Source organism: Kribbella flavida DSM 17836, assembly GCF_000024345.1.
GTDB lineage: Bacteria > Actinomycetota > Actinomycetes > Propionibacteriales > Kribbellaceae > Kribbella > Kribbella flavida.
Genome location: NC_013729.1, coordinates 4,399,201 through 4,456,871, shown reverse-complemented (window position 1 = coordinate 4,456,871; position 57,671 = coordinate 4,399,201). Strand labels below are relative to the sequence as shown.

The following is a 57,671-nucleotide window of genomic DNA, read 5'->3' as shown; positions in this document are numbered from 1 at the left end:
GCTCGTCGAGGGAGGCGGGCTGGTGATCGGTGATCATGCCGGCTGACAGCGTCGATCCGTCGTGGGGGTCGATGAGCAGGAACGATCCGGTGACGGTGTTGCTGGAGTACGGGTCGGCGGCCAGCGGGGCGGCGATCTTGAGCTGCACCTTGCCGATGTCGTTGAGTGCGAGCTGGGTGGTGTCGATGACTCCGAGCGTGTCGAGGTCGAGCGCGCCGACGATCTCGGTGACGACCGCTTGCGCGGAGTTTGTGGTGTGCTTGATCAGCACGCGGGCGCCGACGGTGAGTGGGCGGTCGGACAGCCAGCACACGGTGGCCGACAGCTCGCGGCGAATCCGGGGTGAGCCCTGGGTGGCGACGATCATGGAGCCGCGGGCGACGTCGAGGTCGTCGGTCAGCCGGACGGTGATGGCTTCGCCGGCGACTGCGGAGGGTCGTTCGGCGACGGCCGTGCTGGTCGGGGTGACGATCGCTCGGTCGATGCCGGCGACAGTCGTGCGCCGGCCGGCGGGGAGCACGATCACCGGGTCGCCGACGGTGATGGTGCCGGAGGCGACGGTGCCGGTGTAGCCGCGGTAGTCGCGGTACTGGTCGTTGGTCTGTGGCCGGATGACGTATTGGACGGGGAATCGCAGCGGCTGCGCGGACAGGTCGGATCGCCCGGAAGCGTTCTCCAGGAATTCCAGCAGTGTGGGGCCGGTGTACCAGGAGGTGGCGGGGGAGCGGTCCACTACGTTGTCGCCGATCAGGGCCGAGACCGGGATGGCTTGGATGTCGGTGATGCCGAGCTGGTCGGCCAGTTGGGTGACGTCTTTGGTGATGCCTTTGAAGACGGCCTGGTCGTAGCCGACGAGGTCGATCTTGTTGACTGCGAGGACGACGTGGGGCACGCGCAGGAGGCCGGCGACGGCGAGGTGGCGGCGGGTTTGTTCGAGGACTCCGTGGCGGGCGTCGACGAGGATGATGACGACGTCGGCGGTGGAGGCGCCGGTGACGGTGTTGCGGGTGTATTGCACGTGGCCGGGGCAGTCGGCGAGGATGAAGGAGCGTTTGTCGGTGGCGAAGTAGCGGTAGGCGACGTCGATGGTGATGCCTTGTTCGCGTTCGGCGCGTAGGCCGTCGGTGAGCAGGGCGAAGTCGAAGTCGCCCCCAGTGCCGCGGGCTCCCCCTCGTGATGCTGTGACGGTCTGCACGTGGGCGATCTGGTCGGCCAGGATCGCTTTGCAGTCGTGCAGCAGCCGGCCGACCAGGGTGGACTTGCCGTCGTCGACGGAGCCCGCGGTGGCCAGCCGCAGCAGCTGGCGCTGCGCCAGCTGCTCCAGATCAGCCTTGGCGTGACCGGTCTCGGCAGCGTCGGCGTGCTGGGCGAGAGTGTTCTCGGCGGTGCTCATCAGAAGTACCCCTCTCGCTTACGGTCTTCCATCGCGGCTTCGCTGACCCGGTCGTCGGCGCGCGTGGCGCCACGCTCGGTCAGCTCGCTGGCGGCGACCTCGACGACCACCTCGGCCGGCGAGGCCGCCGTACTGGCGACGGCGCCGGTGCAGGACATGTCGCCGACCGTGCGGTACCGGACCACGCGGCGCTCGACGGTCTCGCCGTCTCGTGGTTGGGAGTAGGGGCCGACGGCCAGCAGCATGCCGTCGCGCTCGAACACGTCGCGCTGGTGGGCGTAGTAGATGCTCGGGAGTTCGATGCTCTCGCGGGCGATGTAGTTCCAGACGTCGAGCTCGGTCCAGTTGGACAGTGGGAACACCCGGACGTGTTCGCCGGGTTTGTGTTTGCCGTTGTAGAGCGACCAGAGCTCGGGGCGTTGGTTGCGGGGGTCCCACTGGCCGAACTCGTCGCGCAGGCTGAAGATCCGTTCCTTGGCCCGGGCGCGCTCTTCGTCGCGTCGGCCGCCGCCGAACACGGCGTCGAACCGGTGGGTGTTGATGGCGTCCAGCAACGGAACGGTCTGCAGCGGGTTGCGGGTGCCGTCGGAGCGCTCGCGCAGCCGGCCGTCGGCCAGGTAGTCCTCCACGCTGGCGACCTCCAGCCGCAGCCCGAGCGCCTCGACGGTCGCGTCGCGGTAGGCCAGCACCTCGGGGAAGTTGTGCCCGGTGTCCACGTGCAGCAAGCTGAACGGGACCGCCCCGGGCGCGAACGCCTTCCGCGCCAGGTGCAGCATCACGATCGAGTCCTTGCCACCGGAGAACAAGATCACCGGCCGCTCGAACTCCGCCGCCACCTCACGAAACACGAACATCGACTCGCTCTCCAAGGAGTCCGGAGCCAGGACGTCGGTCATGATCAGACCAACTCGCGCGCGGTCAGGTACCGGATCACGGTCTCGACCGAGCGCGACACGTGCTCGCGATCGGTCAGGAGCCGCAGCTCCGGAGCGAGCGGTGGCTCGTACGGGTCGTCGATCCCGGTCACCCCGCTGATCTCGCCGCGGGCCTGTCGTGCGTACAGTCCCTTGACGTCGCGGGCGACGCAGCACTCGACCGATGCCGCCACGTGCACCTCGACGAACGGGATCCCGGCGTGTTCGTGGCTGCCACGCACCTGCTCGCGGGTCTCCCGGTACGGCGCGATGGACGCGACGAGAACCGTCACCCCGTTCCTGGCCAGCAGTTCGGCGAGCCAGCCGATGCGGCGCACGTTCGCGTCGCGGGCGGCCCGATCGAAGCCGGAGGTACCGAGCACCGCGCGGATCTCGTCACCGTCGAGGACCTCGACCCGGTGCCCACGCTCCGCCAGGACCTTCGCGGCGGCTCGCGCGACGGTGGACTTGCCGGCGCTCGGCAGCCCGGTCAGCCACAGCGTGACGCCACCGGTGCCGGCGCGTTGCGTGCCGGGCGCTGTGGTCTGGGGCTTCGTCAGCATGCGTCCTCCTGGTTGAGATCTGGCTCTGGACCGATGACTGAGCGGCGGGCAGCGGAGCGCGGATACAGTGAGGCGCATGAGTGCGCCTTCGGTCGACGTGTGGTGGGCGCGACTTTCGGAGGTCGAGTCATCGCTCGACTCCGCCACGGCTCGGCTGCTGACGCCTCGGGAGCAGACCCGGGCAGCCGGCTATCGGACCCAGGACGACCGCCTTCGGTTCCAGCTGGGCGTGGCCGTCACCCGGTTGGCGCTGGCCGCACAGCTGGACTGCGCTCCGATCGACGTCGACCTCGATCGGACCTGTCCCGACTGCGATCAGCCGCACGGCAAGGTCCGGGTGACAGGTCCTCGGACCGGCTGGGAGGTGTCGGTCTCCCACTCGGGTGAGTTCGTCGGCGTAGCGGTGGGGACCGTAGCGCCGCTCGGACTCGATGTCGAGCAGATCCGTGCCGTCGAGCTGGACGGCATGGCCTCGTTGGTGCTCACGCCGACCGAGCGTCGCCGGCTGACGTCGCCAACAGACTTCTTCCGGTACTGGACCCGAAAGGAGGCTGTGGTGAAGTCGACGGGGGACGGGTTGCGGCAATCCCTGGACCTGGTCACTGTCACGGCACCGAGCGAGCCGGCCTCCGTGCTCGGCTGGACCGGCCGCGATCAGGTGGCGGCCGGGATCCGGTTGTACGACCTGGCCGACCGGCCACACCACCTTGCGGCGCTGGCGGTGCTCAGCCGGGCGGAGATCACGATCGCGGAGCGCGACGCGGGCCCCTTGCTGGACAGCTGGGTTCACCGCTGAACCTCACCGCTCAGCGCCCGGAGCCGGTAGCCCGCAAGGCGGTCGTAGTGCGGTAACTGCTCTTCGATCAACTGGCGAAGGCGTGGCGCGGCGGCCGGGTCCACGGCGTACTGCCGCCGGTGCGCTGACAGACCGGTGCTCTGTTCGACGTCGCGGTGCCAGGCTGCTGTCTGCCGCCAGAGCGGTTGCTCGCCTGGTTGCCAGCTCAGCGCCTCCGGGATGTGGGGGAGTCCGACGGCCCGGCAGAAGGCCTCGACCATGGCTTCGGGCTCCGCGACCAGGTCGTCGCCGTCGATGACGACCGGCGTCACGCCGGTACTGGCCCGGACGTGGTCGAGGATCTCGGCGAGGTACCCGTATCCTGCCTCGCTGCTGGTCAACCGTGGGTTCATCGCGTGGTGGGAGGCAACCGCGTCGGCAGGTTGCCGGATCATGAACGCATGGGTCAGAGCGGGAACGAACCGCTCATCGGCGAGGAGATCGTCGTAGCGGTAGTCCGTCGTCTCCTTGACGAAGAAGCGCCGTCCCGTGGCCGCCTGCTCCAGCAGTACGTCGAGAATCTCACCCGCGGACCGCAGCTCGCGACCAGCCAGGTGGTACGTACCCTGTGCCGCCAGATACGAGAACGGCTCGTGAACGACCTCGAGATCCCCGCGCTCGATCATCACCCGCGCCAGCGCCGTCGACCGCGAGCGTGGCACCGCCCAGACGACCAGCGGCTTGACCGCCGCGCCGCTCACTGCGACCACTCCGTCGGCACTCGGTCCCACCGGTGCCGGCGCAGCTCGGACATCAGCTCGGCCGGCAGTGGCTCGGCCGTCCCGGTCGCGAGGTTCGCCTGCACGTGCCGGACCGACCGCATCCCCGGGATGACGGTGCTGACGGTCGGCTCCTGGAGAATGAACCGGAGTGCCAGCTCTGGCATCGTCATCCCTGCGGGCACCACCTCCGCCAGCCGTTCGGCCCGGGTCACGCTGGCCTCGAGGTTCTCGGGGACGAAGTAGCTGGCCCGCCAGTCGCCCTCCGGCCAGGTGGTGTCCCGGGTCAGCGTGCCCGTCAGCGTGCCCTCGTCGAACGGCACCCGGGCGACGACGGCGATGTCGAGCTCACGGCAGGCCGGGAAGAGCTCGTCCTCCGGGGCCTGATCGAAGATGTTGTAGATCACCTGGACCGCGTCGACCAGCCCGGTCTCCAAGGTCTTCAGCACGTTCCACGGCTCCCAGCGGTTCACGCTGATGCCGACACCGCGGATCAGACCCCGCTCGCGCATCTCGGTGACTGCTCGCTGCCAGGCCGGATCGGTGGCCCAGCTGTCCTCCCAGACGTGGAACTGCAGAAGATCGATCGCGTCGACGCCGAGATTGTCCAGGCTCCTGCGCAGGTAGGACCACAGATGGTCGTCCGGGAAGAGGTCGCTGATCCGTGCCCCCCTGGTCGACGGCCAGACCCGGTTCTTGGGCGGAACCTTGGTGGCCACCGTGAGATCGCGGCCGGGATGCCGGCGCAGCAGCTCGCCGAGCAGTTGCTCGCTGCGCCCCCGGCCGTAGATCCACGCGGTGTCGAAGAACGTGCAGCCGAGGTCGACGGCCGCGTCCAGCGCGGCCGCCCCCGACGCGTCGTCGGCGCCGGTCCAGCCACCTTCGCCGCCGGCGATGCCCCACATGCCGTACCCGACCTCACTGACCGGCCATCCCAACCGGCCGAAGCGACGTTCCCGCATCCCTGCCTCCTGATCGACCGCGACGCCGGTCATCGACTATTGTCAGTCTGCAGTGATGACTATAGTCGTCAATCGGGTCGGAGGCGAGAGCGATGACTGGTCGGGCAGGCGTACCGGCGCAGCCGGGACAGCTGGAGCTGGGACGAGAACTGCGCGAGCTGATCGAGACCGGAGAGCTGGCAGCCGTGCTCGACCGGCTGCCGGCACGTGCCATGGTGCGGTCGCCCGGCAGCATCGAGGAAACGGTCTGTCTCATCCGCCGCGGGGTGGTGAAGCAGAGCCGCGCGGCGGCGGGGGGACGTCACTGCGTCATCGCGCTGCACGGTCCCGGCGACGTGTACGGCGACGTGCGGCTGGAACCGGGCCTGTGGCAGGACGCCTTGGTGGCGGTCCAGCCAGTACAGCTGTGGCGGATCCGGGCCGGGGACTTCCAGGCCGCGCTGCGCGACGGCGCCCTTCAGGCGGCGTACTTCGACACGCTCGCCGGCCGGCTGGTCGAGCAGCAGCAGGTCATCTCGGACCTGGTCACGCTCGACAGCAGGCACCGGCTGGCGGCCACGCTGGCCCGGACCGCCGCTCGGCTGGGAGCCGCCGGTCCGGGCGGCGTCTGCCTGGATGTCCGTCTCACGCACGAGGAGCTCGGCGCGATCGTCGGCACGACCCGGTCGCGGATCAGCCGGTTCCTGCGGGAGTTCCGCGAGTGCGGACTCGTGCACCGCCGTGACGGCGCACTCGTCTTTCCCGACCTCGGCCGGCTGACCGAGTTCGCCACCACGGATCCGGCCCTGGAGGCCCGCAGGCTCATCGCCAGCTGATCTCCCGGGTGGACGGCCGGGGGGCGGTGCCGGCGAGCAGGTCGTTCAGAAGTTCGGCGACCAGGTCGGAGCGGTCGTGCAGGAAGAAATGGGTGCCTCCGGCAACAGTGGCGAACCTGCTGCCCGGGATCGCCGCGGCTACCCGGGCGAACCGTGGCAGCGACACCTGCTCGTCGTACTCGCCCGCGATGCACAGGACCGGCGGACCGGCCGGCGGAAGCATCGCGAAGGGGTCCTCCGAGAAGAGCTGGAAAAGCTGGTGGGCGTAGCGGCGCAGGCTGTCCCCGTCGCGGACCGGCGCCCGCAGTACTTCGGTGAAGGCCGGGTCGACCCCGGACAGGGCCGCTTGCCCCGCCGCCTGCCGGTCGCCGGCGTGACCGGCGGGTGGTCGGCCGACCGATCCGGCCACCATCACGGCGAGCTGGTCGGCGAGCTGCGGCTGGTTCTCCACGGTCTGACACATCGTCTCGATGACACGCTCGTACCCCGAGTCGTCGGCACTGTCGACGCCGAGCTGTTTGAAGGCACCGTTCAGCATCGTCAGCGAGGCGACGAGATCCGGCCGGCGGCGGGCGAGGTGCGCCGAGAACCGGGCTCCCGTGCACCAGCCGACGAGGTGGTACGTCCCATTACCCAGGTGGTCGAGTACTGCCTCGAGTCCGGTACGCAACTGATCGATCGACAGGACGCCGTCCGGGGTGTCGTCCTCCAGCACCCCGCCACACTGGAAGAGCACGACCCGGCGCGGCAGCATCCGGTCGATCAGCTCGAACCAGAAGTCCGGTGCCTGGGCGAGAGCGTTGACCAGCACGAGCGGTGTACCGCGACTGCCGCCGGTCGCGAACCGCATCTGCTCGCCGCCCACAGCAAGCGTTCGCCACTGCAGATCCGGCGCGGCCCGCGGGCGAGAAATCGCGCTGCGGGCACCCGCCGCGGCCAGTTCCTCGGCCGAGGTGGTGTCGAGGTCGGCCAACCGTAGAACGGCGTCGTCCAGTCGAGCTGTCAGTAGCCGGTCGACCGCGTTGGCGTCGTCGTCGTCCCGGGCCGTCACGAGATTGATCCCGAAGGCCGTACCGACCTCGGCGATCGTCGCGGATCCTCGGTCGAGGTCGAGGCCGGCGGGAACCAGGATGCGGAGCTGCTGGTCCTGGAGATAGTCGGGGCAGCGGGGCCGCAGCTCGTGCACGAGCGAGGCCACGGCCTGTTCGAGAGTGGTCAGCACGCTGTCGGTCATGTCCGAAAGCCTGGCTGACGGCACCGCCGCTGTCTGCTCACTAGTGCACAGCGCCGCACCCGGTGTCCGCCGTACGGTCGCAACGACTCTGCTCGCCCACCCGTGGAGGACATCGGAATGGAACACCTTCAGCAGACCTGGCCGGACGCTTTCGAGGAAACGGTTCGCTCACTGCTGCCGGCCTACCCGGCCCAGCAACCGCTGCCACCCGACGCGTCGTTCCGGTCGGTGGGGCTCGACTCGCTCGGCATCATGACTTTGGTCATGCGGCTGCAACAGCGGTTCGCAGTGAGGTTTCCACCGGCCGTCGTCGCGATCGCCAACTTCGAGACGCCGGCCGCCGCGTGGCGAACGGTCAGCGCAGCGCTTGATGACAATAGTTGAATCACCTCTGTTACTTCAGTCATGATTTGGTTAGGCTCGGCGTCAGTGCACGGATCCGGCCGACGCAGGAGCGCAGATCATGGACACAACGCAGACCGGGCAGGAAGCCCTGCGCATCGAGCTTCCCGCCGACGGTGGGGACGCCGGGGCGGCCACCGCGGTGGCCGCCGTCGAGGTACCGCTGCCCGGCGGGTTGCTCGAGCAAGCGGCTGAGCTGACCGCCTCGATCACCGGCGGTCCGGCTGGGCCGCAGCCGACGCTCAGGGCGGCCTGGGCGGCCCTGATGCATCGGTACAGCGGAGCTCCGGCCCTCGCCCTCGTCACCGGTTCGGGGGAAGCTACCGGCTGCCTGTCGTTCGATTTCGTCGACGGCGTCAGCTTCCGGCAGGTCGTGGATGCGGCGGCAGGACCGCCCGAACCGCTACTGATTCCCGGTGACATCGCGCTGTTCTCCGCCGGTGTCTGCGAGGACGGAGTCACCGCCGGCGCGGTTCCGGCGGAGCTGGTGCTCAGCGTCACCTCCGAAGGAGCGGCCGTGAACTACCGGACGGCCGGCTTCTCCGCCGAGGCAGCGTCCCGGATCGCCGCCCAGTTCGTCGCCTTGCTCATCTCGGCGTTGCACGACCCCTACGAGTCGGTACGGCGACTGCAGCTGCTGCCCGCCGATGAGCGCAGCCGGCTCCTGGTGGACTGGAACGACACGTCGGCCGCCTATCGGGACGACGTCACCATCGCCGACCTCGTGCACGAGCAGGCGCAGCAGGATCCGGACATCGTGGCGATCGAGGCCGGTCCGCGCCGCTGGACCTACGGCGAGCTCGACCGGGACGCGACCGCGCTGGCCGCCATGCTGCAGCAGGCAGGTCTGCGCCGCGGTGCCCGCGTCGCGGTACTGATCGAGCGGTCCGCCGAGTGCATCATCGGGTTCCTCGCGGTCGTCCGCGCCGGGGCCACTGCCGTGCTGCTCGATCCGGAGAACCCTGATGCCAGGTTGACCGCCGTGCTGGACGACGCGGCGGTCGCCGGAGTCATCACCCGGAGGTCCTTGTGGCACCGTCTGGCCGCGCACCACGCGGTGGTCGCGCTGTGTGTGGACGACCCCGACACCTCGCCGCGTCTCGACGGCGGTGCCGTCTCGGACGAGGCGGGCGTGGTGTTCTACACGTCGGGCTCGACCGGCGAACCGAAAGGTGTGCTGATCCGGCACCGCGCCTTCGCCAACATGGTCGAATGGAGCCGAACCGCGTACGGAATCTCCACCGGCGATCGAGCCGCCTGGGCCTCGTCGCCCGGCTTCGCCATCGCGGCCCAGGAATGGATCACGCTGCTCGGCCTCGGAGTGACGGTGTGCGTCGCGGCTCCCGACACGGCCGGATCGCCGCAGGCCCTGCGAGACTGGATCCTGGCCGAACGGATCACCGTCGCAGTGCTGGTGGCCCCGATGGCCGAGCGCCTGTGGTGGTTGACCTGGCCGTCCGAGGACGTCCCGCTGAGGTACCTGTTCGCGACCGGTGCACCGGTCCGCCGGTGGGCACCAGCCGACGTGCCGTTCGAGCCCGTCGTGTTCCATGCCACCACCGAGACCTTGGTGACCACGTCCTGCCTGAACGTCGCCACGGGCCTGCGTGCGACGTCCAAGGGACTGCCGGCGCACGCGCGCCGGCGCACGCCGCTCCCGGTCGGCAAACCGATCGCGAACACCCGCGCGTACCTGCTCGACGAGGCCGGACACCCGGTCCCGACCGGAGTCATCGGTGAGCTCCACATCGCCGGCGCCGGTCTCGCGCTCGGCTACCTCGGCAAGCCCGAGCTCACCAGCGAGCGTTTCGTCCGGCACTCCGTCGCCGAGGAGGCCGACGAGCTGTTGTATCGCACCGGCGACCTGGCCCGCTTCCGGGCCGACGGACTCGTCGAGATGGTCGGTCGCGCCGATCTGCAGACGAAGGTCCGTGGTTTCCGGGTCGAACCGGAAGCGGTCGAGAGTGCTCTGGAGTCGCTGACGGAGGTTCGCGAAGCCGCCGTCGCGGCGCGGCCCGACGCGACCGGTGAGGTCACCCTGATCGGGTACGTCGTGGCGGAACCGGGCACCGGTCCGGGCATCGCAGCCCGGATCAAGGAGGAACTCGGCCGGCTGCTGCCGGCGTACATGGTTCCCACGTCGCTGGTGCTGCTGGAGGCGCTCCCGCGGCTCACCAACGGCAAGCTCGACCGGAAATCGCTGCCGGTCGCACCGACGACCGTCGAACGCCCGTACGTGGCTCCCCGCACCGAGACCGAGCGGACGGTGGCCGGCATCTGGGCGGACGTCCTCGGGGTGGACAAGGTCGGAGTCGACGACCTCTTCCTCGAGCTCGGCGGTCACTCGCTGGCGGCCATCGACGTCACGTCGCGGCTGCGTGACGCATTCGGTACGACGGTCGGTCTGCACGAGCTGTACTCCGCAGGTACCGTCGCCGGCGTTGCGGAGATCCTCGCGGCGGGTGGCCGATCGGACGGCGAAGGCCGTGGCGACCTTCCGGTGGTCGTTTCCGACCCCGCCGCCCGGCACAGCCCGTTCCCGCTGACCGATACGCAGTACGCCTACTGGATCGGGCGTGGTGACGCGGTCGAGCTGGGCAACGTCGGATGCCATGGCTACTTCGAGTGGCAGAGCGACGACCTCGACAGCAACCGCCTCAAGCTGGCCTGGGACCGGCTCGTCCAGCGGCACGAGGCGTTGCGGCTGGTGATGCTGCCGGACGGCACTCAACAGGTGCTCGCCGATCCGCCGCCGTACGAGGTCGAGGTGCTCGACCTCAGCGAGCACGCACCCGAGGACGCCGAGCGCATCGCCGGTGAGCTGCGCGAACGGCTGGCCCATCACGTGTTCAGCGTCGACGAGTGGCCGTTCTTCGACGTACGGGTGACACACCTGCCCGAGGGACAGGTCCGGCTGCATCTCAGCTTCGACCTGCTGATCTGCGACGCCTGGAGCTACGTCCAGCTGCTGATCCCGGAACTCGTGCTCTTCTACGAGGACCCGGGACTCGAGCTGGAACCGTTGGAGCTGACCTTTCGTGACTACGTGCTCGGGACCGACGGCGCGCTCACGGACTCGCCGGCCTACGAGGCCTCGCGAACCTATTGGCTGGACCGGATCGACGCGTTGCCCCCGGCACCTGACCTGCCCCTGACCGCGTCGCGGGCGGAGGCCGCGCCCACGTTCAGCCGTCGCGCCGACCGCCTCGAGCCGGACGAGTGGACCCTGCTGCAGCAGCAGGCGAACCGCCGCGGTGTGACGCCGACCTGTCTGCTGATCACCACGTTCGCCGAAGTGCTGCGGACCTGGAGCAAGAGCGACCGCTTCACGATCAACTGCCCGTTGTTCAACCGGCTGCCCGTGCACCCCCAGGTGCACGACATCGTCGGGGACTTCACCACCACGTCGCTGCTCGCGGTCGAGCCCACCGGTGGCTCGTTCGCCGGGCGAGCGCGGGCCGTGCAGCAACGGATGTGGGAGGACCTGGAGCACCGGCACTTCGGCGGCATCCAGGTGATGCGCGAACTGGCGGCCCGCGAGCGCGACCGGGTCCGGGCGTCCTTCCCGGTCGTCGTCACCAGCCTGCTCGGCCAGCCGCCCCGGCGTACGGCGACCGCGATCGGCGAGTCGGTGTACTCGATCTCCCAGACCCCGCAGGTGTCGATCGACTTCCAGATCTGGGAGGACAACGGCGCGCTGACCTACAACTGGGACAGCCTCGACGCGCTGTACCCGGACGGGATGCTGGACGACATGTTCGAGGCCCATCGGGGCCTGGTCCGCTGGCTGTTGTCCGACGAGCGTCACTGGGAGGACGAACCACCCGCTCTGCTGCCGCAGTGGCAACGGACCCAGCGCGACGAGATCAACAACGCCGCCCGGAAGACGTTGTCCGGTCCGTCGTACCTGCACACTCCGCTGGCCGAGCATGCACGACGTACGCCGGATGCGCCGGCGGTCATCACGCTCGAACGCACGATCAGCTACGCCGAGCTCGACGTCACCGTCAACCGCCTCGGGCGGCTGCTGAGGGCCGCGGGCGCCGTACCGAACCGGTTGGTCGCGATCCATCTCGACAAGGGCTGGCAGCAGATCGCGGCGGCGCACGGCATTCTCGCCTCCGGAGCGGCGTACCTGCCGATGGACGCCGCCTGGCCGGTCGAGCGGCTGCACCGGCTGGTCGACCAGGCAGAGATCGAGCTCGTGGTGACGCATTCCGCGCTGGTCGACGGGGCGCAGTGGCCGGCGCACGTGCGGGTCGTCTGCGTCGACCGCGATCTCGAGGACGGTGACGCGCAGCCGCTCGAGCCTGTGCAGCAGCCGGCCGATCTCGCGTACGTGATCTTCACCTCCGGCTCGACCGGTACGCCGAAGGGCGTCATGGTCGACCACCGGGGAGCACTCAACACGATCGTGGAGGCGAATCTCCGTTTCCGCGTCGGGCCGGACGATCGCTGCTTCGCGGTGTCGCCCTTGCACTTCGACCTCTCGGTGTACGACGTGTTCGGGATGACTCAGGTCGGCGGCGCGGTCGCCGTACCGGGCCCGATGCCGTTTCCGCCGCACTGGCTGGAACTGATGAAGAAGGCCGGTGTCACGTTCTGGAACTCGGTCCCGACGCTGATGGAGATGGCAGTGTCCGAGGCGGAGGCCGCCGGCACGCCCGAGGCGTTCGCACCGCTGCGCACCGTGGTCCTGGCCGGTGACTGGATCCCGCTGCCGCTGCCCGACCGGATCCGGGCGCTGAACCCGCGGACGTCGGTGATCTCGTCCGGCGGCCCGGCCGAGACCTGCATCTGGTCGGTCATCTACCCGATCGACGAGGTCGACCCGGAGTGGACGAGCATCCCGTACGGCAAGCCGATGGCCAACCAGCGCTATCACGTGCTCGCTGCGGACCTGTCGCACCGGCCGACCTGGGTGCCCGGCGAGATCTACACCGCGAGCGAGGTCGGCCTCGCGCAGGGCTACTGGGGTGACCCGGAGCTCACCGCACGCAAGTTCGTCGAGTTGCCGAGCGGCGGCCGCGCGTACGCCTCCGGCGATCTCGGCCGGTACCTGCCGGACGGAAACATCGAGATCCTCGGTCGTGAGGACTTCCAGGTGAAGATCCGTGGCGTGCGGATCGAGCTGGGCGAGGTCGAGGCCGCGGTCCGCTCGTGCCCCGGGGTCGACACCGCGGTCGTCGTCGCCGGGGGCACACCGGGCGAGTCGTTCCTGCACGCGTACGTCGTCTGGGCCACGGGGCAGACCGGTGATCTGGACCGGTTGCGGGAGCACCTGACAGGGATCCTTCCGGGGTACATGCTGCCGCACCGGATCACGGTCCTCGACGAGCTGCCGCTGACCCGGAACGCGAAGGTCGACCGGCTGGCACTGATCAAGGGCGCCGCGGGGGAGACGGTCGCGCCGGTACCGGAGTTCGTTCCCGCGGTCACCCCCGTCGAGCAGGTGATCTGCGCGCTGTTCGCGGAGGTACTCGGGCGCGAGCAGGCCGGACTGAGCGACGACTTCTTCGTGCTGGGCGGGAACTCGCTCACCGCCGTCCGGCTGGTCACGCTCCTGGCGGAGATTCTCGGGCCGCAGCTCTCGATCCAGCAGCTGTTCACCGCCCGCACCGTCGAGGCCGTGGTGAGCGCGGTGCTCGCCGACCCGATCTGCCGCCCCGAGGTGGAAGCCCTGGCGACGGCCCTGCTGGAACCCGGCACGGACGGATGGAACGAGACCGTCCCCACCACAGAAAAGGACACATCGACATGCTGACAGGACAGTTGTGGAGTCACTCCGACTTCAAGCGGTTGTGGTTCGGGCAGAGCCTGAGCAGTTTCGGGGACCGCATCTCGCGGATCGCGCTGCCGACCCTGGCGCTGCTCACCCTCGACGCGACCACCTTCCAGGTCGGTCTGCTGGCCGCCTTCGGCGTCCTGCCGTACCTGCTGCTCGGGCCGTTCGCGGGCCTGCTCGCGGACCGGGTCGCGCGCCGTCCGCTGCTGGTCGTCGCCGACGTCGGCCGGCTGCTCTCGCTGCTGAGCCTTCCGCTGGCCCACCTCGCCGGCCAGCTGACCCTGACCCACTTGATGATCGTTGCTGCCGTCAACGGTGTGCTCACGGTCTTCTTCGACGTCGCGTACCAGTCGTACATCCCACACCTGGTCGGGCGCGAGCACATCGTCGAGGCGAACAGCAAGATGTCCTTCACCAGGTCCGCCGCGGACGTCGGCGGCGCGGCTCTGGGTGGTGGCCTCCTGCAGCTGCTCGGTGCGGTCGTGGCCGTTGTCGTCGACGCCGTCACCTTCTTGGTGTCGGCCGTCTCGGTCCTGCTGGTCCGGGATCGTGAAGAGGTCCGGACGGCGTCGGGCCAGAAGCCGGGCGCTGTGCTGGCCGACCTGAAGATCGGCTTCACCACCATCGGCGGCGACGGCCGGCTGCGGACACTGATGACGGCGACCGGTGTGCTCAACCTCGGTGGTGCCGCGGCCAGCGCGCTCGTCCTGGTCTACGCCTACCAGATCGCCGGGCTGAGCCCGCTGCAGGTCGGTATCGCGTTCGGGTGTGGAGGCGTCGGCCTGCTGGTCGGGGCGAGCACTGCGGCCAAGCTCGCGGAGAAGCTGTCGCTCAGCACTGCCCTGGTCGTGACCATCGCCGCATCCGGTGCGTCCAGCATCGTGCTCGCGACCAGTCCGGTGTCCGCCGCGTTCGTGGTGCTGATGTTCAGCCAGTTCGTGGCCGGCCTGGCGAACTCGACGTACAACATCCACGTGCTCAGCCTGGTCGCCGGCATCACACCGTTCGAGCTGCTCGGCAGGGTCGGCGGTACGGCGATGTCAGTGGTGCACGGCAGCGGCGCGCTGGGTGCGGCGCTCGGCGGCACGATCGGTGCGGCACTCGGCGTGCGCGCGACCATCGGCGCGGCGGGTGGCCTGATCATCGTCGTGGCGATCCTCGTCGCGTTGAGCCCCGTCCGCTCGATCCGTCAGCACCCCGGCAACGAGCCGGCCGCACCGGCCGCGGAGGAAGCGGCTGAACCGGCCGCCGGAGAAACGGTTGACCCGGCCGAGAGTGCGGGCGAGACCGAGAAGCAGCCGGCGCGATGACGAGTCAGTTGTCGCAGCTGGTGAAGCTGTCGCCGGAGCTGCGGCGGGAAGCGGTGGGGCGGTTACGGTGCCAGGCCGGGGTCGGGCCGGCACCGTCGGCGCCGGGCTCGGCTGCGCCGCTCATCCGGCGGGCAGTCCGAGATCGCGAGCCGCCGTCGGCGTCGTACTTCCAGGAGCAGCTGCTGTTCCTGCATCTGCTGCACCCGGAAAGTGCGGCGTACAACATCCCGCTGCGGGCGAGGATCAGTGGTCCCCTCGACGTCGGGAAGTTCGGCGCGACGATCGATCGCGTCACCACCCGGCACGAGGCTCTCCGGACGCACCTCGAGCTCGTCGACGGCCGGACCGTGCAGAGCATCACGCCGGCGGGCGGTACTGAGGTTGCGGTGACGGACCTTAGTTCCCTGCCCGAGCCGGAGCGTGCCGAAGCACTCGAGCAGGCGGTGGCGGCGGCGGTCCACGAACCGTTCGCGGTGCGCCGCGGACCGCTCGTCCGGGTCCACCTGGTGCGGCTCAGCGAGGCGGAGCACGAGCTGATCTGGGTCGCCCACCACGCGGTGGCCGACGGGCAGTCGTTGCACGCACTGGTCCGGGAGATCGCCGCGACGTACCGCGCTGTGTCCACCGGGTCGGGTCCGATTCCGCCGCTGCCGGTGCAGTACGCCGACCTGGCCGTGCACCAGCGAGAACAGCTCACCGACGACCGGATGCAGGCGATGATCGAGCACTGGCGGCCGCTCCTGGCCGGTGCGCCCGACTTCGATCCGCCGACGGATCTGCCGCGGCCGGCGGTACAGGACTTCGCCGGCGCGATGCTTGCCTTCGAGGTGCCGGACCCGGTGGCGGACCGGCTGCACAACGCCGGACGGGAGCTCGGGGCCACGCTGTTCATGGTCCTGTTCGCCGCCTACCGGGTACTGCTCGCGGGCTGGACGGGGCAGCACGACCTGACGGTCGGCACCTCGGTGGCAGGACGTGGATCGACCGACACGGACCAACTGATCGGACCATTGCTGAACGTCGTACCGACGCGGGTCGCGGTCGGTCCGGGGGCAACGTTCCGCGCTCTCGTCGAGCAGGTCCGGGACAGCGTCAGCGACGCTCTCGACTACCAGGAACTGCCGCTGGGGCAGCTGGTCCGCGGCCTGGCACCGCCCCGTGACCCCGGGCGCAATCCGCTGTACCAGACGATGTTCGACGTCAACGAGTGCGGTCCTGGACCGCAGGCGCTGGCCGACGACCTCGCACTGACCCAGGTTCCGATCGCCTTGGAGGTCTCGCAGATGGACGTCGCCGTCGTGATGGCCAACGAGCTGGACACCCTGACCGGCCGCTTCGAGTACCGGACGGCGCTGTTCCGCGAAGAGACGATCAGCTCGCTGAGCGAGGCCTTCGTCCGGATCCTGGCGGCGGTGGGCGAGGATCCCGACGCTCGCCTGGACGACCTCGTGCGCGACGTTCCGACGCCGGCTGGAGTGCCGCGATGACGACCTTCGCCGGGGAGGACACGATCGGCCTGGCCACCCTCAAGCGCCTGGCGGACACCTGGCCGCGACGTGCCGCGGTCCGCCGTGACCTGGCGATCGAGGGTCAGGCCGGCGAGTACGACGCGACGCTGCCGGACTACCCCGCCCACCTCATGCCGTTCGCCGAGCACCCGGACTTCCTCGCCGCGACGCCGGAGCAGCGTGACCGGGTGATGTCCGGCATGTGGCTGGGCTACAACCAGCGAGTGATCGCCACCGAGTCGCTGATCGCGAACCCTGCGTTCGAGCTGGTGATGCAACGGGTGTTTCCGGGCAGCGACGACCGAGTCATCCAGCAGACCGTCCAGCAGTCGCTCGTGGACGAGAGCTTTCACACCTACATGCACATGATGGCGGTCAACCGCACCTGCGACCTGCGGGGCATCGGTGAGCGGCCGAAGCAGCCGACCTTGATCACCTACCGTCGTCTGCAAGCGGTGCTCGCGGAGATGACCGAGCAGTGGCAGCGCGACGTGGCCGTGCTCGTCTGGGGAGCGGTGGCCGAAACCTGCATCAACGCACTGCTCGGGCTGATCGCTCGCGATCCCGGGGTGCAGCCGATGCACTCGCTCATCACCAAGCTGCATCTGCGCGACGAGTCGGCGCACGGATCCGTGATCGTCGAGGTGGTCAAGATCCTGTACGCGCGGATGAACCAGTCACAACGCGACGTGCTGGTCCGGTGCCTGCCGCCGGCGCTGGAGTCGTTCGGTGTCCAGGACCCGATGGCGTTGCGGATCGAGCTGCGCACCGCCGGCATCGCGAAGGCCGACGACATCGTCGCCGACGTCGGGCGCGGGGGATCGGGCACGAAGCTGGTCCGTGACTACTCCGGCACCCAGCGACTGGTCTCCGAGCTCGGGCTGAGCGGGCAGGTCGACTTCGACTTTCCCGACCGGCCCGACTGGGCGCTCACTCCACCACTGGACGGCCGGGAGGGCTGATGGGCATGCGTCTGCTGCTGATCGACAACTACGACTCCTACACCTACAACCTGTTCCAGTTGCTCGCCGCCGCCACCGGCCAGGAACCGACCGTGCTGGTGAACGACGATCCCCGCCTGAGCCGGCTCGATCCGGCCGCGTACGACGCGGTGGTGATCTCACCGGGCCCGGGTCGCCCTCAGCACGCCACCGACCTGGGCTGGTCGTGGGAGGTGCTCCAGCGGTTCCCGCAGCTGCCGATCCTGGGTGTTTGCCTCGGGCATCAGACGATTGCCTACCAGGCCGGGGCCGAGGTTCGGGAGGGAGATCCACGGCACGGGCACATCACCCAGATCACCCACGACGGTACGGGATTGTTCGCGGGGTTCCCCGAGGTCTTCGACGCCGTTCGCTACCACTCACTGCACGTGACCGGGCTACCCGACGAGGTCGAGGCCACCGCATGGTCGGAAGACGGCGTCATCATGGCCCTGCGACACCGGACGTTGCCACGCTGGGGTGTGCAGTTCCATCCCGAGTCGGTGGCGACCGAGCTCGGATTGCAACTGGTGCAGAACTTCCTGGACCTGGTCGCGGCGAACGGCCGCCGGGCGCTGCGCCTGGAGACGGCCCGGCTCGGGCACACCGCCGACACCGAGCAGGTCTTCCGCGCTCTGTACGCCGACAGCACGAACGCCTTCTGGCTGGACAGCAGCCTGGCCGAAGCGGGGCGCGCGAGGTTCTCCTTTCTCGGCGACTGCTCCGGCCCGCTGAGCGAAGTGCTGACGTATCGCACCGGCGACGGTGAGGTCGAGGTGCGCGCAGCGGCCGGTGTCCGGTCGGAACCGGGCACCATCTTCGACGTGCTGGAACGCCGGCTGGCCCAGCGCGCGCTGCCGGCGGCCGAGTTGCCCTTCCAGCTGAACGGCGGCTACGTCGGATACTTCGGGTACGAGCTCAAGGCCGAGACCGGTGGCACCAACGCGCACCGGAGTCGGACGCCGGACGCGGCCTGGATGTTCGCCGACCGGCTGGTGGTCGTCGACCACCAGGAGTCGATGACCTACCTCGTCGCGATCACCGAGGACGAGGACTCCGCCGCCCGCGCGGGGCGGGACTGGCTGACCGCCACCGCCCGGGCTTTGGGCCACCTGCCCGCGGCCGGAAGGTTGCCGGCCTCGGTGAGAGCGAACGAGCCGTCCGGCGAAGGGCTGGATCGAACACGGGAGCGCTATCTCGCGGACATCGCGGCCTGTCAGGACGAGCTCCGTCGCGGGGAGAGCTACGAGATCTGTTTGACCAACCACTTCAGCTTCCCGCCGTTGACCGATCCGCTCGGTTTCTACCTGGACCTGCGCCACGTCAACCCTGCGCCGTACGCGGCGTACCTGCGGTTCGGTGACCTGACCGTGATGAGCTCGTCGCCCGAGCGGTTCCTGAAGATCACCGCGGACGGTCTGGTCGAGAGCAAGCCGATCAAGGGCACCGCGCCCAGGTCGTCGGATCCCGGCGAGGACGAGGAACTGCGCAACGGACTCACCAGGTCCGCCAAGACCCGGGCCGAGAACCTGATGATCGTCGACCTGGTGCGCAACGACCTGGGCCGGGTCTGCGAGATCGGTTCGGTCGAGGTACCGCAGTACCTGGTGACCGAGAGCTACGCCACCGTTCACCAGTTGGTGTCCACGATCCGCGGGCAGCTCCGGCCGGAGGTGGGCCCGGTGACGTGCGTGCGGGCCTGCTTCCCCGGCGGTTCGATGACCGGAGCACCGAAGGTCCGGACGATGGAGATCATCGACCGGCTGGAGGAGGCACCGCGCGGGGTCTACTCGGGCGCGCTCGGTTACCTCGGGCTCGGCGGGGGAGCCGACCTGAGCATCGTGATCCGCACCGCCGTGAACGACGGGCAGGAACTGCGGATCGGTGCCGGCGGCGCGATCGTGCTCGGCTCGGACCCCGAGGACGAGTACGACGAGATGATGCTCAAGGCCCGGGCGCTGCTCGCGACCCGGGTCGCGCAGGTGGGAGCCGGTGACCTGACCAGCACGACCACCTCTTAGGAAGGATTCTGCCACCGGGGGGCTCGCCGCTCGACGAACGCAGCGGGTCCCTCGAGGGCGTCGGGGCTGGTCCGCCGCTTCTCCTCCCACGGGTACCGGGCGGCGAACGCCTCTTCGAGGGACAGTTCACGGGACCTGGTGGCGATCTCCTTGGCTGCCCGGACGGCGACCGGTGAGCAGGCGACCAGGTCGGTGACCCAGGCCTCGACGCAGGCATCGAGATCGGTGGCCGCCACGACGTCGTTCACCAGGCCGTGGCGGTGTGCCTCGGTCGCCGTCATCGGCCGGCCGGTGAGCAGGTGGCCGAGGGCGACCTTCGGCGGCAGCTGACGGGGGAGCCTGATCGCCCCGCCGGCGCCGGCCACGAGTCCGAGCTTCACCTCGGGCAGAGCGAAGGTGGCGTGATCGACGGCGACGGCGATGTCGCAGGCCAGCACCAGCTCGAGTCCGCCGCCGATCGCATGACCGTTGACGCGGGCAACGATCGGTTTGGTCAGGCCGAACCGCTCGGTCAGCCGGGGCGACCCGGAGACGCCGCCGCTGCCCAGGCTCGTCGGCTGGATTCCGGAGCGGTTGCGGGCCGCCAGTTCCTTCAGGTCCTGGCCCGCACAGAAGCACCGATCTCCCGCCCCGGTCAGGACGGCCACCCACTGCTCGTCGTCCGCCTCGAACTCGTCGAGCAGCCGGCACAGTTGCCGGTGTGCGTCGAGGTCCAGCGCGTTGCTCACCGCGGGCCGATCGATCGTCAGGTACGAAACGTGGCCTTGCCGGTCAAGTGTGACCTTAGGATCCGTGACTTTTGTTGTCATATACAGTAACAATAGTTGTGACATCCGAGCTGTGCAAAGGGGTGACATGGTCACGAACACGGTGCAGGTGGTCGGAGTGGGCACCGCGAACCAGCCGACGTCCTACTCGCAGACCGACGTCCTGGACCGGTACGGCATCACCGACGGCAGGATCCGCGGTGTCTTCCTGAACGGCGGTATCGAGCGCCGCTCGCTGCACCTGCCCGCCGACGGCGTGGACGGCAGGCCACAGACCGAGACCCAGGCCGAACTGCTGGCCAAGCACCGGTCCGACGGGGTCGCGATGGGCGTCGAGGCGCTGGGACGGGCGCTGGAACGGGCCGGTGCCGGGCTCGACGACGTCCGCTACCTGTGTTGCGTCTCGTCGTCGGGCTGGCTGACCCCCGGCCTGAGCGCGCTGATCTGCCGTGAGCTGGATCTCGCCTGGGACGTCGGCCGTCTCGACGTCGTCGGGATGGGATGCAACGCCGGGCTGAACGCGCTGTCCGCGGTGACCGGCCGTGCGGTGCAGCGCCCGGGTGAGATCGCGATCCTGCTGTGCGTCGAGGTCTGCTCGGCCGCGTACGTCTTCGACTCGACGATCCGCTCGGCGGTGGTCAACAGCCTGTTCGGCGACGGCGCGGCGGCGCTGGCCGTGGTCGCCGACGCGGAGCCCGGGCCGCAGGCCGGCCCCCGGGTGCTGAAGTACAGCAGTTGCCTGATCCCGGACTCGCTCGCGGCGATGCGTTACGACTGGGACAGCGACCATGGCAAGTTCAGCTTCTTCCTGGACCCGCAGGTGCCGTACGTCGTCGGCGCGCACGCCGGCCAGGTGGTCGACCGGCTGCTCGCGGACACCGGCCTGGACCGTCGCGACATCGACCACTGGGTGGTGCACTCGGGCGGCAAGAAGGTGATCGACTCGGTCAAGATCAACCTGGGCCTGACCACGCACGACCTCCGGCACACGAGCGGCGTACTGCGCGACCACGGCAACCTGTCGAGTGGTTCGTTCCTGTTCTCCTTCGAGCGGCTTCTCGACGAAGCCGTCGCCCGACCGGGCGATCACGGCGTTCTGATGACGATGGGGCCCGGCTCCACCATCGAGAGCGCCCTCATCCGCTGGTGACGCGACGATTGTGAGGTAACAACGATGGCAGGACACGGTACGGGCCTGATCAGTATCGGCAGTGCAAGCGCCCTCGACGACGATCTGCTGGCCGCCGTCGAGCAAGCCACCGCCACCGCCGAGAGCGGCGACGGTGTGGTGCTCGAGCTCCACCCTGGCGGTGGCCACCAGACGTGGCCGGGCGATGTCGCGATCACCGCGGTCAACCGGTGGGAGCGCGCGCTGCGGCGCCTGGAGCGAGTGCCGGCGCCGGTGGTCGCAGTGGCATCCGGAAGATGCACGGGGCCTGCGGCCGAGGTGCTGCTCATCGCGGACTTCCGCATCGTCACCCGGGACTTCGTCTTCGCTCTCGGCGCGAACGGCGGGGCCTGGCCGGGCGCCGTACTGCATCGCGTTGCCTGTCAGTTGGGCGTGGCGAGAGCGAGGCAGCTCGCTTTGTGGCGGCAGCCGCTGACCGCGAGCAAGGCCATGGCGCTGGGCCTCGTCGACGAACTGGCGGACGATCTCCGGCTGGCACTGCGCCGCGCCGAGCAGCTGCTCGACGGGATCGAACCCGGGGGCGGCGAGGACTTCGCGGTCGTGCGCCGGCTGCTGCTCGATGCTCCGGCGACAAGTGTCGACGAGGCGCTCGGATCGCATCTCGCCGCCGCGGACCGCCTGCTGCGCCGCCCGAAGGCGGAGCCCGTCGTGAGCACGTCGGGAGCCGCGCTGTGACCAGCTCGGAGTCGTCCGTCCTGCCGCGACGGATCGGCAGCCGAGCGGCCCGCCACGCATTTCTGGCCGACCGGGCCGAGCGGATCTACGACGAGGTCACCGACGGGTACCGCCGACGGATGTTCCTGGACGAGATCGTCTACACGGTCGCCGAGCTGTGGCCGGGCCTGGCCCCGACCCGCGAGGAGATCGCAGCCGAGCGAACCCGGCGGCAAGGCGACAAGGAGGGCCACGAGGTCGACCAGGGCATCCTGCTGAGTCACCTGCTGGCCGACAGGCGTGCCGGGACCCACCTGCTGGAGTCCCAGTTGCAGCCGAGCGAACCGGCCCGCCGGTTGTTGCCGGAGTTCAGGACCCGGGGCGAGGTGCAACTGGAGACCGTGCACCTCGAGCGGTGGGACGGGGTCGCGTACCTGACGATCGGCAACCATGAGTTCCTGAACGCCGAGGACGACCGGCTCGGCCGGGACATGGAGACGGCGATCGATCTGGTGCTGCTCGACGAGGAGGTCGAGGTCGGCGTCGTCCGGGGCGGGGTGATGCTGCACGAGCGGTACGCCGGCCGGCGGGTCTTCAGCGCCGGCATCAACCTCACCCACCTCTACCACGGCCAGATCTCGTTCGTGAACTTCGTACTCGGCCGCGAGGTCGGTTACCTGAACAAGATCTTCCGGGGCCTCCTGGTCGGCGGCGAACCGGTGGAGAAGCCCTGGATCGCGGCGGTGGACAGCTTCGCGATCGGCGGCGGGTTCCAGCTGCTGCTCGTGTTCGACCACGTCATCGCCTGCGACGACAGCTACGTCAGCCTGCCGGCGCTCCGGGAGGGCATCATTCCCGGGATGGCCAATCTGCGGCTGACCCGGACCGTCGGGGCCAGGCAGGCCCGCCGGCTGCTGCTGGGCGGTGCCCGCCTTCCGGCCAACGGGCCCGATGCTTTGACCTGGTGCGACGAGGTGGTGCCGGCGGCTCAGATCGAGGAGTCGATCGCGGCGGCGGCGAAGCTGCTGCGGATGTCCGCGGTCACCGCCAACCGACGGATGGTCCGGCTGGCCGAAGAGCCACTGGAGACGTTCCGCCGGTACGCCGCGCCGTTCGCGCTCGAGCAGGTCCAGCGGATGTACAGCGCGGACGTGCTCCAGTCGCTCGAACGCGCGTGGATGCGCCGCCGGGCAGCGCGCCGATGAGTCGCCTGGCGCTCGCCGACCTGTCGGCGGCGGTGCTCGATCCACGCCTGGGCTCGATGACCTTCCTGAACGAGATCACCGCCCGCTATCCCGGGGCGATCTCGTTCGGTCCTGGTGCGCCGCACGACGAGGCGTTCGAGGCGGTCGACCCGGCCCGCCTCATGGCGGTCTTCGAGCGGCATCTCGCGGGCCGGGGGCTGGAGCCGGGGCAGATTCGCCGCCGGTTGCTCCAGTACGGACCGACGCGTGGACTGCTGGGCGAGATGATCGCGGCCTCGCTGCGGACGGACGAGGCAATCACCGTCGATCCGGACCAGGTGGTGGTGACGGTCGGGGCGCAGGAGGCACTGGTCGCAGTGCTCCGGGTGCTGCACGATCCGGCGCGCGGCGACGTCGTCGCAGTGACCGATCCCGGGTACGCCGGTGCTCACGGAGCCGCGAGGATCCTCGGTCTGGAGATGGTCGGCGTACCCGACGACGGACGGGGGCCGCACGCAGCTGCCTTGCGCACGGTGGTCACCGCGGCGGAGCGGATCGGGCGACGCGTGCGCAGCTTGGTCGTGGCGCCGGACTTCGCCAATCCCACCGGCGCGGAGATGTCGCTGGCGGCCCGGCTGGAGTTGCTGGCCGAGGCGGAACGGCTGGGCGTGCTGTTGCTCGAGGACACGACGTACCGCTTCACCGCGCCGCCCGGCGCCGAGATCGCGTCGCTGAAGGCTCTCGACCGGACCCAACAGGTCGTCCAGATCGGAACCTTCGCGAAGATCGGCGTCCCCGGTGCGCGACTCGGTTACGTGGTGGCTGACCAGAGCACCGACGCCGGCACGGCGCTCGCCGACCACGTCACGACGGTGAAAGGCGTGCTGACCGTCAACACCTCACCGATCGCGCAGGCGGTCATCGGTGGCTTGTTGCTGGAGCACGGTGGTTCGATGCGTCGTCTCGGGGACAGGAGGGCCGGGCTGTACCGTCGCAACCTGCGGGTGCTGCTGGAAGCGCTGCGCCGGCACCTCGGCGATCCGCACGGCGAGGACGTGAGCTGGAACGAGCCGGCCGGGGGGTTCTTCGTCCGCATGTCGGTGAACAAGCCGGCCGACGAAAAGCTGCTCCGCCGATCGGCCGAGGACTTCGGCGTGCTCTGGACGCCGATGCGGTACTTCAGCCTCGGCGACGGCGGAAACCGGCAGCTCCGGCTTGCCTGCAGCTCCCTCGATCCGGAGCAGATCGACGAAGGTGTGTCACGGCTGGCCAAAGTGGTCCGCGACTGACCAGGTCAGTCCGGCCGATGCGGGAGCTGCTCGGCGAAGAAGTCGATGATGCGTGGCCACAGGTCGGCCCGGGCCGCCGCATTGGCTGCCGCGCTGCCACCGGTGGCGAAGCGGACTCCGGGCCCACCGGTCACCAGGTCAGTGCTCGGTCCGTACGGCGGGGCCGCCACGAGATGACCGGCCTCGGGATAGTCCAGCTGCTGCCAGCTGCCGACGTGCCGTGCGATGGACGGTACTGTGCTGAGCCGGCCGCACGGCCACATTCGATCGTCGCCCGCTGTCGCGACCAGGACAGCGGCCCTCGTGCGCTGCAACGGGATCGCAGCAGCGGCCACTTGATCGGCGTCGGCGAGGCCGTCGTCGTACGCCAGTGCGAGGTCGACGGGCTCCCGGGCCTCGATCTGCTCGCGCATCCGGGGCGTGACCTGTTGCGGGACGAACGGGAGCGTCTGGCCGCCGAGCGTCCAGGACGGCTCGCCGGCGGCCAGAATCGTGTCCAGCTGGTCGAACGCCGGAATTCCCTGCGTCATGACGGCTGACCCCACCACGCTGACAACCGCTCGCACCCGTTCGTCGGCGCACGCCGTCAGCAGGGCCGCTTCACCGCCACGTGAGGCGCCGAGCACGCCGACACCGCCCGGCAGCACACTGCGGCAGGCCGTCAGGAACGTGATCGCGTCCCGGAAGTACTCGAGTGGGATCGACACCAGGCCACGGGGGAGGCCGCGCCGACCGAAGTAGGCGAGGGCCAGAACGGTGAACCCCCGGGCAGCGAGCAGGGCGGCGTCGAGCTCGTGCAGACCTCCCTCGGAGCCGCCCAGCACGAGAATGCCGGGCCGCGGACCGTCGTCGCCGCGCCAGAACAGGGTGCCGACCAGTCCTCGGCCGGAAACAGTCGCTCGCCGGACGCCGTCGGGCCATCGATGGCGCTGGACCACGGCGCTCGCGCTGAACCGGCCGCCAGCTGCTGGGACGGTCGCCTCGACAGAGAGGGTCAGTTCGGCGGGTGGGAGCAGCCGTCGATCGCGCTCCGCACCGCGCGGCTTGCGTCCACGGGTCATCGACCACACGAGCCCCATCGGGTCCGCGCCGGCGTACCCGGCGATCGGAGCGTCCGTCGACAGGTCGAGCTCGCCGGACGGGCCCGCCACGAAGGTGGCGCTGCTCGTCCACGGCCGCGCCGTCTGGTCGGGCTGGGTCGCGGTCAGCACCGTCTCGGCGCCGGGCGGCAGGCCGTTGACCCGGATCTGCAACGGCGTGTCCAGGCTCGGGGCGGCCGGTGTCAGGACGATTTCGGGTTTTGTCATCGGATTCCTCTCGTGCACAACACGACAACTATAGTAATGTCCTTGGTGACTACAGTTGATGCGGAGGGGTTGTTGTGCTCCAACACTCGAACGAGGCGCCGCTGTCGATGGTCGCGGTGCGACCTTACTCCGGACCGGTCACGGTCGGCCCGGACTCCGTGACGGAGCCACCGCCGGAGTCGCCGCACGTCGGCTGCCGCCCGGTCGACCTGGCGCCGCACCGCAACAACGTCGGCTCGACGCCGGCGTCCGGCACCAGGAACGGTGCCTTCAACATCTGGGGAAACTCGTTCCCGGCCGAGGAGCTGCCGCCACCTGGGCTGTGCGCCGTCGACCAGGTGGTCTACGACTTTCCGCCGACGGAGCCCGGGACCGCCGACAACGTACGAGCCGCGGGTCAGTTCGTCGAGGTCCCCGCCGGCCGCTACGACTGGCTGTACGTGCTGGGAGCGGCCGAGCGCCGGGTCGAGGACGAACTGGCGTTCCACTTCGCCGACGGAGCCGTCGACTTCGAACAGCTGCGGCTCTCGGACTTCTGGGCGGCGCCGGCCTGGTTCGGCGAGACCCAGGTCCGGGCGACCCGCAGCATGCACTACCCGTTCCACGTCCAGGCCGGGGTCCCGGCGATGCTGTGGAGCCAGCGGGTCCCGGTGACCCGCCGATCCGTCCTGTCCGCGGTGCGGTTGCCACGCAATCCCGCCGTACACCTGTTCGCTGCGACGCTGGTGCTGTCCGGTGGTGAGCAACGATGACCTCGCGACCCGCTCTCGAGCAGTGGTACCGCGATCCGGTCAGCTGCCTGCAGTCCACGGTGGCGACGCTACTGCTCGCCCAGGGACAGGAACCGCTGGAGGTTCTCGGGCTGGGGTGGGGATTCCTGCACCTGCCGGGCGACGTCCGTGCGGAGGAGTTCTACTGGCCGACCCGCACACCGCAGGACCCGATCGCCGGAATCCTCACCCACCATCCGGTGACGTCGCGCTGGCGCGCGGCGGAGACGGACCGGCCACTGGACGACCTGCGGGCGGTGCTGGCCGCGGGCAGGCTCCCGGTCGTTGCTGTAGACAACTTCCATCTGCCGTTCCGGCCGGCCTACCACGATGTGCACTCGGCGCACCTGCTGGTCATCTCCGCGATCGACGAGCAGCGCGACCTGGTCCGGGTCAGCGATGCGATGCCGCCGGCGTACCAGGGTGCGCTGGCCATTCCGGACCTGCTGACGGCCTGGACGTCGCCGAATCCGCGGGAGCAGGAGGCGTTCTTCTCCGGTGCGCAGATTCGTGGTCGCTGGCTCGACATCGACCTGGGTGGCCCGTACCCGCCACTGGACCATGGCCGGCTGCGGATCGCGCTGAGGACCAACGCGGACACCTTCGCCGCGACCGCAGATCCACGGGCGGGCCTGGCCGGCCTGGCGGCGTTCAGCGAGGAACTGGTCGCCGCGGCCGACGCAGGCAACGGCGCTGTCCTCGAGGAGGCCTACACGTTCGGGTGGGGCATGCAGGCGCAGAGTGCGGTCCACGGCGAGCTGCTGCGTGACTGTGCGGTGTCCTGGAAGTCGCCCGGACTGGCTGAGGCGGGTCGGAAGGTCGAGCAGGTCGCGCATGCGTGGACACCTGTGCGGGTGGCCTCGGCGTACGGGCGCGTCTCGCCGCAGGACTGGATCGTCGAGCTCGAACGCCACACCCGGCGGTTGCAGACCGCCTACCGCGACGCCCTGGCCACCATCGACGAGGCACTGGAGGAGCTGTGACCATCTCGGTAGAAGCCCCGGAAAGCCGGCTCCGGGTGCGGATCGACCGGCTTCCGGCCGATCGCCGCGAACGGTTCCTGGAGGTGCTCCGGGGTGGACGCCCCGGACTGGTCCCGGCCGGCTCGGTCACGCCTTCGCCGTTGCAGGCTGCTCTGCTCGGCTCGGACCGGCCCGTCGCGGTCAGCGCGTTCGCGCTGCGACTCGGCGGCGAACTCGATCAGGACGCGCTCTGCCAAGCCTGGTCGGCCGTCGTGCAGAACCACGATGCCCTGCGGCTGCAAATCACTCCGGAACTCATGCTGGAGGCTGCCGGGGACAGTGAGCCGCAGCTGGAACTCGTTGCCTGCAGCAACGCGACCGAGGCGATCGACGACTTCCTCTCGGAATCAGTGGGACCAGGTGCGCGAGCGCGGCTGCTGGTGGTGTCCCCGACGGAGCAGGTACTGCTCTTCTCCGCGAGCCAGGTGCTGGTCGATCGGCCGGCGCTGCAGGTCGTTCTGGACGACCTGCTCGGACGGCTCGGACCGGCAGAAGCCGTTCCGGACGGTCTTTCCGCCGTGGCGCACGCACGGCGGACCGCCGCTCAGTTGACGTTGCGACGACGGGAGGAGCTGGTGGCCACCTGGGCCTCGCGACTGGCCGACCGCTCTGCGCTCGCGCTCGACCTGGGTGAGAGCGGTGGTTCGGAACCGATCTGGCGACGTGCGTCGGCGCCGCTCTCCCCGGCGGCTGCCACGGCACTGGAGACGCTCGCGACGAAGTGGGCTGTGCAGCCCGCCACGATCGTGCTGGGCGCGTTCGCGGAGCTGCTCCGCCGGTACGGCGGATCTCGCCACGGCCTGATCGGTGTGGTCTCCGACGGCCGGGAGCAGGCGCAGCTGCGACTGGTGGGCAGCCTCGCCGACACGCTGCCGCTCCCACTGGATCTCGAGCCGGCCATGACTCCGGCCGATCTGGTCCGGCACGTCGCCGAGAACCTCGTCGCGGCCGAGGGAGCCGCCGCCCTGCCGGCACCGGCCGATGCGGTCGGCGCGGAGCCGATGCAGATCGTCTTCGACCCGACGCCCGGGCTGCACGTGGCACAGCTGCCCGGAATCGCCGCCGAGATCCTCCCGGTGCCGCTGGACCGGAGCGCGGCCGGCCACCTGCGGCTGCTGTTCCCCGGCGACGGGCACCTCCTGATCGAGCACCGCACCGACGTCATCGGTCAGGACACCGCGGACGAACTGCTGCTGCGGCTGTCGCACCTGATCGCCCAGTTCGTCGACGCCGGCAGCATCGGCGAACTGCGGACGATGACCGCGGACGACGAAGCGAGTCTGATCCGTCGGGGCAGCGGACGGATCAGGTCGGTGCCGCCGGCCACGGTGCACGCGTGGTTCGCGGATCGTGCCGCCCGGACACCGGAGGCGATCGCGGTGACCGTCGCCGGCGAGCAGTCGACGTACGGCGACCTCGACGCCGCAGCCAACAGGCTCGCCAGGGTGCTGCTCGATCGTGGCGTGTCCGAGGGCGACCTGGTCGCCGTCGACCTCTCGCGGGGGATAGCGCAAGTCACCGCACTGCTGGCGGTACTGAAGGCCGGAGCCGCCTTCCTGCCGCTCGATCCCAGCCATCCGGCGCAGCGGCGTTCCGCACTGCTGGAGGACGCCGCACCCGCCGCGGTGATCGGTAGCGCCGCCGGACTCGCTGAGCTCGACACCGTCGGCGGCCGCCTCAGCGTTGCTGTGGACGAGGTAGAGCTCGACACCGTGTCCGCGGAGGACCCGGGCTGTGCATCGGGCGACCTCGCCTACGTCATGTACACCTCGGGAAGCACCGGAACGCCGAAGGGCGTGCAGATCAGCCACCGCGCGGTGGTCCATTTCGTTGCCGCGGTATCGGACCTGTTCGGCCTCACCCCGGCCGACCGCGTCCTCGGGTACGCCGCTCCGACGTTCGACGTGTCGGTGTTCGAGACCTTCGCCGCCCTGCTGAACGGTGCCCGGCTGGTGGTCGCCACCCCGGACGAGCGTCTCGACCTGGATCTCCTGCACCGGCTGCTGCGGGACCACCGGGTCACGGTGACCGACCTGCCGCCCTCGGTGATGGCGCTGCTCGACCCGACGGAACTTCCGGAGCTCAGAGTCACCTTCGTCGGCGGTGAGGCGTTCCCCGGCGAGCTGGTCAATCGCTGGGCGCCCGGTCGGCGGTTCTTCAACGGCTACGGACCGACGGAGTGCACGGTGACGATGGTCGTGCACGAGTGTTTCGCCCCGGCGACCAGCTCTCCGCCGATCGGTCTGCCGATCGACAACCATGTCGCCCACGTGCTCGACGACGCCATGCGGCCGGTGCCGTACGGCGTACCCGGCGAACTGGTGATCGGTGGGGCAGGCCTGGCGCAGGGATACCTCGGCCGGCCGGAGCTGACCGCCGCGAAGTTCGTGGCAGATCCGTTCGGCACGGCCGGTGGACGGCTGTACCGGACCGGCGACCTGGTCCGCCGTCGACGGGACGGCGAGATCGTCTTCCTGGGACGGCTCGACCGTCAGCTCAAGATCCGCGGTGTCCGGATCGAGCCGGCCGAGGTCGAGGAGGCGCTCGCCGGTCTGCCGGACGTCACGCAGGCCGCCGTCGACGTTTGGGTCGACCCGGTCGGCCAGCGGCACCTCGTCGCCTGGGTCGCCCGGCCGGTCACCGGTGCGGACGAGCAGGAGCTTCGTCGGCTCCTCGGGCAGCGGCTACCGGCCGCGCTGGTACCGGACTTCGTCGTCCTCCTGGACCGGCTTCCGCTGACTGTCTCGGGCAAGGTGGACCGGGCCGCGCTGCCGGCGCCGCTGGTGGACGCCCTGGCGGACCCGGCCGCCGATCCGGAGCGAGCGCTGACGGAGACCGAGCGGATCCTGGCCGAGGAGCTGATCGGTCCGATGCTCGGCCGCGAGCAGATCCCCGTCGATGCGAACTTCTTCGCGATCGGTGGCAGCAGTCTGCAAGCAGCCCAGCTGATCTCCGCGATTCGGCGGCGGTTCGGGGTCGAGGCGGGCGTGGCCGACTTCTTCCGTGACGCCACGGTCTCCGGACTGTCGACCGTGGTCGATGCCGCCCGGGCCGAGCAGCTCGACGACGAAGCGTTGCTGGAGCTTGTCGAGGAAATGTCCGAGGAACAGGCCGAGCGCATCCTGCGTCTCGGCGACGCGGAGGTGGACCAGTGATCGAGTCGACGGCCGATCTGGCCACCGCGGTCCGTGCGGCGCTCACGGATCCTGTTGTGCAGGCCGAGTACGCCGCCCTGCGTGCCGCGGCCGCGGCCGGGTTGGCGACCGGCAGAGCGCCTGGGGCCTCCGAGCCCGACGCCCGCGGCCTCTACCGTGAGCTGGGCCGCCGACGGCTGCTCGCCCCGGGATGGCCGCAGGAGTTCGGCGGACGCGGAGCGGGTCACGTCGCGTCGGCCGCGGCTCTGGAGGAGCTCGTCCTGGCCGGGATGCCGGACACCCTGCACGTGTTGAGCATCCAGATCGTCGGATCGTTCCTGATGGAGGTCGGCAGCCCGGAGCAGAAGCACCGCGTGTTGCCGGCGCTCGCCTCCGGTGAGCGCTTCGCGACTGTGCTCTACACCGAGCCTGACTCCGGCTCCGACCTGGCCTCACTGACCGGAACGGCGCGCCGTGACGGCACAGGCTGGCGTCTCGACGCGGTCAAGGTCTTCGGGCTCAAGTCCGGCCAGAGTGACCTGGCGCTGTGCGCGCTGCGGACCGCCGACGGCGTCTCGAAGTACGACGGAATCAGCCTGTTCCTCGTCGACCTCGACGCGCCCGGTGTGCACCGGTCGACGATGCCGAGTCTGGGCGACGAACAGTTCGATCGGGTGGAGCTGGTCGATGTCCGGGTCGGCGCCGAGAGTCTGATCGGGCGCGAGGGGGACGGCTGGGCTCAGCTCAACCGCTGCCTGCCGCTGGAACGCACCGGCCTCGACTACTCGCTCAAGGCGCGGGCCTGGTACCGGGTCGCGGTCGGCGGTCTCGCTGCGTCCGCCTCGGTTTCCGATGCCCTTCTGGCGGAGGCCGGACGGTTCGGAGCGATGGCGGCCGCAGGCCGGCTGCTGACGTACGACGTACTCGGCGGACTCGACCGCGGTGTCACCGACGACGCGGGCGCCGCCGCCGCGAAGTTGTACACGAGTGAGGCGGCTCAGGAGATCGCCACCTGGGCGGCGCAGCTGTACCCGCCGGGCGCGGACGCGGACCTGCCACCGGACGCGATCGGCGACCTGGAGTCGGCTTTCCGCGAAGCTCCCGGACTGACCTTGGCCGCCGGTACCTCCCAGGTGATGCTCGAGATCGTCTCGAGCCTGACATCCGACCTCGAGCTCGAGACAGGAGATCTTCGATGAACCTGCCGTCGGACCCACTGATCGACCAGCTCGGCCGGAGTGTCCGCGAGACGATCCGGTCGACCGGGCCGGACCCGGTCCGGGACGAACCCTCCGATCTGCGAGAGGTCCGGTCACAACTGGAAGCGCACGCCACGACAGTGCTGAAAGCGGTGCTGGCCACCGAGCTCGAGCTGCCCGCCGAGGTCGGCGGGTTGGACCTGGGCCTCGAAGCCGGCACCGTGGTCGCCCAGGAGCTCGGCCGCGCCGGACTGCCCGACTGCTACAACGGACCTGGATTGCTGGCAGATCTCCTGGCCGTTCGGCGTGGACCGGGCGAGCTGCCGGGCGAGCTGATGAACCAGGGGACTCCGGTGGAAGTGTGCGGACTGACCGGTCCGGCCGCAGCCACCGCCGTACCGGCCGGCTGGCGGCTCGACGGCCGGGTCTGCGCCACGTCGTCCACGGCCTCGGCGATCTGCACGGCGGTTGCTTCTGGCAATGAGGTTTTGCTCGTCCTGCTCGACCAGCGAACGGTCGCTCAGCTGACCAGCCGGACCGCCGGTGGGGTCCGGACAATTGAGCTCGCGTCCGTCGAGGTCGACGACCGGCACGTCGTCGGAAGCCTCGGAACGGGCTGGCCCCTGTCCGACCCGGACGGTCTGCTCGCTCGGCTCCGGGTCCGGCACGCGGCGTGGCTGGTGGGCATCGGCTACGGTGCGCACGCGCGGGCGGCGACGTACGCGCAGCAACGCCGGCAGTTCGACCGGCCGCTACTCGCCAACCAGGGCGTCAGCTTCCCACTGGCCCGGGCTTGGGTGGCATTGCGAGCCGCCGAGCTCGCTGTACGCCGGATCGCGCGACTGGTCGACGACGGTGGCCTCCCGGACCCGCTGGCCGCCGGGCAGGCGCTCGGTCTCGCGCTCGAAGCCGCGACAGCATCCACTCGGACGGCGTTGCAGACCCACGGCGCCCGAGGGCTGACGGCGTGCGCCGATCTCGGCCGGTACTACCTGGCGATCCGCGACAGCGCGGCCCTGGCCGGCCCGCCCGCCACCCTGTGGTCCGAGCTCGGGCAGCGCGAACGCGACGACGCCGCTGCGCGTCGACACCACCCCGCCGACGACCACCTCGTCGCTTCCGCCATCAGCTGAGTCACCAGGAGTTCCGATGTCGTCCATGATTGTCGGTCCGACCCTCGAACACCACGACGCCCACACCGTCGTGGACCTCTTTCTCCGGCAGGTCGCCCAGCGGCCGGATGCACCGGCCGTCAGTCATCTCGGCCGGACGCTGAGCTATCACGAGCTCGACGTACTCAGCGCCGGACTGGCCGCTCGTCTGCTCGATGCGGGAGTCGAGCCGGGCGACCTGACGCCGTTCGTGCTCTCCACCGGTCTGGAGATCCCGGTCGCGATGCTGGCCACGATGCGGGTTCGTGCCGCGTTCGTGCCGATGGACGCCTGCTGGCCCGCCGCCCGGCTCGACCAGGTCCTCACGGCGATGTCGCCGAAGGTCGCGCTCGTCCGAGCCGGCGCGGGGAAGTCGCTGCCCGGCGCCGTGCTGGAGATCGACCTGACGGCGCCGGCCGGAGCCGACCGCCCGGCCGCGGTGGACCGGCTGCCAGGTCTCGACGACCTGATCTACGGCTTCTACACCTCGGGCTCGACCGGCATGCCCAAGTGCGCGCTGAACCTCCATCGTGGTGTGCGCAACCGCTTCGCGTACATGTCGCACCGGTTCGGGGCGACACCGGACGACGTCGTGCTGCAGAACAGCCCGCACGTGTTCGACTCCAGTGTCTGGCAGATGTTGTGGCCGCTGACGAAGGGCGCGCAGGTCGTCATCCCCGACCGGTCCGGGGTCGTCGACCTGCAGGACGTCGTGTCGACCATCGAGCGGCACGGGGTGACCATGACGGACTTCGTGCCGTCGGTCTTCAACGTGCTGGTGGAGCTGCTGGTCGCTCAGCCGCCGATGGTCCGGCAGCTGCGCTCGATGAGGCACCTCCTGATCGGCGGGGAGGAGATGCTCGCCGACCCGGTGCAGACGTTCCGCCGGCTGCTGCCGCACGTTCGCATCACCAACACCTACGGGCCGACCGAGGCATCCATCGGCATGGTCTTCCACGAGGTCCGCGACGTCGACGTCGAGCGCATCCCGATCGGTCTGCCGATCGCCAACACCTGCCTGGCGATCCTGGGAGCAGACCTGCAACCTGTCGAGCGTGGTGAAGTCGGTGACCTGTGGATCGGCGGGGAGTGCATCGGGGCCGGATATCTCGACGATCCGGAGCGGACGAACCTGGCGTTCGCCGACAACCACCTGCCCGGGCTGCCGACCGGCCGGCTGTACCGCACCGGCGATCGTGCGGTCGTCGGCGCGGACGGTCTGGTCGGCTTCCGCGGCCGCACCGACGACCAGGTCAAGGTCAACGGGATGCGGGTCGAGATCGGCGAGATCGAGGCCGCGCTGCGCGGGTGCCCCGGACTGACCGACGCCAGGGCGGCGGTGTACGTCGATCCGGCGGGACGGAACTGTCTGGCCGGCTTCGTGACCGGCCGGAACCCGATCGAGGCGGCGACGGTCCTCGATCACGCGCGCCGGTCGCTGCCCGCCGGTCTGGTGCCGTCGCGGATCATCCAGATCGAGGCGATGCCCCTGAACCAGAACGGCAAACTCGACCGCAACCAGTTGGCCGGCCTTGCTGCCGACTACCACCACACCGCGACGGCCGACGTCAGTGACCCGATCGCGATCGCGGTGCAGACGGCGTGGAACCGGTTCGTGCCGGGCGGGCCGGACGGCGACTTCTTCGCCGCCGGCGGTGACTCGCTGACCGCCGTACGCCTGACACTGCAGATCAACGAGAGGCTGGGAACCTCGCTCACCGTCCAGGATCTGGTGGCGGCGCCGACGATCGCGGCCCTGACCGAGCGGATCAGCTCGGGACCGGTTGCCGGTGAGGACCCTGAGGCGGACCTGCTGACCGCTGTAGCGGACGCCGTACTCAGCGGGGACGTACGGCCGGCCGGCGAGCCGGTGACGACCTGTGAGCAGATCTTCCTGACCGGTGCGACAGGCTTCATCGGCACGCACTTGCTGCACGGGTTGCTGCGCCACACCGACGGGATCGTGCACTGTCTGGTCCGTGCCGACGACGCGTCGACCGCACTCGACCGGATCCACGACAGCCTGCTGTTCTACCACCTCGACGCCACCGATCTCGACCGCGTGGTGCCCGTTGTCGGTGATCTCAGTCTGCCTCGGTTCGGTCTCGGACAGGAGGAGTGGGACCGGCTCGCCTCGGTCGTCGACGTCGTGGTGCACAACGGTGCGATGGTGAACCTGGTGCTCGGGTACCGGTCGCATCGCGCGGCCAACGTACTGGGGACCGCCGAGGTGCTCCGACTGGCCACGACCGGACGGCACAAGGCGCTTCACCACATCTCCAGCCTGAGCATGCTCGAGGCAACACCGGGCCGGCCGGAGTCGGCTCCGACACCATTGCCCCCCGCAACGAATGGGTACAGCCTGTCGAAATGGGCCGCCGAACGGCTGGTCGAACAGGCTGCCGACCGGGGACTCGCGGTGGCGGCCTACCGGCTCGGGGAAGTGATGCCGCACTCGGTGACCGGAGTGCCGTCCCCGAAGAGCCTGCCGGACCTGATCGTGCGCTGGAACGTCCGGCTGGGGCTGGCGTTCCGCAGTCCGATCGTGCTCGACTACACACCGATCGACCAGGTCACCACGTTGGTGACGACCGGGGTCCGCACCGGTGCGCGCGGGTGGTTCCACCTGGCACAGGCCGAGCCCATTCGGCTCGACGACCTGCTGGCCGAGTTCGCTGTGGAGTTCGGTCTCGAGTCGGTGCCGTACCGCGACTTCTGGCTCCGTCTGCAGGACCAGGCGCTGTCGGACGGCTTGGACGACGACATGGCGGCCTTGCTGGCGATGCTGCCGGCCGCCAGGCCCGACGTACCGGACCAGGTGCTGGACGAGAGTCTGAAGGACCTGTTCGGTGAGGCCGGCGCAGGTTGCTCGAGATCGCGCAGTCTCAGCTTGCTGACTGAGGCGGGCGTCCGGCTGGCCGCTGCTGACGCGGGTGTGCTGCGCCGCTACACCGCGCACTATCGGCGGGTACGTCGGGCGGCGCTTCGTTCCGAGCACGCCGTCGGCTGACGGAGGTGTGGTCATGCGAATGGAGCCGTACGCCGACGACTCGTCGGGCACCGCGATCGACCTGTACCCGGCCGACTTCTACAGCACGGGCGCACCGCACAGCGCCTGGCGGCGGCTGCGCGCCGAGGCGCCGGTGTGGCGTCAGGTCGCACCCGACGGCACGCCGTTCTGGTCGGTCACCCGGTACGACGACGTCCTCGGAGTGCTCCGGGACGTGGAGCACTTCACCTCCGAGCACAGCACGATGCTGTCGGTACTGCACGGCGATCCGGAGGCCGGCAAAGCCATCAACCTGATCGACGGACGCGGTCACCGGGGCCTGCGGACCTCTGGGATGCGCCATCTGTCCGTGTCCCGGGTCCGCGACCGGGAGCCGATCGTCCGGCCACTGATGTCCGAACTGGTGGACACGATGGCCGGTCAGGGCGAGGTCGACCTGGTCCGGGAGCTGGCGGTGATGCCGATGCTGTTGGCGGCCGACATCATCGGGCTGCCGGCCAGGCACTGGCGCGATCTCGCCCGATGGACGATGGCGAGCGTGGCGCCCGACGACCCGACCCTGATGCAGGGCAGCGGGGCACAGACTCTGATGCTCGCTCATCTGGAGCTGCTGACCTGCTTCTCGGAGCTGCTGGCCGAACGGCGCGCCCAGCCCGCTGACGATCTGGTCAGCGCACTGGGCGCCGTCGAGCTCGATGGCCGCCCGCTCACCGACGAGGAGGTGGTGATCAACGTCTACGCCTTCACCATGGGCGCGGCGATCACCACTCCGCAGGTGATCCACCACCTGGCGTTGGTGATGGCGTCGCAGCCGTCGTTGTGGAAGCGGGTGACAGCCTCGGGCGATGCCGACCGGTTGCTCGACGAGGCACTCCGGTGGGCGACGCCGACCAACCACCTGCTCCGGCTCGTCACCCAGGACACCGTGCTGGCCGGTCAGCCGGTCAGCGCAGGCGATCTGGTCGCGGCGTGGGTGGGGTCGGCCAACCGGGACGAATCGGTGTTCGAGGATCCGTTCCGGTTCGATCCGTGGCGCGAGCACAATCCGCACCTCGCCTTCGGGTTCGGTCCGCATTTCTGCATCGGAGCGCACGCTGCCCGGATCGGTCTGAAGTTGCTGGTCGAGGAGTTGATGAAACGCGTGGTCCGGTTCGAGCTCACCGGTCCGGCGCGGCACCTGGCGTCGAACTTCGTCAACGGCGTGGTGCACCTGCCGGTCGTCCTGCACGCTCGCTGACGCCTGAGCGGGGAGAGCTGGTCGCGGTTGGTCACGCAGTGCTAACTATTGTCTAGATGGAAGATTTCTCCTGTTATTCTGGTGTCGTTCGGGTTTGACTCCTGCAAACGTCGAAAGGCGCCAGGAAATGAGAGCAACACAGTCGTACCTCGGGAGTCGGCTACGCACGCTGCGGATGCAGAAGGGGCTCTCACAGAAGGCGCTGGCGGGTGACGTCGTCACCCCGAGCTACATCTCGCTGCTCGAGGCGGGGGAGCGGATGCCCACGCTCGACGTCATCCTGCACCTGGCCCGTGCCCTCGAGACGACTCCGGCCGAGTTGCTCGGCGACGACTACCGGGACGTGTTCGCGCCCAATTCCACGGCGACGGCCTCCGGTTCGAGTGCGGTGGCTGGGCAGCTGTATGCCCGCAGTCTGGTGGATCTCGGCGACTACGCCGGCGCCCGCGAGGTGCTCGAGCGGGAGCTGGCGCAGGCCAGGAGCCGGAACACCGGCGACGAGATCCTCGAGCTCAGCCTGGAGCTCAGCCGCGTTCTGGCCGCCGCGGGCGATCATTCTGCCCGGCTCGCGCTGCTCGACGAGATGCTCGCCGCCGACAGCACAACGGTGCCCGCGATCAGGATCCCGGTGGCGATCGACCGGGCCTCGACCTTGCGGGAGCTCGGCCGCTTCGGCCAGTCCCGCGAAGCCGCGGAGGAGCTGTTGTCCGATGATGTGCTCGGCGATGCCGCTCTGCGGCACGAGCGGGTGCGGCTGCTCGGTGTCCTGGTCTCGGTCCTGTGCGAGCTCGGCGAGCTCGAGGACGTCGAGCGGCTGACCGAGGAGCTGCGGACCGAGGCTGCGGCGACCGGTCAGAACGCGATCATCGGGCGAGCGCACTGGCTCACCGGGATGGCGCTGGTCCGCCTCGATCGCCGGGACGAGGCGGTCGAAGAACTCAAGCGCGCCGGCTCGTTGCTGCAGTTCGGATCGATGCCGATGCTGGACTGGCTGCGCTTCTGCCGGTCGACGGCTTCGATCCTGCTGTCGGCCGGTGATCCGGAGTCTGCGCTGGCGTGGTTGACGACCGCAGAGGCAGCAGCCGGAGTGACTGACCTGACCTCGGAGCGGATGGCCCTGGTCCGGGTGCGAGCAGAGTACGAGCTGGCCGCCGGCAACCCGTCCGAAGCCGCGTCGCTCTACGGGCAAGTCACCGAGGGACCGGAGCCGCTCACCGGACTGCCACTGATCACTGCCCTGCGTGGGCAGGCGGAAGCGCTCCGCCAGTCCGGCGACATCCCGGCGGCCATCGAGGTGCTCCGCCGTGCGGCCCGGCTGTACGAGGACAGCGACAGCTACCGGCAGGCCTCCGCCGTTTGGCGGGAGATCGACGAACTGCGGGCCTGACGGCCCCTCCCTCGCGGTCGTGCCCGGCACGACCGCGAGGCGCGTCGGTCAGAGCGCGCGTCTGGTCACCACTCTGCGGCCGGACGCCGGCTGGTCGCCGCCGACCGTGAACCCGGCCGCGGTGAACAGGTCCACCGTGCCGGTCGACAGTGCGGCACCGGCACCCTTCGGGTTCGCGACGGGATATCCCTCGAGCATGGTCGCCCCGGCTTCGGCAGCGCGTGCCACGGCTGCGTCGAGCAGAGCCCGGGCGACCCCGCGGCCGCGGTGCTCCTTGCCGACGTAGAAGCAGGGGATCGACCAGATCCGCGGGTCGGTCGGGTCGTCCGGCTTCAGGGCCTTGGTCCGTTCGATCCGTGCGTATCCGGGCCGGGGACCGGTCGAGCACCAGCCTGCCGGAGCGCCGCCGACGTAGGCGACCAGCCCGACCTGGGCGCCGGTGTGCACGAGGTCGTGCAGGGCCTGCCGGTTGGCCTCCGGCCCGTTCGCGTTGAGCTCCTTGTTCGGCAGGCGCCAGAACATGCACCAGCACCCGTCGTAGCCGCCCGAGCCGCCGAACAGCTCCTCCAGATCGGCCCACCGGGATGCGTCGACGGGGTGTACTTCGATGGTCATGCGGCTCCGCTTCAGGGTTCGAGGATCTCGGTCAGGGTACGGCTGGTGTCGTCCTCGGAGAATCGTGCCAGCTCGGCGAGGAACAGTCGCTCCATCAGGCCGACCTGTGCCTCGAGAGTGTTGTGGGCAAACAGGTCCGGTAGCTGGACGGGCACGCCGAACCGCTGCTCCAGCCGCATCGCCAGCAGCGCGAGGCTCAGCGAGTTGCCGCCCAGCTCGAAGAAGCTGTCCTGCGGTTCGGGGGAGCGGCCCAGGAGTTCCTGCCAGAGCCTGCCGATCGCGACCACGGCGTCCTCCTCGTCGACGTCCGCCGAGGCCGGGGACTCGGCCGCCGCAGAAGTCAGCGGCATCGCGGCGAGCGCGAGCCGGTCGACCTTGCCGGTGCTGCCGAGGGGAAAGGCCGGCAGGACCAGCAGCTGCTGCGGCACCAGGTGCGCCGGTACGGCGGCCGCCAGCTGCTCGCGCACGTTCCGCGCATCGAGCTCGCGGCCGGGCTTGCCCACCAGATAACCCACCAGGACGGTCTGGTGACCGCCGTCGTCACGCCGAGGCAGCACCACCGCGTCGGCGACTGCGTCGATGCCGCACAGAGCGCACTCGACTTCTGCCGGTTCGACCCGGCACCCGCTGATCTTCACCTGGTTGTCGGCCCGGCCCAGGTACTCGATGCGGCGGTCCTCGTGCATCCGGCCGATGTCGCCGGTGCGGTACGTCCGACGCCCGCCGGGCCGGCGTACGAACACCTCGTCCGTGAGGTCCGGGCGACCGATGTAGCCGTCGGCCAGCACCGGTCCGGACAGGTGGAGCTCACCGGTCTCGCCGGTGCGGACCGGCTCACCCGACGAGTCGCAGACCTCCACGACCGCACGGTCGATCGCGGCGCCGATGAGCGGCAGTTCGGGCCAGCTGTCCTGGTCGCCGTCGAGCAGCTCGGCGGTCACCACGTGGCTCTCGGTCGGACCGTACTGGTTGTCGAGAGTCGCGCCGGTCGTGCGGAAGAACGCCCGCACGGTCGGCGTGATGCGCAGCTGCTCGCCGGCGGTGATGACCTCACGCAGGTGCGTCGGCGTACGGCCGGTGTGCTCCGCGGCGTCCGCGATCAGTCGCAGGCCGACGAACGGCAGGAACAACCGGTTGATCCGCTGCTCCTCGAGAAGGCTCAGCAGCCGGCGTGGATCCTGCCGCACCTCGTCGGACGCCAGCACCAAGGTGCCGCCGGTTGTCCAGGTCGCGAAGATCTCCTGGAACGAAGCGTCGAACGTGACTGCGGAGAACTGCAGGGTGCGGTCGCCGAGCCCACACCCCGAGCGGGCGCGCTGCCAGCGCAGAAGGTTGACGAGCGGACCGTGGGGCATCGCCACGCCTTTCGGCACGCCGGTCGAGCCGGACGTGTACATCACGTAGGCCAGATCGGTGGCGTCGACCGGCCGACTCTGCACCGGGTCCGGTCCGGGCTCGACGGTGATGGATTCCAGGCGGCAGCCGTCGGGCAGGGTCCAGCGCTCCGCCGCACCGACGTCGCAGAGCAGTACCTGCGCGCCGCTGTCGGCGAGGACGAAGTTCCGGCGGTCCTCCGAGGACCCGGGATCGATCGGCACGTACGCCGCGCCGGATCGAAGCACTGCGAGGATGGCGATGTACAGATCGCTGGTCCGGCGGTGGCACACGGCGACCCGTTGCGCGCCGCCCAGCCGGCTCGCGAGTGTGTCCGCGGCGGTCACCAACTCGCGGTACGTCAGCTCGCCGTCGGTCCAGCGCAGGGCGACTGCGTCAGGATGGTCCACTGCGATCTCGCCGACCAGCGTGTGCGGGAGCGCCTCGGGGCCGGCGTCCTGGGTGCTCGCCAGGTACTTCTCGATCAGCGCCCGCGCCGTCGTCTCGTCGCACCGGTCCTGGTCGAAGTCGAGGCGCCCCTCGACCTCGCCGGCCGCCGTCTGCCGCACGACCAGCGTGATCTCGGGATGCTCGGCGGTCGGCGTGACCGGGCCTGCGGTGACAACCGGTTCGACAGCGCCGGGCACCCGCGGGGGAAGAGGCCGGTCCTGGGCGACACAGTCGACGACGGTCCGGACCGCCTCGACCGCCGGACTGCGGAGGATGCCGTAGTGATCGGCGTCGACATCGATCGACACCAGGTTCTCGTCGCCGACCAGCGCTCGCCACGCGTCGGTCGCGTTCGGCCCGTCCCAGCGCGCGGCCCGGATCAGGCGCACCGGGACGTCTGCCGGTTCCGGGGTGTACCTGTCGAGTGCCCAGGTCGCGTTGCGGTGCACCCGGTAGCGCTGGAGCAGCTCGGTGGCCGACTGATCAAGACGACTGCCACCCGCTGTCAACGCGGCCTCCGCCATCGCGATCGCGACGTCAGCCGGGTAGGTCCACGTCTCCGGCGGCAGACTTCCGAGATCGGCCGGATCACCGGCCGAGCGCAACAGGTCGTGGAAGAATCCCTCCAGGTACTGCGCCTCGGTGCGCGTCATCCCGTCGTACATCGCCGGCCGTGGCATCGAGTCGATCAGAACGAGGGGTACGCGCGGTCCCTGCCGTACCATCTCGTAGGCCAGGACGCCGCCGAAGGACCAGCCGGCCAGGACACCGGGCTGGATGCCGGCGGCCTCCAGCCGGTGCCAGTAGTTCGCCGCCAGCTCTTCCAGCGGCGTACCGGCTTCGCTGCTCAGCCCCTCGTCGGCCTCGAGGGCGTAGGCAGGACGACCGGACCGCAGGTCGCCGACCAGTTCGATGTAGCTGAACACCTGGCCACCGACCGGATGGACGAGCACCACGGGCGCCCCCTCGCCGGACCGGAGCCGGTGCAACCGGGTGGGCCGCTCCGGCCGGTGCTCCCGGCGGCGGCGGAGCTCGGCGAGCAGCTTCTGCTTGCGTTCGGACAGGGTCGTCGCGCGCGGTGCGCTGTCAGTCGCGTTCGATTCCATGGTGGGCTCCCGAGGACCGCTCGACGGCCCCGTTCGGCACTCCACCGACCGGGGGTTGACGTGATGACTATAGTAAAGTCCGGTATTGATTATAGTCATATCTCCTGGTGTGGAGGTCGACGGATGACGCAGTTGACCGGACCGTTGGCAGACCTGTCACCGAGTCGCCGCGCCGCGCTGCTGGCGCGGTTGCGGGCCGGCGAGCCAGGTCCCGACAGTGACATTCCTCGGACCGACCCGTCCCAGGTCGAGGCGCCGCTGACTGCGGCGCAGCGCAGTCTGTGGTTCGTCGAGCAGCTCAACCCCGGGACGCCGACGTACAACCTGCCGCAGTACCTGCGGCTGCGGGGACCGCTGGATGTCGAGGCGCTCCGTCGGGCGTTGGGTCGGGTGGTCGAGCGGCACGAGGCACTACGGAGTCTGCTCCTCGAGCGTGACAGCGGACCGATTCAGCTGATCCTTCCGCGGGTGCTGGTCGACGTCGTGGTCCACGATGTTGCCGGTCGGGCTGTCGACGACGTGCTGGTCGAGGCCGACCGGGTCTACGGCAGGTCGCCGTTGCCGCTGGATCGGCCGCCGTTGTGGCGTGCGGGTCTCTATCGGATCGCACCGGACGAGCACGTGTTCGTCTTCGTGGTCCACCACGCGATCTTCGACGGTCTGTCCTTCGCCGTCTTCGACCGTGACCTCGCGGCCTTCTACGCCGAAGAGCGCGGCGGGGCGCCGGCCAGGCTGTCGAGCCTTCCCGCGCGGTACTCCGACTATGCGCGCTGGCAGGTCGGGCGGCTCTCCGACGAGCGGCTGCGGGCCCTGAAGGACTTCTGGCGCAACGAGCTCGGGGACGCCGAAACTGCGGACCTGCCGACCGACCGGCCGCGGCCGGCCAAGCCGACGGGCGCCGGCGCGGTGGCTGCCGGCCGCGTCCCGGCCGAGGTGTGCGCTGCGGTACGGGAGTTGTCGAGGCAGCGTCGAACGACGGTCTTCGTGGTCTGCCTGGCAGCGTTCTGGGTGCTGCTGCATCGGCGGACCGGAGCGAGGGACGTCATCGTCGGTTCGTCGACGGCGGGCCGGAACCACGCGGCGGTGGCGAACTCGATCGGCTACTTCGTGAACGTGGTAGCGCTGCGCGGCAGGTTCGCGGACCGGCTGACCTTCGCCGAACTGGTCGACCGGGCCACCCGCTGCATCACCGACACGCTGGCCCACGGCGACCTGGGGTTCGAAGAGGTCGTGCGAGCGGTCGTGCCGGAGCGGGGCAGTGGCCGCTCGCCGCTGTTCCAGGTGTCCTTCGCGGTCGGCGGCGGGCAGGCCGGACCGCCGCTGGCCGGGCTGGAAGTGGAACCGCTGATGATGCACCACGGCACTGCGCGCTTCGACATGGCCTGGGGACTCACCTTCGGTGCGCATGCTGACGTGGGCGTCGAGTACAGTACGGAACTTTTCGACCGGGAGCACATCGAGGGCCTGATCGAGCAGTACGGCGAAATTCTTGCTGAGCTGGCGGGATCGCCACAGGCTCCGGTGTCGGATGACGCCACGTGAACACGGTCACGGTCTGTTGCCGGCCGGCGCTTTCGGAGAACTGCCGGAGAATTTCTCGTAACAGCGAGGCCCGCTCCGAGGTGTCACGGTTGGTAACCGTTCGGCCACCCTGAGCACTTCCCTGCTTGGACCGTGAGATATCAGCGCTTTCCTCTTGTATTGACATGCGTACGGCTCGTAACCTTCTCGGCGTTGTTCGACCCGGGTTTCGACCTGAGTAATGCTGGGGAGAGAAATCGAAGCGACTCTGTACTTCTGTGCGGCTTAGACATTCTCCGATGCGTTCAGGAACGAGGGGGAATAATGTTCGGCAGTCCACGCCACAATGATTCGAGCCCGCCCCGGCCCATCAAGGTTGCGGTCGCCGCCGAGCAGGTGCTGATCGCCGGAGCGATCACCACGCTGCTGCGGTCCGAGCAGGGGATCGAGGTCGTCGCCGACTTGATGTGCGGCGATGAGACCGGTCGTTCCCCGGCCGACATGACTGTCGTCACCGGGGATCCGTCCGTTCTCGGCAAGCTGCACCACTCGGCCGGCGCCGACGTGTCCCACCCGGTGGTCGCGATCGCCGGTGCGGTGCCGCATCACGTCGTACTGGGCGCGATCCGGCAGGGATGCCGAGCGATCGTCAGCGACGTCGCCGTGGACATCGAACTGGCGCAGGCGGTCAGGGCCGTGGCCGGAGGTGGCGTCTTCCTGTCCCCGATGATGGCCGGACCGCTGCTGGACTGGCTGGCCGCCCAGCTGCCGATCGATCAGGCGCCGTTGCTGGACGCCAAGCTGCTGCTCACCGGCCGGGAGCAGGAAGTGCTGAAGCTGCTCGGGGCCGGGCGGACCAATGCCGGCATCGCGGGTGTGCTGGTGATCTCCGAGGCGACGGTCCGCACCCACGTCTACCGGATCCAGACCAAGCTCGGCCTGCAGAGCCGGACCGAGGCGGTCATTCTGGGTTACCAGTTCCGGCTCGGCGCGGCAGCCTGAGCGGGCGTCTACGCATTCTGTTGACGCCGGCTGCGCAGATTGATTACGCCGGGATCAGCCGCCGCGCTGACGACGGATTATCGGGCACTTTCATAGAGTAATTCTTGACAGCAGCGGATAGTTGCAGAGTTTGTCCGCTCACCCTCGATGAAAGGCAGCCCCGATGTTTCCGATGCACATCGACTGGCCCTGGTGACAAATCCCGCGGCCACCGGCCGTACGACGTCTGTGTCCTGATGCGGCGCCCGGAGGTGGCCATGGCCGAGTCCTTGACGTACCCGATCCGGCCCAGGCAGTCCGCCGTCTGGCTGGCCGAACAGCTGGCCGAGGTGACCGGAGTCTGGAACAGCAGCCGATCAGTGCGCGTGACCGGCCGCTTCGACACCGAGCTTCTGGACGAGGCCGCCCAGCACGTGGCAGCCCGTTACGAGGAGTTGGGGCTCGGGTTCCACGACGCCGACGGTCGTCCGGCGGCCCGCCGGAAGCGCAGGCCCGTGATCCCGGTGCGGGTGGTCGAGGCGGACGACGACTGGACCGGGCAGTCGGCGTACGACGCCTGCGCACCCTTCGACCTCGACTCCGGTCCGCTGGCTCGGCTGACGGCGTACCGGTTGGGACCGGAGGACCATGTGCTGGTCCTGACCGTGCACGCGGTCGCCATCGAGTCATCAGCCGTGCAGTCCGTTCTCGCTGACGTCGGACACACCTACAAGGCCCTCAGCGAGGGCCGGGATCTGGGCCTCGTCCTGCCGCGGCGGGGCGGTACGGAGCCTGAGGCGAAGGACGGAGCCGACGTCCTGCAGTACTGGCTCCAGCGGCTCTCGAGCGCAACGTCCGTCGCGACCTGGCCTTGTGACCAGCCGGCGGGGGGATGGCGGGTCGGGACAGGCGATGCGGTGCGGAGCGCTCTGCCGCGAGAGCTGGTCAGCGGGGCCGAGTCGCTCGCCGACGAACTCGATGTGCCGTGGCCGACGATCCTGCTGGCCGGTTTGCGCGTGCTGCTGTACCGGCACACGCGGCAGGCGGACCTGTTGATCGGCATCCCGCCCGGGGCGGAGCTGACTGCCTGCTCACCTGACACCCTGCTTCCGGCCAGGCTCGACCTGGCCGGCGATCCGGCCTTCCGTGACGCCGTCATGGCCGAGGCCACGGGACATTCGGCCGACCGATCCCGAACGGGTCTGTCGTTGTCCTTGCTGTCCCGCGCACTGCGGCCGGAGTCGGACCTGCTGTCCAACTCGCTCGTGCAGGTGACGTTCTCGGTCGCCGCATCCTCGCCCGAAGGAACGTGGGGTGGCCTCGCCGCGGAGACCGTCGAGGTCCCGGTACGGCGCTCCGAGTTCGAGCTCGACGTCCAACTTTCGGTGGTCGACGGGATCGCGCAGCTCAGCTGGAGATTCTCGGACAGCGTTCTGGACGTCGCGACGGTTGAAGCACTCGCGGCCCGCTTCACCGTGCTGCTGGTCGATGCGCTCCGCGACGCGACCCAGCCTGTCTCCACCATCGAACTGCTCACTGCGGCGGACCGCCGCCACCTCGCCGAGGTCGAAGGGTGGAACGTCGCGCTGCGGCGCCCGAAGTCGCTGGGCGAACAGATCGGGGTGTGGGTCGGCTCCACGCCTGACGCCGTCGCCGTCCGGCATGACGACTCGCAGCAGACGTATGCGGAGCTGGCCGCCGTCAGTGACGCGGTGGCCGGCAACCTCGCAGGTCTCCAGCTGCCGCCCGAGACACCGATAGGACTGCTGCTGCCTCGGGCAGTGGAGCTGCCGGCGGTGATCTGGGGCGTGCTGAAGGCAGGTCACATCTGCGTGCCGCTGGACCCCGAGCACCCGGTCGATCGTGTCCGTTACGTGCTCAGCGATGCCGGCGTAGCGCTGGTCGTGACCGCCGGCGAAGGCCGGCTCGACTTGCCCGAGGTCAAGCACCTGGACGTCTCCGAGCTCGTCGTACCGCCGGCTGAGCGTGCGGTGCGGCCGCCCGTTCACCCCGACGCCCTCGCCTACCTCCTGTACACCTCCGGGTCGACCGGACGTCCCAAGGGCGTCGGGGTGACGCACGGCGGTCTCGCGAACAATCTGTGGGCCACCCGGGAGCTGATGCGGGTCGGACACGGTCAGCGGCTGCTGGCCGTGACGACGATCTCGTTCGACATCGCCATGCTGGAGCTGTTCCTCGCTCTGGTCTCCGGCGGCGAAACGGTGATCGCGTCCCGCGCCGAGGCGCGCGACGGTCAGGCGTTGATCGCGGCCTTCGACCGATGGCAGCCGGACATCGTTCAGGCGACGCCGTTGACCTGGCAGATGTTGTTCCTGTGCGGCTGGTCCGGGGCGCCCGAGCTGACCGTGTCGTGCGGCGGCGATGTCGTGCCGCCGATGCTGGCGGCGCGACTGACGGCCTGCACGAAGTCGTTCTGGCACACCTACGGGCCGACGGAGACGACGATGTACACCGCCTGCCAGCCGATCCAGCCGGGCAACCAGCCGGGAATCCTTCCACTCGGACGCCCGCTGCCGAGGACCTGGTTGCGGATCCTGGACGCTGACCTGCGGCCGGTGCCGCCGGGCGTCGTCGGCGAGCTCTGCATCGGCGGCGCGGGCGTGGCGCGCGGGTACGTCGGCCGGCCGGCACTGACCGCGCGTCAGTTCGTGCCCGACCTCGACGTGCCCGGCACCCGGATCTACCGATCCGGGGACCTGGCCCGATGGCGGTCGGACGGCCGGCTCGAGCTGCACGGCCGGAACGACCGGCAGGTCAAGATCCGCGGGCACCGGATCGAGCCGGGGGAGATCGAGGCGGTGCTGGCCTCGCACGCCGACGTCGAGCTGGCTGCGGTCGACGTCACCGGCCAGGCCGACGCCCGCCGCATCGTCGCCTACCTGCAGCTGCGGCACGGCACGCGGCCGGCCCGGCTGCGCCAGGAGATCCGGACGCTGGCGGCCGACCGGCTTCCCGCCGTCATGGTCCCCTCGGCGTTCGGCATCGTGGACCCGATGCCCGTGCAGGTGAACGGCAAGATCGATCGGGCCGCGCTGTCGCGGCTGCGGCCGCCCCAGCCGGACATCTCCGAGTCCGATCTCACCGACCCGGACGAGGCCTGGGTGGTCGGCGCCTGGGCACGGGTCCTCGAGAACGACCAGATCGGCGGCGGCGACTTCTTCGCGCTCGGCGGCAATCTCGCCCGGGCAGCTCTGGTGCGGCACCTCGCTCGCTGCGAGCTCGGACTCGATCTTCGGCTTCGCACCTTCTTGGACGCCTCGACCAGCACCGCCCTGGCACAGCGGCTTCGCCAAGCGCGCGCGGCCGGTCCTGCCGCGCCGACCGGATCGATCCGCTGGTTGACCGACGCATCAGCGGAATCCGCGCTGGTGGTTGTCGCCTCCGATGAACCGGGCCGGGACCTGGCCGAACGGCTCGCCGGTGACGCGCAGCGCCCTGTCGGCATGCTCGATCCGGCCGTCGACGACCCGGTGGCCGTCCTGGCGTCGCGTTCGGCGGACGTCCTCGTCGCAACGGGCGACGGTGCCGGGGCCGCGCTGGCCCTGCGCGACGAGCTGGCGCAGCGAGCCGGACTGACCCTGCCGGTCCTCGTCGTCGGCGGACCGGCGCCGGCGATTCCTCCGCGGACCGGACCGATCGCCTACGCAGCTCTCGACGAACCGGTGGAATGGCTGGAGCAATGGCGTACGGCCGGACAGGTCATGGTTGCCCGCCTGCCCGCACACGTCGACGTGCCCCGACGACTTGCTGCCCTCGCGGCAGCCGTGGAGTGAGGAAAAGCGATGGCCGCCGATCTGATGGAACGTCTGCTGGCCCTGCCCGCCGACGAGCGTCGTGAAATCCTGCACCGCAGCCGCAAGCCGCGGTCCGAGACGGCCGTCGCCGCCGAGCGGCCACGCCGCTTCCGGGCGCTGCCGACACAGCACGCCCAGTGGTTCCTGTGGCGACTGGCGCCGGCCAACGCCGCGCACCACGTACCGATGTGTTACGACGTGCGAGGTCCTCTCGACCTGCGGATCCTCCGCCGGAGCCTCGAGTGCGTCGTGGCTCGGCACGAGATGCTGCGGACCACCTTCGAGGTCGACGGCACCGACCTGTTCCAGGTGGTCGGCGACCCAGCGCCGGTCGAGATCGGGTACGACGTCGCGGCGGACCGCGTGGAGGCGCTGGATCTGCTGAATCGGCAGGCCGACCTGCCGTTCGATCTGTCGACAGGACCGCTGTTCCGCGTGCACGTCTGCCGGTACGCGCCGCAGCGGTACCTGCTCCTGATCGTGTTCCATCACGTTGCGATCGACGAGCACGGGTCGGCGGTCCTGGAGTCCGAGCTCGGCCAGGCCTACACCGCGATCACCGCTACCGGAGAACTCCCGGTGCTGCCGTTGTTGTCCGCCCAATGCGGCGATGTGGCCGAGCGGGCCACTGCCGAGGACCTCGACGAGGGGGTCCGGTACTGGGCAGGCGCGCTTGCCGGGGGCGCTTCGGTGGCGCTGCCGACCGATCGTCCAGCAGGTGCGCGCCTGGTGCTTCCGGGTGCCGTCTTACGGCAGTCCTTGCCGTACGGCGCGTCCGAGGCGCTCCGGTCGCTGGCGGCCGCCAGAGGCGTCACTCGCTTCGCCGCGGTCGCGGCTGCCTTCGCCCGGTTCCTCGGCCGCTACACCGAGGCTTCCGACGTTGTCTTCGGCACGCCGGTCTCCTGTCGCGAGCAGGAAGGCGCCGACCGGCTGATCGGCTACTTCCTGAACACGCTGCCGATCCGTCTGCCGGCCGATCCAGACCTTCCCTACGGCGACGCAGTCACTGCGGCCCACCACACGCTCAACCACGGGCTGCGTCGTCGTGACGTGCCGTTCGCCCGCATGGTCGAGGCCGTCGGCGGCGCTCGCGGCCCGTTCGACAACCCGTTGTTCGACACGATGCTGACCTTCCTGCCCGTGGAGTCCGTCGGCCGAACCCTGTCTCTGAACAGCAGCCTGGTGATCGAGTCGACGGTGCTGCCGCTCTCGGGCGGCGTGCCGTACGTGTCGTTCACCGTGCTCGACCGGGACGACGAGCTGGAGCTCGCCGTTCGGTACCCGGTCGACCAGTACGAGGAGAGCACGATGCGCGGCTACGCCGTCGAGTTCGCCGAGCTGCTCGCCGAGTTGTGCGGCGAGCAGCACCAGCCCCAGCACTCGCCAACCGATCGGACGGAAACGCGATGACAGATCTCTCCACCGAAGCGACCAGCGCCGACGCACTGCTCGACGACCTCCGCCGGCACTGCTACCGGCCGGTGCTCGGCGACGCCCAGGTCGGTGCCGATGACGACTTCTTCGCGCTGGGTGCCGACAGCATCGATCTGATGCGCGTCGTCACAGCTGCGCAGGATCACTGCCGGGTCGACATCGACGTGGCCGAGTTCTTCGAAGCGCCCACCCTGCGCCGGCTGGCGCAGATCGTCGAGCGGGAGCTCGCCGCCGGTCGCGTCCAAGCGGCCTCCTGAATCCGACCCGTGGACCGGAGCTGATCGCGATGTACCCGTTGTCGTTCGGACAGGAGCAGTTGTGGCTCGTCGACCAGCTGCTGGGCCCTGCGGCGTTGGCCGCGCCGGCGTTGAGTGTGCGCGTCACCGGGCCACTCGACGTTCCGGCGCTGCGTCGGTCGTTCGCAGAGGTGACGGCCCGGCACGCTGTCCTGCGCAGCACGTTTCACTTCGGCGGCGAGACGTGCGTCCAAGAGGTCGACCACGACGCCGAGCCCGACTTCGACCTGGTGGACCTGGCCGGTGATCCGGGGCAGGTTCGCAGCACCTGCGTGGACGAGGTGCGGAGGGGCTTCGACCTGACGCGCGATCGTCCGGTGCGCGTCAGGGTGTACCGGCTGTCCGAGCACGACCACGTCCTGCTGGTCGTTCGGCATCACATCGTCTGGGACGCCGAATCCGGTGCCGTCTTCGCGCGCGAGCTCGAAGCCTTGTACCGGCAGGCTGTCACCGGCGACGGGCCGACGCTGCCGGCGTTGTCGTTGCAGTACGGCGAGATCGCGCAACGTCTGCGGGACGAGCTCAGTGGAGAGCGTTTGGACAGCCTGCTCGCCAAGGCCCGGGAGGCCGTCGGCGAACCGCCGCCGGTCCCGCTGTCGAACCGGTCAGGGTCCGCCGGTGGCGGACTTCAGCGCCTTCAGCTTCCGGACGAGGTCGTGGACCGTGTTCTCGACGTGGCGCGCAGCTGCCGGCTGACGCCGTACATCGTGTTCGCGGCGCTCTTCCGCAGCTGGTGGGCCGGGGCGGTCGGGGTACCGGCGGTGCTGCTCGGCACGCCGGTCTCGGCCCGCACGCGACCTGAGTATCAGGATCTCATCGGCTACTTCGTCAACCTCGTCGTCAGCCGGGTCGACGTCAGCGACGCGGTCACCGTGCGCGAGCTGCTCGCTCAGGAGCGTGCCGCCGTTCTCGGCACGTTGGCGACTCGGGATCTCCCGTACGAACTGCTGGCACGGTCGTACGGGCGGAGCGCGGACGACCCGCTGCTCCAGGTCTCGCTCACTTTTCAGCAGGCCGAGCTGCCGGCCCTCGACCTGCCTGGACTGCAGACAAGTGTGTTCGATCTCGAGGCGCCTGGACTGCCGACGCTGCCGCTGATGGTCGCGATCGGACGTACCGAGACGGGCATGCTGATGGAGTGGGCGCACCGGGAGGCGGACGACGCCGAGCTCGTCCAGCAGCTGGCCGCCGGGTTCGCCGCGGGGCTCGGGCCGGCGTTGAGCGATCTCGATCGCCGTGTGGACGAGCTGCCGTGGACACCGGTGGAGCTTCCCGATGCCCTGCGACCTGACCGCGACGTGCCCACGGTGACGTGGCTCGAGCAGGATGCGGGAGCGCCGCCGACCACCATGCTGGAGAAGGAGTTGGCGGCCGCGTGGTCGGGGCTGCTGGGGCTGGAGGTCGAGGGAGTGGAGATGTCCTTCTTCGGCCTCGGCGGTCATTCGCTGCTGGTGGCGAAGCTCGCCGTGCGGCTGTCCGAGCTCTTCGGTGCGCCGGTCCGGATCGCGGACCTGATGGAGCGGCCGACCATCGCGGCGCAAGCCGTTCTGGTGGAGGAACTGCTCGAGGCGCAGGTCGCGAGCCTCGACGTGGACGAGGTCGATCGGCTCGCGCAGGAGCTCGCAGCCCGGGAGACCCGATGACGGCCGAGGTGCTGGACAACGAGCGGCGCCGGCAGGGGCATCGGCTCCCGTTCGCGGACCGGTCGATCCCGGAGCGGTTCGCCGAACAGGTCGCCCGCGATCCCCTGGCCATCGCCGTTGCTGCAGGCCCCGAAATGTTGACCTACGCCGAACTCGATGCCGCGTCGGCCGACCTGGCGGACCGGTTGCGGTCGGTCGGCGTACGCCGCGGCGAGCGGGTCGCGTTCGCCGTACGGCGCGATCCCTGGCTGGTGGTGGCGATGCTCGGAATCCTCCGGGCCGGTGCGGCGTTCGTCCCGCTCGAGCGCAGCATGCCGGCCGACCGGGTCCGTACGATCCTCGGTGACGCGACGCCCTGCGCGATCGTCACCGACGATCTGGAGGCTGAGGTCTACGGCGGCATTGCTCGGGTGGCGACCCGATCGGCGGACGGATCCGGCGGGCGCCCGGTCGAGCAGCTGTCCGGCGACGACGTCGCCTACGTTCTCTACACCTCGGGCAGCACGGGCACTCCGAAGGGGGTGGTCGTCTCGCACCGGGCCGTCGTCGCCTTCGTGGCCGCGGTCGAGCAGCTGTTCCAGCTGACCCCCGCTGACCGGATCGTCGCCTTCGCCGCCTCGGTGTTCGACGTGTCGATCTTCGACGTTTTCGGTGCCCTGCTCACGGGCGCCCGGATCCAGGTCGCCACAGATGCCGATCGGCTGAACGTGCGGCGTCTGCAGCGGCTGCTCGAAGACGAGCGGATCACCGTCGCCGACCTGCCGCCGGCCGTGCTCGGCATGCTCGATCCGGCCCGGCTACCCGCCCTGCGGGTGGTGTTCGTCGGGGGAGAGGCGTACCCCGGCGCGCTCGTCAACGCGTGGAACCAGGGACGCCGATTCGTCAACGGCTACGGCCCGACCGAGTGCACGGTCACGATGATCACGCATGACTGCGACGGCGAGTGGGACACGTCTCCACCGATCGGGTTGCCGATCGCGAACCACGTCGCGTACGTCGTGGACGAGCACCTCGATCCGGTGCCCGACGGCGTTCCCGGCGAGCTGGTGATCGGTGGGACCGGGCTCGCCTACGGCTATCTCAACCGTCCGGGGCAGACGGCGAAGGCTTTTGTCCCCGACCCGTTCGGTACCGAACCGGGCGCTCGGCTCTACCGCACGGGCGACCGGATCCGGCGACTACCGGACGGGCGACTCGTCTTCCTCGACCGCATCGATCGTCAGGTCAAGCTGCACGGTGTCCGGATCGAGCCCGGCGAGGTGGAGGCGGCGCTGATGTGTGACCCCCAGGTCGCGCAGGCGTACGTCACGGTGTGGGTCGACGCGGACGGTCGCAAGCGCCTGGTGGCGTACGTCGCGGCGCGCGACGGGGTGACGATCGATCAGCGCCGGCTGCGGGCCCGGCTGACCCAGCGGCTGGTGAGTTCGGTGATCCCGGCGGTGACGACAGTGCTGCCCGCGCTTCCGTTGACGAGCAGCGGCAAGATCGATCATCGAGCCCTGCCCGCTCCGGTGTTCGGAGCGAACGCATGAGAGGCCGGGGCGGGTCAGTCGAGCTCTCGTCGCATCACGACGCGACGGCCGGAGGAGGGGCGGACGACTTCGGTGAAACCGTTGCGCACGTACAGTTCGATGGTGCCGGTGTACAGCGCACCCGGCTTGCTGCCGCCTTCGGTGTCCACCGGGTAGCCCTCGATGGCGCGGGCGCCGCCTTTCCGGGCTGCCTCGACGGCCGCCGCAAGCATCGGGTCCAGCAGGCCCTTGCGGCGGAAGCCGGCGCGGACGAAGAAGCACACGATCGACCAGACCGAGTCGTCCTCGGGGTCGGGCGGGGCGATCGTGGTCGACCGGATGACCTTCGGGAACGTCGGGCGCGGAGCCACCGAGCACCACGTCGCCGGCTTGCCGTCGGCGTACCCGATCAGGCCGACCTGCTGTCCGGACTTCACCAGCGACTCGAGCGCGGCCCGGTTGCCGGCGTTCCCGTTGGCGGTGAACTCCTTGCTGGTCAGGCGCCAGGTCTGGCACCAGCACCCGCGGTAGGTGCCGTTGGGGCCGAAGAGATCGGCCAAATCTTCCCAGCGGGTCGCGTTCACCGGCTCCACCACAAGATCCACCCGGACATGCTCTCACGAGACAGCCAGGAGGCGAGATGACCAGCAACAGCCGGCGCACCGTCGTTCGCAACGACGAGCAGCAGTACTCGATCTGGCCGCTCGGCCGGGACCTGCCGCCGGGCTGGGCCGAGGTCGGGATCAGCGGGTCGGAGGAGGACTGCCTGGAGTACATCGAGCGGACCTGGACGGACCTGCGCCCGTTGAGTCTTCGGCGCACACTGACGGCGGCCGACGAGCAATGACTGCCCCGAAGCAGACAGTGGCCGTCGTCTACGACAGTGGGGCGGTGCTGCCGTTCGACATCGCCCGCAGTTTGCGCTCCTTCGCCGAGCTGGTGTTCGTCGTGCCGGCGTCGGACCACGTGCAGGAAGCCTTACCGGTACTGCGCGCTCTGGGCGAAGTGCGGTCCCTCCAGGACGCGGCACAGAGCCCACGTCCGGACGCCGTGGTGACCTTCAGCGAACGGATGCTCAGGGCCACGGCCCAGCTGGCTGACCGCTGGCAGCTGCCCGGGCACTCACCTCAGGTGGCCGAGCTCGTCACCGACAAGTACGCGCAGCGGCAGCGGCTGGCGGAGTCAGGGGTCGATTCGGCTCGATGCTGCCGGCTCACCCGGATCGAGGACTGGGCGCCCGCCTGCGACGAGGTCGGGCTGCCGGCCGTGCTGAAGCCCAGCCGAGGAGAATCCAGCCGGGACACCTACCTGGTCCGTGACCGCGAGGCCGGACGCCGCTTGCTGGAACGGCTGCTCCGGTCGACGCCCGTCCTTGTCGTAGAGGAGTTTCTCGCCGGCCGTGCTCACCCCGGGTTCGGCGACTACGTCTCGGTGGAGACGATCACGTCGTACGGCCGGAGCCGGCACATCGCAGTCACCGGGAAGCTCCCGCTGGCTGAACCGTTCCGTGAGACGGGACAGTTTTGGCCCTGCCATCTCCCGGCCGCGGACCAGCACGAGGTCGTGGCCCTGGCCGGCAAGGCGATCAGCGCGCTCGGGATCACGTTCGGCATCAGCCACACCGAGGTGAAGCTGACCCCGGCCGGGCCGCGCATCATCGAGGTGAACGGGCGCCTGGGCGGCAACATCGCCGAACTCGCTGCTCGCTCCAGCAGCCTCGACCTGGTCGCCTTGGCCGCCAAGGTCGCCTTGGGGCAGGACCCCGAGTTCGAGCTCGACGAGCCGACAGCTGTCTACTTCCAGCGGTACAACAGCGGACCGGCGTACCCCGCCCGGATCGAGTCGATCAGCGGCGCCGCAGACATCGCGGCGCTCGCCGGGGTGTCGCGCTACCAGAATTTCGCCAAGCCCGGATTCGTCTGTCCAGGCGGCACGGCGACCGAACAACTCGACTTCCTGGCCGGCAGCGCGAACTCCCACCCGGAGATGCAGGCCATTCTCGACCGAGCCGCGCAGCTGCTGAAGGTCGACTTCGTACCGGTCTGACCGGGGAGGACTCCTTGACCATCGCCCGGAGGTCGGCGGCCTGCAACCACTTCATGACTGAGCACGGCTAGAGCGTGTCTCCTCAGTCGGTTGATCGGATGTGTCCGTCCGATTGGTGATCACTGATGCGATGTGGGACCGGACCGGACCGAGCCGTTGACGCCGGCCGATCCGGTCCGCGGTCGACGGTGGGCCGATCACCGCCGAACCCTGGAGGGCATCGCGTGAAAGTACCGCACCTGCTCTCCCTGGCGGGACCTGCCCGACGAGCTCGGCTCGTTCCAGACCGCCCACAAACGGCTGATCAGATGGACCGCGGACGGCACCTGGGGAACGCATCCTTGCCGCGCTCCCGGCAGCGGCCGAGGGTGCTCACGACATCGGCTGGACCGTGTTGGTGGACTCCACCGTCTGCCGGGCCCACCAGCACGCCGCCGGAGCCAGGAAAAGAGGGCTCAGGCCCGACCGAACCCGACGACCACGCCCTCGCACGTTCCCGCGGCGGCCTGAGCACAAAGGTCCACCTCGCCAGCGACAGCCGTGCACGGCCCTGGCCCTCCGCTTCACCGCAGGCCCGGCAGGCGACGCCCCGGCCTTCGAGACCGTCATGGCCGCCATCCGACCAAGCCGGCCACCGGCTGCGGCGAGGCAGTGCCGGCGGCCGACCACCGGCCTTCGACGCCGAGGCATACAAGGAGCGCAACGCGGTCGAGCGATGCATCAACCGGCTCAAGCAGTGGCGCGGCCTGGCCCTGCGAACGGACAAGCTCGCGATTGCCTACCAGGCTGCGCTCCACCTCGCTGCCATCCTGATCTGGGCACGGTGATAGGCCGCTCAGCGATCGACCACCCAACGCGCGTCCGCAGGCCAAGAGCCCGTGCCAACGATGTGCTCCACGAGATGGAACGCCTTGCGGATGGGGACGGTGTCCTCGTCCGGATACTCGTCGTCCTGCCCGTTCAAGAGAACGAACCCGCCGCTCAACCCCTCAGCTCCGGGGTCCACGGCATGCTCGCCGGGATCGCCCTGTCCTTCGAGCAGCATCACCATGGCGCGCTCGGTATTCGTCACGAAGGCCAGCATCCGTCCGGACGAACTGGCCAGCCACGTCTCAAGCTGCCCGCTGTCGAGCCTCGACTGAAGAGCCTCCAGCACCGTCTCGGACGACACAGGCCCAGAGCTGTCGTCATTGATCACCCAGGACTCGATCATGAGCACGACGATCTCACGGACGGATCTAAGAGACAGTCCCTAGCGGCTCAGCTTCGCTCCCAGGAAGAAGATGCCCGGCTGGGTCTCGAAGCCGTCGCTGGGGTTCGACTTCAGTGTTGACCTGGCGATGGTCAGCGTGCCGGTCCGGTCGTTGCTGACGAAGAAGATCGCGCCGCCGCCCTCGTTCGCGTGGTTCTCGCGCATCACGGTGCCCTTGACGTCGACGGTGAACGTGTTGCCGTCGGTGTAGATTGCGCCGCCCGAGCCGCCTCCGGGGGTGCCGGCCTTGGCCGGGTTGGCGCCCCGGCCGATCGCCTGGTTGCCGGTGAACACGCTGTTGAGCACCGTCCACGAGACGCCGATGCTGCTCAGCGCGCCGCCGTTGGAGCATCGTCCGCCGGTGAAGGTGCTGTGCACGACGTACACCGGCCGGTTCTCCGACTGCGACAGCACCCGGATCGCCGCGCCGCCCAGGTCAGGGCCCGTCCTGTCGCAGCGGTTGTCGATGAAGCGGGAGTTGACCACCTTCAGCCGCCCGCCGCGGACGAAGATCGCCCCTCCGCCGCCGCCCTCGGCGGTCTCGCCGGTCGCGTTGCCGCGGGTGAACGTCAGGTTCTGCACGGTCAGCCGGGGTGTGGGCTGGTCCTGGCAGTGCGAGGTGGTGAAGCGCTGGGCCTCGTCGCAGGTGTTCTGGTAGAGGATGCGGCGTTGGCCGCCGCCGCTGAGCGTCACCCGGCCACCGCCATCGAGCACGACGTCCGGGCCGTGGTCGTTGCGGACCTTGGCGGTGGCTTTCATGGTGATCGTCACCGGGGCCGGCCCGCAGTTGAAGGTGATCACCCCGCCGGCTGCGACGGCGGCGACCACGGCCGCCGACGTACAGCTGGACGGCGTGCCTTGGCCGACGACCCGGTCCGGCCGTCTG

43 protein-coding genes and 1 pseudogene (2 of these 44 only partly in view) are annotated in these 57,671 nt (G+C 69.8%); 31 read left to right on the top strand and 13 right to left on the bottom strand.

The window, feature by feature from the left end; genetic code table 11:
- The 3 genes in view from KFLA_RS20610 to cysC are tightly spaced (at most 2 nt apart) and all read right to left on the bottom strand, a layout consistent with a single transcriptional unit that may run on beyond the window.
- Positions 1-1,393: the 5' portion of a sulfate adenylyltransferase subunit 1 gene (locus KFLA_RS20610; RefSeq protein ID WP_012921748.1), read on the bottom strand. 32 nt of this gene lie to the left of the window's left edge; only the first 1,393 of its 1,425 coding nucleotides appear in the window; it begins with the start codon at positions 1,391-1,393; its stop codon lies beyond the left edge, outside the window.
- Positions 1,393-2,289 (bottom strand): sulfate adenylyltransferase subunit CysD, encoded by an 897-nt coding sequence (gene cysD / locus KFLA_RS20605; protein WP_012921747.1) that lies wholly within the window; start codon positions 2,287-2,289, stop codon positions 1,393-1,395. Before cysD ends, KFLA_RS20610 begins: the two co-directional genes overlap by 1 nt.
- A 2-nt stretch (positions 2,290-2,291) precedes the next feature.
- Positions 2,292-2,870 (bottom strand): adenylyl-sulfate kinase, encoded by a 579-nt coding sequence (cysC, locus tag KFLA_RS20600; protein WP_012921746.1) that lies wholly within the window; start codon positions 2,868-2,870, stop codon positions 2,292-2,294.
- A 76-nt stretch (positions 2,871-2,946) separates the two neighbouring features.
- Here cysC and KFLA_RS20595 point away from each other — a divergent pair, with 76 nt between their 5' ends.
- Positions 2,947-3,666, top strand: coding sequence for a 4'-phosphopantetheinyl transferase family protein (locus KFLA_RS20595; protein WP_041289411.1), 720 nt, complete (start codon positions 2,947-2,949; stop codon positions 3,664-3,666).
- Here the strand turns inward: KFLA_RS20595 and KFLA_RS20590 are convergent.
- The gene (locus KFLA_RS20590; RefSeq protein WP_012921744.1) at positions 3,657-4,406 is read right to left on the bottom strand and encodes a sulfotransferase-like domain-containing protein; all 750 of its coding nucleotides are present in this window, start codon (positions 4,404-4,406) and stop codon (positions 3,657-3,659) included. The two genes, KFLA_RS20595 and KFLA_RS20590, sit on opposite strands and share 10 nt — an antisense overlap.
- The gene (locus KFLA_RS20585; RefSeq protein WP_012921743.1) at positions 4,403-5,386 is read right to left on the bottom strand and encodes an aldo/keto reductase; all 984 of its coding nucleotides are present in this window, start codon (positions 5,384-5,386) and stop codon (positions 4,403-4,405) included. The genes KFLA_RS20590 and KFLA_RS20585 overlap by 4 nt, the downstream gene beginning before the upstream one ends.
- A 92-nt stretch (positions 5,387-5,478) precedes the next feature.
- Here KFLA_RS20585 and KFLA_RS20580 point away from each other — a divergent pair, with 92 nt between their 5' ends.
- A complete protein-coding gene (locus KFLA_RS20580; RefSeq protein WP_012921742.1) occupies positions 5,479-6,201 on the top strand; it encodes a Crp/Fnr family transcriptional regulator in 723 nt (240 codons plus the stop codon).
- Here KFLA_RS20580 and KFLA_RS20575 read toward each other — a convergent pair.
- Positions 6,188-7,435 carry an alpha/beta fold hydrolase gene (locus KFLA_RS20575; RefSeq protein WP_012921741.1) on the bottom strand — a complete coding sequence of 416 codons (1,248 nt, stop codon included), beginning with the start codon at positions 7,433-7,435 and terminating at the stop codon, positions 6,188-6,190. The genes KFLA_RS20580 and KFLA_RS20575 overlap by 14 nt on opposite strands.
- Before the next feature lie 102 nt (positions 7,436-7,537).
- Here KFLA_RS20575 and KFLA_RS20570 point away from each other — a divergent pair, with 102 nt between their 5' ends.
- The 6 genes from KFLA_RS20570 to pabB all read left to right on the top strand — a co-directional run bounded on the left by KFLA_RS20570 (position 7,538) and on the right by pabB (position 19,441).
- Positions 7,538-7,819 (top strand): acyl carrier protein, encoded by a 282-nt coding sequence (locus KFLA_RS20570; protein ID WP_049797391.1) that lies wholly within the window; start codon positions 7,538-7,540, stop codon positions 7,817-7,819.
- Positions 7,820-7,898: 79 nt separating this feature from the next.
- Positions 7,899-13,601, top strand: a complete 5,703-nt coding sequence (locus KFLA_RS20565; RefSeq protein WP_012921739.1) for a non-ribosomal peptide synthetase — start codon at positions 7,899-7,901, stop codon at positions 13,599-13,601.
- On the top strand, positions 13,595-14,932 hold the full coding sequence (locus KFLA_RS20560) for an MFS transporter (RefSeq protein ID WP_012921738.1): 1,338 nt from the start codon (positions 13,595-13,597) through the stop codon (positions 14,930-14,932). Before KFLA_RS20565 ends, KFLA_RS20560 begins: the two co-directional genes overlap by 7 nt.
- A complete protein-coding gene (locus KFLA_RS20555) occupies positions 14,929-16,419 on the top strand; it encodes a condensation domain-containing protein (RefSeq protein WP_012921737.1) in 1,491 nt (496 codons plus the stop codon). The genes KFLA_RS20560 and KFLA_RS20555 overlap by 4 nt, the downstream gene beginning before the upstream one ends.
- On the top strand, positions 16,416-17,402 hold the full coding sequence (locus KFLA_RS20550) for a diiron oxygenase (protein ID WP_012921736.1): 987 nt from the start codon (positions 16,416-16,418) through the stop codon (positions 17,400-17,402). Before KFLA_RS20555 ends, KFLA_RS20550 begins: the two co-directional genes overlap by 4 nt.
- Positions 17,402-19,441 carry an aminodeoxychorismate synthase component I gene (gene pabB / locus KFLA_RS20545; RefSeq protein WP_012921735.1) on the top strand — a complete coding sequence of 680 codons (2,040 nt, stop codon included), beginning with the start codon at positions 17,402-17,404 and terminating at the stop codon, positions 19,439-19,441. Before KFLA_RS20550 ends, pabB begins: the two co-directional genes overlap by 1 nt.
- Here pabB and KFLA_RS20540 read toward each other — a convergent pair.
- Positions 19,438-20,169 carry an enoyl-CoA hydratase-related protein gene (locus tag KFLA_RS20540; RefSeq protein WP_202797002.1) on the bottom strand — a complete coding sequence of 244 codons (732 nt, stop codon included), beginning with the start codon at positions 20,167-20,169 and terminating at the stop codon, positions 19,438-19,440. The genes pabB and KFLA_RS20540 overlap by 4 nt on opposite strands.
- Positions 20,170-20,296: 127 nt before the next feature.
- On the opposite strand from KFLA_RS20540, the gene dpgA reads away from it, so the two are divergent.
- From dpgA to KFLA_RS20520, 4 genes are read left to right on the top strand one after another with little or no spacing between them, the layout of a single operon-like run.
- The gene (gene dpgA / locus KFLA_RS20535; protein WP_012921733.1) at positions 20,297-21,358 is read left to right on the top strand and encodes a 3,5-dihydroxyphenylacetyl-CoA synthase DpgA; all 1,062 of its coding nucleotides are present in this window, start codon (positions 20,297-20,299) and stop codon (positions 21,356-21,358) included.
- A gap of 24 nt (positions 21,359-21,382) precedes the next feature.
- Positions 21,383-22,072: an enoyl-CoA-hydratase DpgB gene (gene dpgB, locus KFLA_RS20530; RefSeq protein WP_012921732.1), complete on the top strand. Its 690-nt coding sequence runs from the start codon at positions 21,383-21,385 to the stop codon at positions 22,070-22,072.
- The gene (locus KFLA_RS20525) at positions 22,069-23,256 is read left to right on the top strand and encodes an enoyl-CoA hydratase/isomerase family protein (protein WP_012921731.1); all 1,188 of its coding nucleotides are present in this window, start codon (positions 22,069-22,071) and stop codon (positions 23,254-23,256) included. The genes dpgB and KFLA_RS20525 overlap by 4 nt, the downstream gene beginning before the upstream one ends.
- Positions 23,253-24,524, top strand: a complete 1,272-nt coding sequence (locus KFLA_RS20520; protein ID WP_012921730.1) for an aminotransferase-like domain-containing protein — start codon at positions 23,253-23,255, stop codon at positions 24,522-24,524. The genes KFLA_RS20525 and KFLA_RS20520 overlap by 4 nt, the downstream gene beginning before the upstream one ends.
- A 5-nt stretch (positions 24,525-24,529) precedes the next feature.
- Here the strand turns inward: KFLA_RS20520 and KFLA_RS20515 are convergent, their stop codons facing one another.
- On the bottom strand, positions 24,530-25,831 hold the full coding sequence (locus KFLA_RS20515) for an acyl-CoA thioesterase/BAAT N-terminal domain-containing protein (RefSeq protein ID WP_012921729.1): 1,302 nt from the start codon (positions 25,829-25,831) through the stop codon (positions 24,530-24,532).
- Between the two features lie 74 nt (positions 25,832-25,905).
- On the opposite strand from KFLA_RS20515, the gene KFLA_RS20510 reads away from it, so the two are divergent.
- The 8 genes from KFLA_RS20510 (at position 25,906) to KFLA_RS20475 (ending at position 38,741) form a co-directional block, all read left to right on the top strand.
- Positions 25,906-26,583, top strand: a complete 678-nt coding sequence (locus tag KFLA_RS20510) for a hypothetical protein (protein ID WP_012921728.1) — start codon at positions 25,906-25,908, stop codon at positions 26,581-26,583.
- On the top strand, positions 26,580-27,584 hold the full coding sequence (locus KFLA_RS20505) for a BtrH N-terminal domain-containing protein (RefSeq protein WP_012921727.1): 1,005 nt from the start codon (positions 26,580-26,582) through the stop codon (positions 27,582-27,584). Before KFLA_RS20510 ends, KFLA_RS20505 begins: the two co-directional genes overlap by 4 nt.
- The gene (locus KFLA_RS20500) at positions 27,581-30,778 is read left to right on the top strand and encodes a non-ribosomal peptide synthetase (RefSeq protein WP_012921726.1); all 3,198 of its coding nucleotides are present in this window, start codon (positions 27,581-27,583) and stop codon (positions 30,776-30,778) included. The genes KFLA_RS20505 and KFLA_RS20500 overlap by 4 nt, the downstream gene beginning before the upstream one ends.
- Entirely contained in the window at positions 30,775-31,956 is a 1,182-nt protein-coding gene (locus tag KFLA_RS20495; protein WP_012921725.1) for an acyl-CoA dehydrogenase family protein, read from the top strand. The genes KFLA_RS20500 and KFLA_RS20495 overlap by 4 nt, the downstream gene beginning before the upstream one ends.
- On the top strand, positions 31,953-33,089 hold the full coding sequence (locus KFLA_RS20490; RefSeq protein WP_012921724.1) for an acyl-CoA dehydrogenase family protein: 1,137 nt from the start codon (positions 31,953-31,955) through the stop codon (positions 33,087-33,089). Before KFLA_RS20495 ends, KFLA_RS20490 begins: the two co-directional genes overlap by 4 nt.
- Positions 33,090-33,105: 16 nt before the next feature.
- Entirely contained in the window at positions 33,106-36,117 is a 3,012-nt protein-coding gene (locus tag KFLA_RS20485; RefSeq protein WP_012921723.1) for a non-ribosomal peptide synthetase, read from the top strand.
- Between the two features lie 13 nt (positions 36,118-36,130).
- Positions 36,131-37,354 (top strand): cytochrome P450, encoded by a 1,224-nt coding sequence (locus tag KFLA_RS20480; protein ID WP_012921722.1) that lies wholly within the window; start codon positions 36,131-36,133, stop codon positions 37,352-37,354.
- A 127-nt stretch (positions 37,355-37,481) separates the two neighbouring features.
- Positions 37,482-38,741: a helix-turn-helix domain-containing protein gene (locus tag KFLA_RS20475; RefSeq protein WP_012921721.1), complete on the top strand. Its 1,260-nt coding sequence runs from the start codon at positions 37,482-37,484 to the stop codon at positions 38,739-38,741.
- Positions 38,742-38,789: 48 nt separating this feature from the next.
- On the opposite strand, the gene KFLA_RS20470 is transcribed toward KFLA_RS20475, so the two are convergent.
- The gene (locus KFLA_RS20470; RefSeq protein ID WP_012921720.1) at positions 38,790-39,356 is read right to left on the bottom strand and encodes a GNAT family N-acetyltransferase; all 567 of its coding nucleotides are present in this window, start codon (positions 39,354-39,356) and stop codon (positions 38,790-38,792) included.
- Between the two features lie 11 nt (positions 39,357-39,367).
- Positions 39,368-42,286: an amino acid adenylation domain-containing protein gene (locus KFLA_RS35775; RefSeq protein WP_012921719.1), complete on the bottom strand. Its 2,919-nt coding sequence runs from the start codon at positions 42,284-42,286 to the stop codon at positions 39,368-39,370.
- Between the two features lie 63 nt (positions 42,287-42,349).
- On the opposite strand from KFLA_RS35775, the gene KFLA_RS20460 reads away from it, so the two are divergent.
- The 7 genes from KFLA_RS20460 (at position 42,350) to KFLA_RS20430 (ending at position 53,508) form a co-directional block, all read left to right on the top strand.
- Positions 42,350-43,828 (top strand): condensation domain-containing protein, encoded by a 1,479-nt coding sequence (locus KFLA_RS20460; protein WP_158307291.1) that lies wholly within the window; start codon positions 42,350-42,352, stop codon positions 43,826-43,828.
- A 303-nt stretch (positions 43,829-44,131) separates the two neighbouring features.
- Positions 44,132-44,809, top strand: a complete 678-nt coding sequence (locus KFLA_RS35770) for a helix-turn-helix transcriptional regulator (protein ID WP_012921717.1) — start codon at positions 44,132-44,134, stop codon at positions 44,807-44,809.
- Positions 44,810-44,913: 104 nt separating this feature from the next.
- Positions 44,914-48,582 (top strand): non-ribosomal peptide synthetase, encoded by a 3,669-nt coding sequence (locus KFLA_RS20450; protein WP_148256677.1) that lies wholly within the window; start codon positions 44,914-44,916, stop codon positions 48,580-48,582.
- 9 nt (positions 48,583-48,591) lie between these two features.
- Positions 48,592-50,013, top strand: a complete 1,422-nt coding sequence (locus KFLA_RS20445) for a condensation domain-containing protein (protein WP_012921715.1) — start codon at positions 48,592-48,594, stop codon at positions 50,011-50,013.
- Positions 50,010-50,294, top strand: coding sequence for a phosphopantetheine-binding protein (locus KFLA_RS20440; protein WP_012921714.1), 285 nt, complete (start codon positions 50,010-50,012; stop codon positions 50,292-50,294). The genes KFLA_RS20445 and KFLA_RS20440 overlap by 4 nt, the downstream gene beginning before the upstream one ends.
- Positions 50,295-50,323: 29 nt before the next feature.
- On the top strand, positions 50,324-51,976 hold the full coding sequence (locus KFLA_RS20435; protein WP_012921713.1) for a condensation domain-containing protein: 1,653 nt from the start codon (positions 50,324-50,326) through the stop codon (positions 51,974-51,976).
- Positions 51,973-53,508: an amino acid adenylation domain-containing protein gene (locus KFLA_RS20430; protein ID WP_012921712.1), complete on the top strand. Its 1,536-nt coding sequence runs from the start codon at positions 51,973-51,975 to the stop codon at positions 53,506-53,508. Before KFLA_RS20435 ends, KFLA_RS20430 begins: the two co-directional genes overlap by 4 nt.
- 14 nt (positions 53,509-53,522) lie before the next feature.
- Here KFLA_RS20430 and KFLA_RS20425 read toward each other — a convergent pair whose 3' ends face one another.
- Entirely contained in the window at positions 53,523-54,092 is a 570-nt protein-coding gene (locus tag KFLA_RS20425) for a GNAT family N-acetyltransferase (protein WP_012921711.1), read from the bottom strand.
- A gap of 35 nt (positions 54,093-54,127) precedes the next feature.
- Between KFLA_RS20425 and KFLA_RS20420 the strand changes: the two genes are divergently transcribed.
- The 3 genes and pseudogenes from KFLA_RS20420 (at position 54,128) to KFLA_RS36760 (ending at position 56,360) form a co-directional block, all read left to right on the top strand.
- Positions 54,128-54,334 carry an MbtH family protein gene (locus tag KFLA_RS20420; RefSeq protein ID WP_012921710.1) on the top strand — a complete coding sequence of 69 codons (207 nt, stop codon included), beginning with the start codon at positions 54,128-54,130 and terminating at the stop codon, positions 54,332-54,334.
- On the top strand, positions 54,331-55,533 hold the full coding sequence (locus KFLA_RS20415) for an ATP-grasp domain-containing protein (RefSeq protein ID WP_012921709.1): 1,203 nt from the start codon (positions 54,331-54,333) through the stop codon (positions 55,531-55,533). The genes KFLA_RS20420 and KFLA_RS20415 overlap by 4 nt, the downstream gene beginning before the upstream one ends.
- A 132-nt stretch (positions 55,534-55,665) precedes the next feature.
- Positions 55,666-56,360: pseudogene (locus KFLA_RS36760) on the top strand (IS5 family transposase).
- Positions 56,361-56,368: 8 nt separating this feature from the next.
- Here KFLA_RS36760 and KFLA_RS20410 read toward each other — a convergent pair.
- Positions 56,369-56,746, bottom strand: a complete 378-nt coding sequence (locus tag KFLA_RS20410) for a hypothetical protein (protein ID WP_012921707.1) — start codon at positions 56,744-56,746, stop codon at positions 56,369-56,371.
- 39 nt (positions 56,747-56,785) lie between these two features.
- The gene (locus KFLA_RS20405; protein WP_202797001.1) at positions 56,786-57,544 is read right to left on the bottom strand and encodes a hypothetical protein; all 759 of its coding nucleotides are present in this window, start codon (positions 57,542-57,544) and stop codon (positions 56,786-56,788) included.
- On the opposite strand from KFLA_RS20405, the gene KFLA_RS38390 reads away from it, so the two are divergent.
- Positions 57,543-57,671 carry the 5' portion of a hypothetical protein gene (locus KFLA_RS38390; RefSeq protein WP_202797000.1) on the top strand. It continues 354 nt past the right edge of the window, so only the first 129 of its 483 coding nucleotides appear in the window; its start codon is at positions 57,543-57,545; its stop codon lies off the right edge, out of view. The genes KFLA_RS20405 and KFLA_RS38390 overlap by 2 nt on opposite strands.

Bases quoted from the DNA above. Each gene is read 5' to 3' on its own strand.
- cysD (WP_012921747.1), bottom strand. From the start codon at position 2,289: ATGACCGACGTCCTGGCTCCGGACTCCTTGGAGAGCGAGTCGATGTTC.
- cysC (WP_012921746.1), bottom strand. From the start codon at position 2,870: ATGCTGACGAAGCCCCAGACCACAGCGCCCGGCACGCAACGCGCCGGC.
- KFLA_RS20595 (WP_041289411.1), top strand. From the start codon at position 2,947: ATGAGTGCGCCTTCGGTCGACGTGTGGTGGGCGCGACTTTCGGAGGTC.
- KFLA_RS20585 (WP_012921743.1), bottom strand. From the start codon at position 5,386: ATGCGGGAACGTCGCTTCGGCCGGTTGGGATGGCCGGTCAGTGAGGTC.
- KFLA_RS20580 (WP_012921742.1), top strand. From the start codon at position 5,479: ATGACTGGTCGGGCAGGCGTACCGGCGCAGCCGGGACAGCTGGAGCTG.
- KFLA_RS20575 (WP_012921741.1), bottom strand. From the start codon at position 7,435: ATGACCGACAGCGTGCTGACCACTCTCGAACAGGCCGTGGCCTCGCTC.
- KFLA_RS20565 (WP_012921739.1), top strand. From the start codon at position 7,899: ATGGACACAACGCAGACCGGGCAGGAAGCCCTGCGCATCGAGCTTCCC.
- KFLA_RS20560 (WP_012921738.1), top strand. From the start codon at position 13,595: ATGCTGACAGGACAGTTGTGGAGTCACTCCGACTTCAAGCGGTTGTGG.
- KFLA_RS20555 (WP_012921737.1), top strand. From the start codon at position 14,929: ATGACGAGTCAGTTGTCGCAGCTGGTGAAGCTGTCGCCGGAGCTGCGG.
- KFLA_RS20550 (WP_012921736.1), top strand. From the start codon at position 16,416: ATGACGACCTTCGCCGGGGAGGACACGATCGGCCTGGCCACCCTCAAG.
- pabB (WP_012921735.1), top strand. From the start codon at position 17,402: ATGGGCATGCGTCTGCTGCTGATCGACAACTACGACTCCTACACCTAC.
- dpgA (WP_012921733.1), top strand. From the start codon at position 20,297: ATGGTCACGAACACGGTGCAGGTGGTCGGAGTGGGCACCGCGAACCAG.
- dpgB (WP_012921732.1), top strand. From the start codon at position 21,383: ATGGCAGGACACGGTACGGGCCTGATCAGTATCGGCAGTGCAAGCGCC.
- KFLA_RS20520 (WP_012921730.1), top strand. From the start codon at position 23,253: ATGAGTCGCCTGGCGCTCGCCGACCTGTCGGCGGCGGTGCTCGATCCA.
- KFLA_RS20515 (WP_012921729.1), bottom strand. From the start codon at position 25,831: ATGACAAAACCCGAAATCGTCCTGACACCGGCCGCCCCGAGCCTGGAC.
- KFLA_RS20505 (WP_012921727.1), top strand. From the start codon at position 26,580: ATGACCTCGCGACCCGCTCTCGAGCAGTGGTACCGCGATCCGGTCAGC.
- KFLA_RS20490 (WP_012921724.1), top strand. From the start codon at position 31,953: ATGAACCTGCCGTCGGACCCACTGATCGACCAGCTCGGCCGGAGTGTC.
- KFLA_RS20485 (WP_012921723.1), top strand. From the start codon at position 33,106: ATGTCGTCCATGATTGTCGGTCCGACCCTCGAACACCACGACGCCCAC.
- KFLA_RS20480 (WP_012921722.1), top strand. From the start codon at position 36,131: ATGCGAATGGAGCCGTACGCCGACGACTCGTCGGGCACCGCGATCGAC.
- KFLA_RS20475 (WP_012921721.1), top strand. From the start codon at position 37,482: ATGAGAGCAACACAGTCGTACCTCGGGAGTCGGCTACGCACGCTGCGG.
- KFLA_RS20470 (WP_012921720.1), bottom strand. From the start codon at position 39,356: ATGACCATCGAAGTACACCCCGTCGACGCATCCCGGTGGGCCGATCTG.
- KFLA_RS35775 (WP_012921719.1), bottom strand. From the start codon at position 42,286: ATGGAATCGAACGCGACTGACAGCGCACCGCGCGCGACGACCCTGTCC.
- KFLA_RS20460 (WP_158307291.1), top strand. From the start codon at position 42,350: ATGACTATAGTAAAGTCCGGTATTGATTATAGTCATATCTCCTGGTGT.
- KFLA_RS35770 (WP_012921717.1), top strand. From the start codon at position 44,132: ATGTTCGGCAGTCCACGCCACAATGATTCGAGCCCGCCCCGGCCCATC.
- KFLA_RS20445 (WP_012921715.1), top strand. From the start codon at position 48,592: ATGGCCGCCGATCTGATGGAACGTCTGCTGGCCCTGCCCGCCGACGAG.
- KFLA_RS20440 (WP_012921714.1), top strand. From the start codon at position 50,010: ATGACAGATCTCTCCACCGAAGCGACCAGCGCCGACGCACTGCTCGAC.
- KFLA_RS20435 (WP_012921713.1), top strand. From the start codon at position 50,324: ATGTACCCGTTGTCGTTCGGACAGGAGCAGTTGTGGCTCGTCGACCAG.
- KFLA_RS20430 (WP_012921712.1), top strand. From the start codon at position 51,973: ATGACGGCCGAGGTGCTGGACAACGAGCGGCGCCGGCAGGGGCATCGG.
- KFLA_RS20420 (WP_012921710.1), top strand. From the start codon at position 54,128: ATGACCAGCAACAGCCGGCGCACCGTCGTTCGCAACGACGAGCAGCAG.
- KFLA_RS20415 (WP_012921709.1), top strand. From the start codon at position 54,331: ATGACTGCCCCGAAGCAGACAGTGGCCGTCGTCTACGACAGTGGGGCG.
- KFLA_RS20410 (WP_012921707.1), bottom strand. From the start codon at position 56,746: ATGATCGAGTCCTGGGTGATCAATGACGACAGCTCTGGGCCTGTGTCG.
- KFLA_RS20405 (WP_202797001.1), bottom strand. From the start codon at position 57,544: ATGAAAGCCACCGCCAAGGTCCGCAACGACCACGGCCCGGACGTCGTG.